68 protein-coding genes, 2 rRNA genes, 1 pseudogene and 1 other annotated feature (1 of these 72 running past the window's edge) are annotated in these 57671 nt (G+C 40.9%); of the genes and pseudogenes, 1 reads left to right on the top strand and 70 read right to left on the bottom strand.

All coding sequences use genetic code 11. The features are described 5' to 3' along the window. The 68 genes and pseudogenes from PTI45_RS14830 to PTI45_RS14495 all read right to left on the bottom strand — a co-directional run. Positions 1-566: the 5' portion of an Mrp/NBP35 family ATP-binding protein gene (locus PTI45_RS14830; protein ID WP_069328381.1), read on the bottom strand. The gene continues 544 nt to the left of window position 1, outside the view; only the first 566 of its 1110 coding nucleotides appear in the window; its start codon is at positions 564-566; its stop codon lies beyond the left edge, outside the window. A 241-nt stretch (positions 567-807) separates the two neighbouring features. Continuing rightward, positions 808-1977, bottom strand: a complete 1170-nt coding sequence (sat, locus tag PTI45_RS14825) for a sulfate adenylyltransferase (protein ID WP_069328380.1) — start codon at positions 1975-1977, stop codon at positions 808-810. A gap of 131 nt (positions 1978-2108) precedes the next feature. Further along, on the bottom strand, positions 2109-2801 hold the full coding sequence (locus PTI45_RS14820) for a phosphoadenylyl-sulfate reductase (protein ID WP_069328379.1): 693 nt from the start codon (positions 2799-2801) through the stop codon (positions 2109-2111). Positions 2802-3160: 359 nt separating this feature from the next. Then, positions 3161-3553, bottom strand: a complete 393-nt coding sequence (gene rpsI, locus PTI45_RS14815) for a 30S ribosomal protein S9 (protein WP_069328378.1) — start codon at positions 3551-3553, stop codon at positions 3161-3163. 19 nt (positions 3554-3572) lie between these two features. After that, positions 3573-4010 carry a 50S ribosomal protein L13 gene (rplM, locus tag PTI45_RS14810; protein ID WP_069328377.1) on the bottom strand — a complete coding sequence of 146 codons (438 nt, stop codon included), beginning with the start codon at positions 4008-4010 and terminating at the stop codon, positions 3573-3575. A gap of 268 nt (positions 4011-4278) precedes the next feature. Then, a complete protein-coding gene (truA, locus tag PTI45_RS14805) occupies positions 4279-5058 on the bottom strand; it encodes a tRNA pseudouridine(38-40) synthase TruA (RefSeq protein WP_069328376.1) in 780 nt (259 codons plus the stop codon). Positions 5059-5202: 144 nt separating this feature from the next. Further along, the gene (gene rplQ, locus PTI45_RS14800) at positions 5203-5568 is read right to left on the bottom strand and encodes a 50S ribosomal protein L17 (RefSeq protein WP_069328375.1); all 366 of its coding nucleotides are present in this window, start codon (positions 5566-5568) and stop codon (positions 5203-5205) included. A gap of 35 nt (positions 5569-5603) precedes the next feature. Next, positions 5604-6548, bottom strand: coding sequence for a DNA-directed RNA polymerase subunit alpha (locus PTI45_RS14795; protein ID WP_069328374.1), 945 nt, complete (start codon positions 6546-6548; stop codon positions 5604-5606). 139 nt (positions 6549-6687) lie between these two features. Continuing rightward, the gene (rpsK, locus tag PTI45_RS14790; protein ID WP_017815387.1) at positions 6688-7083 is read right to left on the bottom strand and encodes a 30S ribosomal protein S11; all 396 of its coding nucleotides are present in this window, start codon (positions 7081-7083) and stop codon (positions 6688-6690) included. A gap of 17 nt (positions 7084-7100) precedes the next feature. Continuing rightward, entirely contained in the window at positions 7101-7466 is a 366-nt protein-coding gene (gene rpsM / locus PTI45_RS14785) for a 30S ribosomal protein S13 (protein ID WP_069328373.1), read from the bottom strand. Between the two features lie 23 nt (positions 7467-7489). Further along, entirely contained in the window at positions 7490-7603 is a 114-nt protein-coding gene (rpmJ, locus tag PTI45_RS14780) for a 50S ribosomal protein L36 (protein ID WP_003333770.1), read from the bottom strand. 113 nt (positions 7604-7716) lie between these two features. Next, complete coding sequence (infA, locus tag PTI45_RS14775; protein ID WP_017815385.1) at positions 7717-7932, bottom strand: translation initiation factor IF-1; 216 nt, start codon at positions 7930-7932, stop codon at positions 7717-7719. 2 nt (positions 7933-7934) lie between these two features. Next, the gene (locus PTI45_RS14770) at positions 7935-8231 is read right to left on the bottom strand and encodes a KOW domain-containing RNA-binding protein (protein WP_069328384.1); all 297 of its coding nucleotides are present in this window, start codon (positions 8229-8231) and stop codon (positions 7935-7937) included. Between the two features lie 29 nt (positions 8232-8260). Continuing rightward, positions 8261-9010, bottom strand: coding sequence for a type I methionyl aminopeptidase (gene map / locus PTI45_RS14765; RefSeq protein WP_069328372.1), 750 nt, complete (start codon positions 9008-9010; stop codon positions 8261-8263). Between the two features lie 5 nt (positions 9011-9015). Continuing rightward, positions 9016-9663, bottom strand: coding sequence for an adenylate kinase (locus PTI45_RS14760; RefSeq protein ID WP_069328371.1), 648 nt, complete (start codon positions 9661-9663; stop codon positions 9016-9018). 94 nt (positions 9664-9757) lie between these two features. Further along, positions 9758-11056, bottom strand: coding sequence for a preprotein translocase subunit SecY (secY, locus tag PTI45_RS14755; protein WP_069328370.1), 1299 nt, complete (start codon positions 11054-11056; stop codon positions 9758-9760). Then, positions 11056-11496: a 50S ribosomal protein L15 gene (gene rplO, locus PTI45_RS14750; protein WP_069328369.1), complete on the bottom strand. Its 441-nt coding sequence runs from the start codon at positions 11494-11496 to the stop codon at positions 11056-11058. Before rplO ends, secY begins: the two co-directional genes overlap by 1 nt. A 45-nt stretch (positions 11497-11541) precedes the next feature. Next, the gene (rpmD, locus tag PTI45_RS14745) at positions 11542-11727 is read right to left on the bottom strand and encodes a 50S ribosomal protein L30 (protein ID WP_069328368.1); all 186 of its coding nucleotides are present in this window, start codon (positions 11725-11727) and stop codon (positions 11542-11544) included. A gap of 12 nt (positions 11728-11739) precedes the next feature. Continuing rightward, on the bottom strand, positions 11740-12237 hold the full coding sequence (gene rpsE, locus PTI45_RS14740; protein WP_069328367.1) for a 30S ribosomal protein S5: 498 nt from the start codon (positions 12235-12237) through the stop codon (positions 11740-11742). Positions 12238-12263: 26 nt separating this feature from the next. Continuing rightward, on the bottom strand, positions 12264-12629 hold the full coding sequence (gene rplR / locus PTI45_RS14735; protein ID WP_069328366.1) for a 50S ribosomal protein L18: 366 nt from the start codon (positions 12627-12629) through the stop codon (positions 12264-12266). Between the two features lie 81 nt (positions 12630-12710). Next, the gene (gene rplF, locus PTI45_RS14730; RefSeq protein WP_069328365.1) at positions 12711-13253 is read right to left on the bottom strand and encodes a 50S ribosomal protein L6; all 543 of its coding nucleotides are present in this window, start codon (positions 13251-13253) and stop codon (positions 12711-12713) included. Between the two features lie 31 nt (positions 13254-13284). Then, a complete protein-coding gene (gene rpsH / locus PTI45_RS14725; RefSeq protein ID WP_069328364.1) occupies positions 13285-13683 on the bottom strand; it encodes a 30S ribosomal protein S8 in 399 nt (132 codons plus the stop codon). Between the two features lie 32 nt (positions 13684-13715). Then, positions 13716-13901 (bottom strand): type Z 30S ribosomal protein S14, encoded by a 186-nt coding sequence (locus PTI45_RS14720; RefSeq protein WP_037291562.1) that lies wholly within the window; start codon positions 13899-13901, stop codon positions 13716-13718. Positions 13902-13969: 68 nt separating this feature from the next. Further along, positions 13970-14512, bottom strand: a complete 543-nt coding sequence (rplE, locus tag PTI45_RS14715) for a 50S ribosomal protein L5 (protein WP_069328363.1) — start codon at positions 14510-14512, stop codon at positions 13970-13972. 33 nt (positions 14513-14545) lie between these two features. Continuing rightward, positions 14546-14902 carry a 50S ribosomal protein L24 gene (gene rplX, locus PTI45_RS14710; protein WP_069328362.1) on the bottom strand — a complete coding sequence of 119 codons (357 nt, stop codon included), beginning with the start codon at positions 14900-14902 and terminating at the stop codon, positions 14546-14548. 57 nt (positions 14903-14959) lie between these two features. Continuing rightward, positions 14960-15328, bottom strand: coding sequence for a 50S ribosomal protein L14 (rplN, locus tag PTI45_RS14705; protein WP_069328361.1), 369 nt, complete (start codon positions 15326-15328; stop codon positions 14960-14962). A gap of 37 nt (positions 15329-15365) precedes the next feature. Next, the gene (gene rpsQ, locus PTI45_RS14700; protein WP_017815371.1) at positions 15366-15629 is read right to left on the bottom strand and encodes a 30S ribosomal protein S17; all 264 of its coding nucleotides are present in this window, start codon (positions 15627-15629) and stop codon (positions 15366-15368) included. Positions 15630-15677: 48 nt separating this feature from the next. After that, complete coding sequence (gene rpmC / locus PTI45_RS14695) at positions 15678-15878, bottom strand: 50S ribosomal protein L29 (protein WP_017815370.1); 201 nt, start codon at positions 15876-15878, stop codon at positions 15678-15680. Beyond that, positions 15868-16302: a 50S ribosomal protein L16 gene (gene rplP / locus PTI45_RS14690; RefSeq protein WP_069328360.1), complete on the bottom strand. Its 435-nt coding sequence runs from the start codon at positions 16300-16302 to the stop codon at positions 15868-15870. Before rplP ends, rpmC begins: the two co-directional genes overlap by 11 nt. A 2-nt stretch (positions 16303-16304) precedes the next feature. Then, positions 16305-16970 (bottom strand): 30S ribosomal protein S3, encoded by a 666-nt coding sequence (gene rpsC / locus PTI45_RS14685; RefSeq protein ID WP_069328359.1) that lies wholly within the window; start codon positions 16968-16970, stop codon positions 16305-16307. Positions 16971-16990: 20 nt separating this feature from the next. Beyond that, positions 16991-17338 carry a 50S ribosomal protein L22 gene (gene rplV, locus PTI45_RS14680; RefSeq protein ID WP_069328358.1) on the bottom strand — a complete coding sequence of 116 codons (348 nt, stop codon included), beginning with the start codon at positions 17336-17338 and terminating at the stop codon, positions 16991-16993. Positions 17339-17374: 36 nt separating this feature from the next. Beyond that, entirely contained in the window at positions 17375-17653 is a 279-nt protein-coding gene (rpsS, locus tag PTI45_RS14675) for a 30S ribosomal protein S19 (protein WP_069328357.1), read from the bottom strand. A 62-nt stretch (positions 17654-17715) separates the two neighbouring features. Further along, positions 17716-18546, bottom strand: a complete 831-nt coding sequence (rplB, locus tag PTI45_RS14670; RefSeq protein ID WP_069328356.1) for a 50S ribosomal protein L2 — start codon at positions 18544-18546, stop codon at positions 17716-17718. Between the two features lie 13 nt (positions 18547-18559). Further along, positions 18560-18853, bottom strand: a complete 294-nt coding sequence (rplW, locus tag PTI45_RS14665; protein ID WP_069328355.1) for a 50S ribosomal protein L23 — start codon at positions 18851-18853, stop codon at positions 18560-18562. Further along, positions 18853-19476, bottom strand: coding sequence for a 50S ribosomal protein L4 (gene rplD / locus PTI45_RS14660; RefSeq protein ID WP_069328354.1), 624 nt, complete (start codon positions 19474-19476; stop codon positions 18853-18855). Before rplD ends, rplW begins: the two co-directional genes overlap by 1 nt. Positions 19477-19501: 25 nt before the next feature. Next, complete coding sequence (rplC, locus tag PTI45_RS14655) at positions 19502-20125, bottom strand: 50S ribosomal protein L3 (RefSeq protein ID WP_069328353.1); 624 nt, start codon at positions 20123-20125, stop codon at positions 19502-19504. A gap of 44 nt (positions 20126-20169) precedes the next feature. After that, positions 20170-20478: a 30S ribosomal protein S10 gene (rpsJ, locus tag PTI45_RS14650; protein WP_028609655.1), complete on the bottom strand. Its 309-nt coding sequence runs from the start codon at positions 20476-20478 to the stop codon at positions 20170-20172. A gap of 329 nt (positions 20479-20807) precedes the next feature. Next, positions 20808-21998 carry an elongation factor Tu gene (gene tuf / locus PTI45_RS14645; protein WP_069328352.1) on the bottom strand — a complete coding sequence of 397 codons (1191 nt, stop codon included), beginning with the start codon at positions 21996-21998 and terminating at the stop codon, positions 20808-20810. Positions 21999-22110: 112 nt separating this feature from the next. Continuing rightward, positions 22111-24186 carry an elongation factor G gene (gene fusA / locus PTI45_RS14640; RefSeq protein ID WP_069328351.1) on the bottom strand — a complete coding sequence of 692 codons (2076 nt, stop codon included), beginning with the start codon at positions 24184-24186 and terminating at the stop codon, positions 22111-22113. A 51-nt stretch (positions 24187-24237) separates the two neighbouring features. Continuing rightward, positions 24238-24708, bottom strand: coding sequence for a 30S ribosomal protein S7 (rpsG, locus tag PTI45_RS14635; RefSeq protein WP_069328350.1), 471 nt, complete (start codon positions 24706-24708; stop codon positions 24238-24240). A 49-nt stretch (positions 24709-24757) separates the two neighbouring features. Continuing rightward, complete coding sequence (gene rpsL / locus PTI45_RS14630) at positions 24758-25177, bottom strand: 30S ribosomal protein S12 (protein WP_069328349.1); 420 nt, start codon at positions 25175-25177, stop codon at positions 24758-24760. Between the two features lie 138 nt (positions 25178-25315). Further along, positions 25316-25564: a ribosomal L7Ae/L30e/S12e/Gadd45 family protein gene (locus tag PTI45_RS14625; protein WP_069328348.1), complete on the bottom strand. Its 249-nt coding sequence runs from the start codon at positions 25562-25564 to the stop codon at positions 25316-25318. A 237-nt stretch (positions 25565-25801) separates the two neighbouring features. After that, positions 25802-29416: a DNA-directed RNA polymerase subunit beta' gene (gene rpoC / locus PTI45_RS14620; RefSeq protein ID WP_069328347.1), complete on the bottom strand. Its 3615-nt coding sequence runs from the start codon at positions 29414-29416 to the stop codon at positions 25802-25804. A 156-nt stretch (positions 29417-29572) separates the two neighbouring features. Then, complete coding sequence (gene rpoB / locus PTI45_RS14615; RefSeq protein WP_069328346.1) at positions 29573-33121, bottom strand: DNA-directed RNA polymerase subunit beta; 3549 nt, start codon at positions 33119-33121, stop codon at positions 29573-29575. Positions 33122-33489: 368 nt separating this feature from the next. After that, on the bottom strand, positions 33490-34086 hold the full coding sequence (locus tag PTI45_RS14610) for a class I SAM-dependent methyltransferase (RefSeq protein WP_069328345.1): 597 nt from the start codon (positions 34084-34086) through the stop codon (positions 33490-33492). Positions 34087-34173: 87 nt separating this feature from the next. Then, positions 34174-34536 carry a 50S ribosomal protein L7/L12 gene (rplL, locus tag PTI45_RS14605; RefSeq protein ID WP_069328344.1) on the bottom strand — a complete coding sequence of 121 codons (363 nt, stop codon included), beginning with the start codon at positions 34534-34536 and terminating at the stop codon, positions 34174-34176. A gap of 102 nt (positions 34537-34638) precedes the next feature. After that, a complete protein-coding gene (gene rplJ, locus PTI45_RS14600; protein WP_069328343.1) occupies positions 34639-35142 on the bottom strand; it encodes a 50S ribosomal protein L10 in 504 nt (167 codons plus the stop codon). A gap of 72 nt (positions 35143-35214) precedes the next feature. Continuing rightward, positions 35215-35379: a sequence feature (ribosomal protein L10 leader region), on the bottom strand. A 76-nt stretch (positions 35380-35455) separates the two neighbouring features. Continuing rightward, positions 35456-36148, bottom strand: a complete 693-nt coding sequence (gene rplA / locus PTI45_RS14595) for a 50S ribosomal protein L1 (protein WP_069328342.1) — start codon at positions 36146-36148, stop codon at positions 35456-35458. Between the two features lie 95 nt (positions 36149-36243). Next, entirely contained in the window at positions 36244-36669 is a 426-nt protein-coding gene (gene rplK / locus PTI45_RS14590; protein WP_069328341.1) for a 50S ribosomal protein L11, read from the bottom strand. 174 nt (positions 36670-36843) lie between these two features. Beyond that, positions 36844-37377 (bottom strand): transcription termination/antitermination protein NusG, encoded by a 534-nt coding sequence (gene nusG / locus PTI45_RS14585; RefSeq protein ID WP_069328340.1) that lies wholly within the window; start codon positions 37375-37377, stop codon positions 36844-36846. A 22-nt stretch (positions 37378-37399) separates the two neighbouring features. Beyond that, on the bottom strand, positions 37400-37591 hold the full coding sequence (gene secE, locus PTI45_RS14580) for a preprotein translocase subunit SecE (protein ID WP_069328339.1): 192 nt from the start codon (positions 37589-37591) through the stop codon (positions 37400-37402). 320 nt (positions 37592-37911) lie between these two features. Continuing rightward, a complete protein-coding gene (gene sigH, locus PTI45_RS14575; protein ID WP_069328338.1) occupies positions 37912-38556 on the bottom strand; it encodes an RNA polymerase sporulation sigma factor SigH in 645 nt (214 codons plus the stop codon). Between the two features lie 185 nt (positions 38557-38741). Further along, positions 38742-39266, bottom strand: coding sequence for an NYN domain-containing protein (locus PTI45_RS14570; protein WP_069328337.1), 525 nt, complete (start codon positions 39264-39266; stop codon positions 38742-38744). Between the two features lie 5 nt (positions 39267-39271). Continuing rightward, positions 39272-40024 carry a 23S rRNA (guanosine(2251)-2'-O)-methyltransferase RlmB gene (gene rlmB / locus PTI45_RS14565; protein ID WP_069328336.1) on the bottom strand — a complete coding sequence of 251 codons (753 nt, stop codon included), beginning with the start codon at positions 40022-40024 and terminating at the stop codon, positions 39272-39274. Between the two features lie 31 nt (positions 40025-40055). Then, positions 40056-40511, bottom strand: a complete 456-nt coding sequence (locus PTI45_RS14560) for a Mini-ribonuclease 3 (RefSeq protein WP_069328335.1) — start codon at positions 40509-40511, stop codon at positions 40056-40058. Continuing rightward, positions 40508-41905, bottom strand: coding sequence for a cysteine--tRNA ligase (gene cysS, locus PTI45_RS14555; RefSeq protein WP_069328334.1), 1398 nt, complete (start codon positions 41903-41905; stop codon positions 40508-40510). Before cysS ends, PTI45_RS14560 begins: the two co-directional genes overlap by 4 nt. 67 nt (positions 41906-41972) lie before the next feature. Further along, a pseudogene (cysE, locus tag PTI45_RS14550) lies at positions 41973-42620 on the bottom strand (serine O-acetyltransferase); the annotation flags it as partial. A 461-nt stretch (positions 42621-43081) separates the two neighbouring features. Continuing rightward, the gene (gene gltX / locus PTI45_RS14545) at positions 43082-44542 is read right to left on the bottom strand and encodes a glutamate--tRNA ligase (RefSeq protein ID WP_069328332.1); all 1461 of its coding nucleotides are present in this window, start codon (positions 44540-44542) and stop codon (positions 43082-43084) included. Between the two features lie 42 nt (positions 44543-44584). Continuing rightward, positions 44585-45061, bottom strand: a complete 477-nt coding sequence (gene ispF / locus PTI45_RS14540) for a 2-C-methyl-D-erythritol 2,4-cyclodiphosphate synthase (protein ID WP_069328331.1) — start codon at positions 45059-45061, stop codon at positions 44585-44587. Then, positions 45061-45756, bottom strand: a complete 696-nt coding sequence (gene ispD / locus PTI45_RS14535; protein WP_069328330.1) for a 2-C-methyl-D-erythritol 4-phosphate cytidylyltransferase — start codon at positions 45754-45756, stop codon at positions 45061-45063. Before ispD ends, ispF begins: the two co-directional genes overlap by 1 nt. A gap of 127 nt (positions 45757-45883) precedes the next feature. Next, positions 45884-46876 carry a PIN/TRAM domain-containing protein gene (locus PTI45_RS14530; protein WP_069328329.1) on the bottom strand — a complete coding sequence of 331 codons (993 nt, stop codon included), beginning with the start codon at positions 46874-46876 and terminating at the stop codon, positions 45884-45886. Between the two features lie 104 nt (positions 46877-46980). Then, positions 46981-47691 carry a CDP-diacylglycerol--serine O-phosphatidyltransferase gene (pssA, locus tag PTI45_RS14525; RefSeq protein WP_069328328.1) on the bottom strand — a complete coding sequence of 237 codons (711 nt, stop codon included), beginning with the start codon at positions 47689-47691 and terminating at the stop codon, positions 46981-46983. Between the two features lie 55 nt (positions 47692-47746). Next, complete coding sequence (gene disA, locus PTI45_RS14520; protein WP_069328327.1) at positions 47747-48823, bottom strand: DNA integrity scanning diadenylate cyclase DisA; 1077 nt, start codon at positions 48821-48823, stop codon at positions 47747-47749. A gap of 12 nt (positions 48824-48835) precedes the next feature. After that, positions 48836-50209 carry a DNA repair protein RadA gene (radA, locus tag PTI45_RS14515; RefSeq protein ID WP_069328326.1) on the bottom strand — a complete coding sequence of 458 codons (1374 nt, stop codon included), beginning with the start codon at positions 50207-50209 and terminating at the stop codon, positions 48836-48838. Between the two features lie 198 nt (positions 50210-50407). Next, complete coding sequence (gene clpC / locus PTI45_RS14510) at positions 50408-52903, bottom strand: ATP-dependent protease ATP-binding subunit ClpC (protein WP_069328325.1); 2496 nt, start codon at positions 52901-52903, stop codon at positions 50408-50410. A gap of 20 nt (positions 52904-52923) precedes the next feature. Then, positions 52924-53997, bottom strand: coding sequence for a protein arginine kinase (mcsB, locus tag PTI45_RS14505; RefSeq protein ID WP_069328324.1), 1074 nt, complete (start codon positions 53995-53997; stop codon positions 52924-52926). 13 nt (positions 53998-54010) lie between these two features. Then, entirely contained in the window at positions 54011-54535 is a 525-nt protein-coding gene (gene mcsA / locus PTI45_RS14500) for a protein-arginine kinase activator protein McsA (protein WP_069328323.1), read from the bottom strand. Positions 54536-54562: 27 nt separating this feature from the next. Beyond that, a complete protein-coding gene (locus PTI45_RS14495; protein ID WP_069328322.1) occupies positions 54563-55024 on the bottom strand; it encodes a CtsR family transcriptional regulator in 462 nt (153 codons plus the stop codon). A 713-nt stretch (positions 55025-55737) separates the two neighbouring features. Between PTI45_RS14495 and serS the strand changes: the two genes are divergently transcribed. Continuing rightward, positions 55738-57039: a serine--tRNA ligase gene (gene serS, locus PTI45_RS14490; RefSeq protein WP_069328321.1), complete on the top strand. Its 1302-nt coding sequence runs from the start codon at positions 55738-55740 to the stop codon at positions 57037-57039. Positions 57040-57361: 322 nt separating this feature from the next. Here serS and rrf read toward each other — a convergent pair. Together rrf and PTI45_RS14480 are read right to left on the bottom strand one after the other, a co-directional pair. Then, a 5S ribosomal RNA gene (gene rrf / locus PTI45_RS14485) occupies positions 57362-57478 on the bottom strand. Positions 57479-57541: 63 nt separating this feature from the next. Next, positions 57542-57671, bottom strand: a 23S ribosomal RNA gene (locus PTI45_RS14480); the annotation flags it as partial.

Here is a 57671-nt window from a genome sequence, read left to right as displayed (position 1 = left end):
ACCGGTTGAATACGTCCTTCTTCTACAGTAGGGCCTTCTTCTATTCCCATCATGTCTGGAATACTGAATCCGTAAATATCAGCATCAATAATGCCTACTCTTTTTCCCTGGCGGACTAATGCAGTTGCTAAATTTACTGTAACAGTAGATTTACCGACGCCACCTTTACCACTAGCTACAGCGATAAAACGTACACCGGAATTCTGATGAATGATAGGAAGCTCCTCTAGACCTGCTGCATGACCTTTGTGCGTCTCAGATTCAGGCGGTAGTGCTTCTTCTGTGTCTGGAGATAGTAATTGACGTACTGTAGCCATTTCAAGCTCAGAAGGGGCTCTGAAACGAATATGTAGGTCAATCGGTTCAACAATTTTAAGAGCAGCTCGAATCGATTGCTCTATAGCATCTTTATATTCTTGACCTAATTCAATACCCACTACAGTTAATGAAATTCTGGTATCTTTGATCATAACATCGCGAATAAATTGCATTTCCAATAGAGGAAATTCGTACTGCGGATCTGTAACCGTACTTAATAATTCCAAAACATAGTCTCTTGATAACATATGAGGTGCACTCCTTATGTGGTTAGATTGAATATATCGTTATAAAGACAACCATGCGCTAATGCAACAATACGTTATATTATACCATTTTATATTATTGATTCGCGAATCGTACACCATAAAAGTATAAATAAAATGTTTCTACATCAATCGGCTTCATTTCTTATATAAAAAAACCGCTTCACTTCAAATCATGATCACATGACTAAAGTAAAGCGGTTTGGAATACATAGTGACTAATTTAGAGTTTGTTATGTTCTGCCATACCTTCAATTAATACTTCTGCTACTTCTGGACGGGTAAATTCCGGTGGAGGGCATTGACCATCTCTTAGTAATGCTCTCACTTTTGTGCCAGAAAGAGTTAAATGATTTTCTTTAGAATGCGGGCAAGTTTTGCTCGATGCCATGTTACCGCATTTGGTACAGAAAAAGCTATGTTCAAAGAATAGTGGAGTAATTCCTAATTCCTCTGCCGTAAAGTTAGTGAAAATTTCTTGAGCTTCATACGTTCCATAATAGTCACCTACACCCGCATGGTCGCGACCAACAATAAAGTGTGTACATCCATAATTTTTGCGAACCATTGCATGGAATATGGCTTCTCTTGGTCCTGCATAACGCATTGCTGCTGGAAATACTCCTAAAAAGGCACGATCTTTTGGATAGTAATTTTCTAAAAGAACTAAATAACTACGCATCCGCACATTAGCAGGTACATCATCCGACTTTGTTTCACCTACTAATGGATTCAAAAATAAAGCATCTACAATCTCCATTGCACTCTTTTGAATATATTCATGAGCACGGTGCACAGGGTTACGAGTTTGGAAACCGACGACTGTTTTCCATCCTTTATCTGCAAAAATCTTTCTGGTTTGTTCAGGATCAAAATAAAACTCACCGAACTTTTCAGGTTGAGGACGTTTTAACACTTGAATAGGTCCTCCTACATAGATCGAAGAACGACTGAATAATTTTTGTATGCCTGGATGTTCAGGATCATCTGTTTTAAAGATTTTCACCGCTTCTTGTTGTTGATCTACCGTATAAATGCTACGTACCTCTAATGTACCGTAGATCACTCCGTCCTGCTCTCCTACTAATGCTACTTGCTCACCTATTTGAAGAGTGGAAGTAATAGATTCATCTAAAGCAAGTGTAATTGGAATACTCCATACTGTTCCATTTGATAATCTCATATTTTCGAGAACAGAATGATAATCTGCTTCTTCCATAAATCCTTCAAGTGGCGAAAAAGCTCCTACACCTATAAGATCAAGATCGGAGATAGTCCATGTATTGATAGGAATTTGTTTCCACTGTTGAGCTTGAGCCAATAACTGGTCGCACTCTTCCTCTTTTACAATACGCTGAATCAATTGACCCCCATGTGGCAAAATTGTTGTCATTCTGTAATCGCTCCTGTCTCATCATAAATGTGTATGCTATAAAATCTATCTGCCTAAGTATACATGAAGCCGACCAAATGCTAAAAATCACTTGATCGGCTGAGATTATCTATGTTAGTCATAATGTTGAATTATTTGTGTAATCCACATTCTGTTTTATCAGAGTTAGCCCAACGTCCAGCACGAGGATCTTCGCCTGGCATAACCTGACGTGTACATTGTTCACAACCAATACTAGGGTAATGTTGATCATGCAGAGGATTATAAATAATATCGTTATCTCGAATATACTGCCATACCTCTTCAGAAGTCCAATCTGCAATAGGGTTAAACTTCATCAAACCAAATTTGGAATCATATTCGATCTTTTTAGCATTTGCACGAGTGGGTGCTTGGTCACGCCGAATACCCGTAATCCATGAATCATATTGAGATAATATCCGAGTTAAAGGTTCTACTTTGCGAATATTGCAGCAAGCATTAGGATCGACAGTCCATAGCGATTCTCCATGAGCAGCAGCTTGTTCTTCAGGAGTCAGCTTTGGAGCTACTTTAACAAATTCCATACCATAACGCTCAATCATACGATCGCGAGTCTCATAGGTTTCTTTAAAATGGAAATCAGTATCTAAATAGAAAATATCAGTGGACGGGCTGATATTCTGTAACATATCCACAATGACTACATCTTCTGCTCCAAAACTACAAGCAAAAGTAAGACTTTCAAAATTATCCACAGCCCAACGGATGACTTGTTCAGCTGTAGCATGTTCTAACTCTTCCGCTTTTACTCGAGCTAACTCTTCTTTTTCCAACAGATTCATATTTAGTTCCCCCATCTTTGGAATTCATTTTACCATTTTGGTTTTAAGTACCTTCAATAAATGACTACACTTTTAAAAGGATTCAAATTAAAGCCGACTAAACAACTAAGAATTATGTATATTATAGTACTTAATGGTTGAGGATTCAATAGTATTTTTGGAGTTAATCACAAGTTATTCACAATCTTGTACAGCTGATTCTATATTTAATTTTAATTGCTATTAATATTTATGATTGTACACAGGGTTATACACATATAAAATGGTGGTCAAAATGTGGTCACGTTTCTTTTAAACACAAAAAAACCTCCCACCATTTCTGGTAAGAGGTCTTTGTAAACCTTGATATACAAGGAATATTAACGTTTGGAGAACTGAGGTGCGCGACGTGCTGCTTTAAGACCGTATTTTTTACGCTCTTTCATACGAGGGTCACGAGTCAGGAATCCAGCTTTTTTCAAAGATCCACGAAGTTCAGGATCAGCTTTAAGCAATGCACGGGAGATACCGTGACGGATTGCTCCTGCTTGACCAGAAATACCACCACCGTGAGCCAATACGATTACATCGTAGCTTCCGATTGTTTCTGTCAAGTTAAGTGGTTGTTTAACGATCAGTTTAAGTGTATCTAAACCGAAATATTCATTGATGTCGCGTTTATTGATGACAATGCGTCCTTCACCCGGTACAAGGCGAACACGTGCTACCGAATGTTTACGACGACCTGTCCCATAGTATTGTACTTGTGCCATGAAACTGTCCTCCTTTTAATTAGCCGCGAAGTTCGTAAACTTCCGGTTTTTGTGCTGCATGTGGGTGTTCTACGCCAGCATATGCTTTCAATCTTAACTTCATTTGGTTACCCATACGAGTTTTTGGAAGCATACCATGAACTGCAAATTCGATTACACGTTCTGGTTTGTTTTTAAGCATTTCATCAGCAGTGGTAACTTTAAGACCACCTGGATGCATTGAGTGACGGTAGTATTTTTTGTCTTGCAATTTTTTACCAGTCAAGTGGATTTTGTCAGCATTGATTACGATAACGAAATCTCCACCGTCTACATGAGGGGTAAATTGTGGTTTGTGTTTGCCGCGAATAAGTGCAGCTGCTTCACTAGCCAAACGACCAAGCGTTTTGCCTTCAGCATCGATAATGTGCCAATTGCGTTCTACTTCACTTGGCTTGGCAATGTACGTCGTACGCATGAAAAGTTCCTCCTTAGTGTGCTTTTGAAAATATATCATTACGGTATATTTTCATATATCTTCGTTCTTGAGTTAGTGTTGTTAGTACACAGTGTTACATAGTTATTAAGTGATGGATTAAAAATTTTAGGCGGTGTTATTCTTAATGGGGCTGTGGGATAGCCTTAAGAAAACACAAACTTTATTTTACAGCATAAAAACACGTTAAGCAAGAACTATTTGAAGTTTTTCTAGAAAAAATTTCGTAGGCATTTGCTTTGAAATTTTACTATGTATTAAACTCCTCATAGTGAACCCCCCACATCGTCAACGCTTTGCTGATTGCAGTTGGTCCTGCCTCACTACGATCCTCAGCAGCAATCATATTAGAAATAGCATCTGGTGCGTGTTTACCTTCTCCCACTTGTACCAGTGTCCCCATAATAATACGTACCATATGCTGTAAAAATCCACTGCCCGTTATATAAAAGTGTAGAATACCTTGGTCTCTTGTATCAGGACGGGTCATAGAATAATCTACTTCCAATCGTGCCTCATAGATTGTACGGATATGACTTTGCTTTTCAGAATGTTTTGAAGCAAAGGTTGTGAAGTCATGAGTACCTATAAAGTGGGAAAGAGCTTCACGCATTGCTTCAATATTCAGTTTGCCTGGATGATGTAATTGCATATGCCTTAGAAAAACATCTGGATATTGATTAGCGTTAATCGTGTATCGATATGTTTTTCGTTTGGCTGAGCGCCGTGAGTGGAAGTCCAAATGAACCTCGCGCGCATTTGTAACAATAATATCTTTGGGCAAGCGACCATTTAAAGCAAGTGGCCAACGTTCTGCTGGGACAGTTGATTCAGTCAAGAAATGAAAGACTTGTCCAATCGCATGTACACCTGCATCTGTACGACCTGAGCCATGAATCTTTGGTTTTTCTCCAATGATCGTGGCAATTGCTTTTTCTAAATGATCCTGAATCGTATTTCCGTCCGGTTGGGTCTGAAATCCGTTATATCTGGTTCCATCATAATTGACAGTCATACAAAGATTCCTCATATATCCTCACCTTTTATACAAAGCAAGGGAGCCCCTAATGGAGCTCCCTCCCTCATTATCCTCAAACACTGCATGTTCCAAACAGAGAAAAAAAGGGTTTTGTCAGAATCTGTTGACCCTGTCCACCCTTTCCTCATCTGCATGTTACGCGCGGTCTACCAATTCAAGATAAACCATAGGTGCAGCATCGCCGCGACGAGGTCCTAATTTAAGAATACGAGTGTATCCACCTGGACGCTCTGCATAGCGAGTTGCTAAATCAGAAAACAATTTTTGGATAGCATCTTGTCCACCATCGAGAGACTCGCGACGAACATAAGCAGCTACTTGACGACGAGCATGAAGATCTCCACGTTTAGAAAGGGTGATCAGTTTTTCAGCGATAGAACGAACTTCTTTCGCTTTAGCTTCAGTCGTTTGAATACGCTCATACAAGAACAGGTCAGTTACCAGGTCACGAAACAAAGCTTTACGAGCGCTGGAGTTACGACCCAATTTTTGGTATGCCATGTTGTTTTTCCCTCCTTCATTACACTATTAAATGATTAGTCTTCTTGACGAAGTCCTAATCCTAATTCTTCAAGCTTCTCTTGAACTTCCTCAAGCGATTTGCGGCCCAAGTTGCGGACTTTCATCATATCGTCTTCGGATTTCGTAGTTAGCTCTTGTACGGTATTAATACCAGCACGTTTCAAGCAGTTGTAAGAACGTACAGAGAGATCAAGCTCTTCGATAGTCATCTCGAGCACTTTCTCTTTTTTATCTTCCTCTTTTTCGACCATGATTTCAGCATCTTTTGCTTCGTCAGTTAGACCAACAAATAACATCAAATGCTCAGTCAAAATTTTAGCGCCCAGACTAACTGCTTCTTCAGGGCGAATGCTACCATCCGTCCAGATTTCAATAGTTAGCTTGTCATAGTTCGTTACTTGACCTACACGAGTATTTTCCACGCCATAGTTAACGCGGGAAATCGGAGTATAGATAGAATCTACAGGAATGACACCAATTGGTTGATCATCACGTTTATTCTTATCTGCAGCAACATAGCCACGACCACGATTTGCAAAAATACGCATGTGAAGTCTAGAACCTGGAGCTAAAGTGGCGATATGAAGATCCGGATTCAGGATTTCAACATCACTGTCTGCACGGATATCTCCTGCAGTGATCGCCCCTTCTCCTTCCGCATCAATCTCCAACACTTTTTCTTCATCAGAGTGGATCTTAAGCGAAAGGGCCTTGAGGTTCAGAATGATTTCTGTAACGTCTTCCATCACACCTTGAACCGTTGAGAACTCATGCAATACACCATCGATTTGAACAGATGTTACTGCTGCTCCCGGAAGAGAAGATAACAAAATTCTACGAAGTGAGTTGCCAAGTGTTGTGCCATAACCACGTTCGAGCGGTTCAATGATGAATTTACCGTAGTTACCTTCATCATTTACATCTACGGTCTCAATTTTCGGCTTTTCGATTTCTATCACTGCAATATCCCTCCTTCAAAACGTCGCTCCTGTGAAACTGTCGCTGAATACTTACAAATAGACATGCAGTAGTATACCCGGTAAACGGATCTTTACCTTTGCCGGGAATTATACTACAAAATGAAGAGACATGCTTCAATTATACGCGGCGACGTTTTGGTGGACGGCATCCGTTATGCGGGATTGGCGTTACATCTTTGATTAGGTTAACTTCAAGACCAGCTGCTTGCAAAGAACGAATTGCTGCTTCGCGTCCAGCTCCTGGACCTTTAACCATAACCTCAACGGCTTTCATACCGTGTTCCATTGCTGCTTTAGCTGCTGTTTCAGCTGCTAATTGCGCTGCGAATGGAGTAGACTTACGAGATCCTCTGAAACCTAGACCGCCTGAGCTTGCCCAGGAAATCGCGTTACCATGAGGGTCCGTAATTGTAACGATCGTATTATTAAACGTGGAACGGATGTGCGCCACGCCAGATTCAATATTTTTACGGTCACGACGTTTTGTACGTACGACTTTTTTAGCTTTAGCCATTGTGTGTTATACCCCCCTTACTTCTTCTTGTTCGCTACAGTACGACGAGGACCTTTACGTGTACGAGCATTAGTTTTAGTACGTTGTCCACGAACCGGCAATCCACGACGGTGACGAACACCACGGTAACATCCGATTTCGATTAGACGCTTAATGTTTAGAGAGATCTCACGACGAAGATCACCTTCAACTTTAGTACTACCAATTACTTCACGCAATTTTCCAACTTCATCTTCTGTAAGATCGCGGACACGAGTGTTCAGGTCAATACCAGTATCACTCAGAATTTTCTGGGAAGTCGTTTTACCGATTCCGAAAATATATGTCAAGGCGATCTCAACGCGTTTATCACGTGGTAAATCCACGCCAGCTATACGTGCCATTTTACGCTACACCCCCTAGATAATTATCCCTGTTTTTGTTTGTGTTTAGGATTCTCACAAATTACCATTACATTCCCTTTGCGGCGAATGACTTTGCATTTTTCGCAGATGGGTTTTACAGAAGGTCTTACCTTCATGTTAATTACCTCCTCAAGTTTTACGTCCGTAAAACTTACTTGTAATCATTGTATCTGCTGACAAGCAATGATTTCATAAACATCTATTATAACATAGATTAGTGTTAAAGTGTCTATTTGCGGTAAGTTATACGACCTTTTGTCAAATCATAAGGTGACAATTGTACAACTACTTTATCTCCAGTCAAAATACGGATAAAGTGCATCCGTAACTTTCCAGAAACATGAGCGAGAATCTGATGACCATTCTCTAATTCAACTTTGAACGTTGCATTTGGCAAGGGTTCAAGAACCACGCCTTCTACCTCAATAACATCTTCCTTGGCCACAGTCAGTCTCCTTTCTGTTCAACATTGTTTTCGGCAGATTCCAAGAACTTGGTAACTGCATAGCGCAATTTCCCGTTCGTGACCCGACCGCTTTCTTGCAAACTGTTTACTACTTCGCTGCTAATCACCGGCATTAGCTCCAGATGAAGCAGATTCTTCTTCTTCGGCTGGTCAAACTTTCGTTTGTTCCCGTCGGCGATATAAACAAACTTTTCATCCGGTACTGCAATGATAACAGCAGGTTGAGAAGCTCCCTGACCTTTTAACACTTTCACAATTTGACCGACCTGCGGGTTCATTGTTGTTTTCACAAGAATCACCTACGCATTTAGTTTAGTTTTGTGAAAATTTCCATACCGTCTGGTGTAACCGCAACTGTATGTTCAAAATGGGCACATAATGAGCCATCAACAGTAACTACTGTCCATTTGTCTTCAAGCGTTTTGACATGTTGCTTGCCGGCATTTACCATCGGCTCGATTGCCAGAACCATTCCCGGCTTCAGCCTCGGTCCGCGATCCGCAACTCCATAGTTTGGAATTTGAGGGGCTTCGTGCAGCTTCGCTCCGATACCATGTCCTACGTATTCACGTACGACAGACATACCGGCATCTTCAATAAAACGCTGTATCGCATGCGATATTGTAAACAAGCGTACATCTGGCTTGACCAGTTCAAGTCCTGCATACAAAGAACCTTTAGTTACTTCCAAAAGTTTTTTTGCATCATCAGAAATCTGTCCTACCGGATAAGTCCATGCAGAATCTCCATGATAACCTCGGTATTCAGCACCAATATCAAGTGTAACGATGTCGCCTTCTTGCAATTTGCGTTTATTCGGGAATCCATGAACTAATTGCTCATTAACCGAAGCACAAATGCTGGCAGGAAAACCATTGTATCCTTTGAATGACGGTAAGGCATTTTGACTGCGAATATAACGGTCTGCAATCTGATCAAGATGTTCGGTCGTAATACCTGGCTCGATCGCTTGCTTGATTAGACGATGCGTCTCAGCTACAATTCGCCCTGCTTCCCGCATAAATCCTAGTTCTGTTTCGGATTTGCAAATGATCATTCTGCTTAACCTCTAAGCAATGAAACAATATCCTTAGATACCGCATCAATACTTTGATCGCCATCAATCTCTCTCAATAGCTTTTGATCCCCGTAGTAAGCAATAAGTGGCGCTTCTGTTTTTGTATGATACTCATTCAGACGCGTTCCTACACTTTCTTCGTTATCATCAGCACGTTGATAAAGTTCACCACCATCAATATCGCACACGCCTTCTTGCTTCGGCGGATTGAATTCAATATGGTAAGTAGCTCCACAAGTTTTGCAAATACGTCGTCCGGTAATCCGAACAAGCAATTTGTTAAGATCTACTTTTAAATTGATCACGTGGTCCAGCTTACGCTCCATTGCTGCCAGCATTTTATCCAACGCTTCAGCTTGAGCTAAAGTTCTTGGAAAACCGTCAAGCAAGAAACCTTTTTTACAATCGGGCTGAGCAAGACGCTCTTCCACGATTCCGTTCGTTACGTCATCCGGTACAAGCAAACCCTGATCGATGAACTCTTTGGCTTTTACTCCAATTGGAGTTTCCTGTTTGATCGCTAGACGAAATGCATCGCCTGTAGAAATATGAGGAATACCTAGCTCTTTCACAATCACTGCTGCTTGTGTTCCTTTTCCTGCTCCCGGAGGCCCCATGAATATGATGTTCACGTAATGTCACTCCCCCTAAGACTAATGCTGCAAGAACAGCACGGAAAGGCGCCGGTGTGAACAAGCATGACTTGTCCCAGCCGGAACCTGCCGTCTATTTATTGATAAAACCTTTGTAATGGCGTTTAATGAGCTGGCTTTCGATCGTTTTCATCGTATCAAGTGCAACCCCGATTACGATAAGAAGCGATGTACCGCCGATTTGCACAGATTGTGGCAAACCTGAAATAGCTCCTAAGAATACTGGTAATACCGAGATGACCGCAAGGAATAATGATCCTGTCATGGTCAAACGAGTCATAACACGAGTCAAATAAGTAGCCGTTGGCTTACCTGGACGAACACCCGGGATATATCCACCATTCTTTTTCATATTATCTGCCATTTGCGTAGGATTCATTTGCACAAATGTATAGAAGAAAGTAAAACCTATGATCATTATAACATACAGTACCATACCAAGCGGTTTGTCATACCACAAGTTTGCAGTAATCCATTTTGCCCAGATATGAGTAGACCAGAAGCTTGCTATAATAATCGGAAATTGTAGCAATGAAACGGCAAAGATAACAGGGATAACACCCGCTGAGTTAACTTTCAACGGAATATGTGTGTTCTGTCCACCATACATTTTGTTACCTACAACGCGTTTTGCATATTGTACTGGAATTTTACGGATACCCTGTTGGATAAATATAACTCCGACAACGATGAAAATCACGACGATAACAACGATGGCTAACTTCGCAACATTAAAGAATGTCTGACCTTGTTGAAGGAAATCCGATTGAACCATATCACGGATATGCTGCGGCATAGCTGCAACAATACCAGCGAAGATGATGATCGAAATACCGTTACCGATTCCTTTTTCAGTGATTTGTTCCCCAAGCCACATCAAGAATGATGTACCTGCCGTTAACACAATAGCAATAATGATGTAATCTACCGCAGTAGCGTTAGGAATCATTTCTGCATTATATAAACGGTTGAAACCGATCGATGTACCAAAGGCTTGGATAAGACCCAGAATAACAGTACCATACCGGGTAATCTGTGCCAGTTTCTTTTTACCGTGTTCCCCTTGTTTGGCCCATTCCGCAAATTTCGGAATGACATCCATAGATAATAGTTGAACTATAATGGATGCAGTGATATACGGCATGATCCCAAGGGCAAAAATGGAGAAATGCCCCAAAGCTCCCCCTGAGAAAGTATTTAGAAGACCGAACAATTCTTTACCTTGAGCGTTAGCAGACTGGAATACACTTTTGTCTACACCCGGAACCGGTACAAACGCACCGATACGGTAGACAATGAGCACCAGCAAGGTAAAGATAATCCGATTTCTAAGATCCTCAACCCGCCATATATTCTTTAGGGTCTTGAACATTAGATCACCTCGGTTTTACCGCCGGCAGCCTCGATTTTCTCTACCGCAGATTGAGAGAACTTATTCGCTTTTACAGTCAATTTCACAGTGATGTCGCCATTACCAAGAATTTTAATTCCGCTTCTTGCATTTTTAACGATTCCCTGTTCCATCAAGAACGTAGGAGTTACTTCTGTATCAGCAGCAAAGCTGTTTAAATCTTCGATGTTTACGAGTGCATATTCTTTACGAGTAGGGTTAACAAATCCGCGTTTAGGCAAACGACGATACAATGGGTTTTGTCCGCCTTCAAATCCTGGACGAACGCCCCCGCCTGAACGAGAGTTTTGTCCTTTGTGACCACGACCCGATGTTTTACCAGTACCACTACTTGGACCGCGACCTACACGTTTGCGTTCCTTGCGTGAACCTGGGCTTGGTGAAAGCTCATGCAATTTCATCGTTCGTTGCACCTCCTTATTAATAATAGGTTAATTTTTGATCAATTAACCTTCGATTTCTTTTACAGATACTAAATGTTGTACTTGTTTGATCATACCGCGCATAGCAGCATTATCGTTTTGAACTACTGAGTGATTCATTTTACGTAGTCCTAGTGTTTTAACAGTAGTACGTTGTTTCTCTGAACGACCGATCACGCTACGGACGAGGGTAATTTCCAATTTAGCCATGAGGTTCCCTCCTTAACCGAGCAACTCTTCGATAGATTTTCCACGCAGTTTAGCCACGTCTTCAGCACGTTTCAAACGAGACAAGCCTTCCAACGTTGCGTTAACCATGTTCATGGAATTCGAAGAACCCAGAGATTTAGTCAAGATATTGCCTACACCAGCAAGTTCTAATACAGCACGAACCGGTCCACCAGCAATAACTCCAGTACCTTCGGATGCTGGTTTCAACAATACACGTCCTGCTCCGAATTTACCTGTAACAAGGTGAGGAATTGTTGTTCCAACGATAGGAACATGAATCAAGTTTTTCTTAGCATCTTCGATGCCTTTACGGATAGCGTCAGGTACTTCACCGGCTTTACCGATACCAGCGCCTACCCAGCCATTACCATCGCCCACTACTACAAGTGCGCTAAAGCTGAAACGACGTCCACCCTTAACTACTTTAGCTACACGATTAATGTTTACAACTCTTTCAGTCAGCTCTAAAGTGTTTGGATCAATACGCAAGTCGTTAACCTCCTTTTTACAATGTTTTAGAATTGAAGACCAGCTTCACGAGCTGCATCTGCCAAGGCTTGAATCCGTCCGTGATACAAGTAGCCTCCGCGATCAAATACAACAGCTGTGTGCCCTTTTTCAGATGCACGTTTTGCAACCAATTCGCCAACTTTAGTAGCAGCTTCTACGCTACCGCCGTTTTTAATATCTGCAAGTTCTTTATCAAGAGTCGAAGCGGAAACTAAAGTTACACCCGCTACGTCATCGATCAATTGAGCGTAGATATGTTTAGCAGAACGGAATATGTTCAAACGTGGACGTTGAGAAGTACCAGTGATGTTCTTACGAACACGTAGGTGTCTTTTCAGACGCGCTTTATTTTTATCTGCTTTTGTAATCATGACTGTACATTTCACTCCTTTCACGTTGCCTTCACAGGCTCACTTCAACACGCATAAGGTAAAGGAACGTATTCCTTTATCTTATTTTTTCTTACCAGCTTTACCTTCTTTACGAAGAATACGCTCGCCTTCATACTTGATACCTTTACCTTTATATGGTTCTGGTTCACGTACGGAACGGATTTTAGCAGCGTAAGCTCCTACGCGCTCTTTATCGATTCCATTAACGATGATTTTCGTATTTGTAGGAACATCGAACTCGATGCCTGGTTCAGGAGAAATTTCCACTGGATGAGAGTAACCCACGTTTAGAACAATTTTGTCGCCAGATTTGCTTGCGCGGTATCCAACTCCAACTAGCTCTAGGGATTTGGAGAAACCTGTAGTTACTCCACTCACCATATTACTTACTACACTACGAGTAGTGCCGTGCAGGGAACGATGAGTCTTATTATCAGAAGGACGTTCGATTGTGATCACGTTCTCTTCGATGTTTACTTTCATATCTTTATGAATCTCACGGGAAAGCGTACCTTTCGGTCCTTTTACCGTAATTTGAGTATTATCCAAGTTAATTTCAACACCACTTGGTACTTCGATTGGTTTGCGGCCAATACGAGACATAGAGTTGCACCTCCTTATTATATGACGTTAATTACCAAACGTAGCAAACGACTTCGCCGCCGCTTTTCGATTGACGAGCTTCTTTATCAGTTACTACCCCTTTAGAAGTAGAGATGATAGCGATTCCCAGTCCACCTAGTACGCGAGGGATTTCATTGCTTTTCGTGTAAACACGAAGTCCTGGTTTACTGATACGTTTCAAACCAGTAATTACACGTTCGTTATTTTGACCGTATTTCAAGAAAATACGGATAATTCCTTGTTTGTTATCCTCAACAACTTCAGCATCACGAATGAAACCTTCGCGTTTTAGGATATCAGCGATTTGCTTCTTCATTGTAGAAGCAGGAACTTCAACTGTTTCGTGACGCACAACGTTCGCGTTACGAATACGAGTAAGCATATCAGCAATTGGATCTGACATAGTCATGTGTGTAAACCTCCTTCCCCTTAATCAAATGTTTACCAGCTTGCTTTTTTCACACCAGGGATCTGGCCTTTATGAGCCAATTCACGGAAGCAAATTCTGCAAATTTTGAACTTTTGCAATACCGAGTGTGGACGACCACAACGTTCGCAACGTGTGTATGCACGTACTTTGAACTTCGGTGTGCGTTGTTGTTTAACTTTCATTGAAGTTTTAGCCACTTAGCCTGACACCTCCTAATATTTTCGGAGAACTAGGGTTTATATTCGAACCCTGTACGTTTCAATAATTATTTTACGAAAGGCATTCCCAATTGGGTAAGCAATTCACGAGACTCTTCGTCAGTTTTAGCTGTCGTTACAATAACGATATCCATACCGCGAACTTTGTCTACTTTATCATACTCGATTTCAGGGAAGATCAATTGTTCTTTCAAACCTAGTGTATAGTTACCGCGTCCGTCGAACGCTTTAGAAGATACACCACGGAAGTCACGTACACGTGGAAGTGTAATGTTGAACAATTTATCCAAGAAATAATACATACGATCGCCACGAAGTGTTACTTTAACACCGATAGGCATGTTTTCACGAAGCTTAAATCCAGCGATAGATTTTTTAGCACGTGTGATAACTGGTTTTTGACCAGAGATCAATTGAAGATCGCTAACAGCAGAATCCAATACTTTGGAGTTCGATACTGCTTCACCTACACCCATGTTGATAACAACTTTTTCAACTTTCGGTACTTGCATAACCGTTGTATAGTTGAATTTTTGTACCAAAGCTGGGGAAATTTCATTCAAGTAAAGCTCTTTCATTCTTGTTGCCATGTTGGAAGATCCTCCTTTCCGTAACAATTAGTATTAGTCGATTGTTTCACCGGAGCGTTTAGCTACGCGAACTTTTTTGCCGTTATCCAATGTTTTGTAACCGATACGGGTTACTTTTTTTCCGTCCTTAGGATCAACGTGCATTACGTTCGAAACGTGGATCGGCGCTTCTTGCTCAACACGTCCTCCTTGCGGATTCAGTTGAGTTGGTTTTTGGTGTTTGGTGATCATATTCACGCCTTCAACCAACACGCGGTTTTCACGAGGATACGCTGCGATAACGCGACCTTTTTTACCTTTGTCTTTACCGCTGATTACAAGAACCGTATCATCTTTTTTCACGTGAAGTTTGTGGTTGTGAGATTCCAACACTTTTTTCACTTTCGCCATTTGTGTACACCTCCTATAACTCACTTCAGGCCATAGCCTTTATATCTTACAAATCGTTTAGATAACTTCCGGAGCCAAAGAAACGATTTTCATGAAGTCTTTATCACGCAATTCACGAGCAACTGGTCCAAAGATACGAGTACCACGAGGGCCTCTGTCATCTTTAACGACTACTGCTGCATTCTCATCAAATGCGATGTAAGATCCGTCTTTACGACGAACGGAACTCTTTGTACGAACGATTACCGCTCTTACAACATCACCCTTTTTGACAACGCCGCCTGGTGTTGCTTGTTTTACAGAACAAACGATCAAATCGCCGATTGCAGCTGTACGACGTCCAGTACCACCTAGTACGCGGATACACATAAGTTCTTTTGCGCCAGAGTTATCGGCTACAGCCAAACGTGTAAATGGTTGAATCATTGTTAGTTCCTCCTTCCAGACAGGTTTGCATCATTCATCAAATGATGATTGCTTCTTCTACTACTTCCACTAATCTCCAGTTTTTATCTTTAGATAATGGACGTGTCTCCATGATTTTAACAACATCACCAATTTTAGCAGTGTTATTTTCATCATGAGCCTTGAATTTTTTCGTATATTTAATACGTTTGTGATACAAGTCATGCTTTTTATAAGTTTCTACAGCAACAACGATGGTTTTATCCATTTTATCACTGACCACTTTGCCTACTTGTACTTTACGGGCATTGCGTTCGCTCATAGTTAATCTCCTTCCTAGCTGATAGCATTTAAGCTCTCAAATATTGGATTACGATGTGATTCCAAGTTCTCTTTCACGAACTACTGTTTTAGCACGTGCAATTTGTTTACGCACAGCGCTGATACGAGTAGGGTTATCCAATTGACCGGTAGCAAGTTGAAAGCGCAGGTTAAAGAGTTCCTCTTTAAAACCAGCAATCTTTTGCTCGATTTCAGCAGTGGTAAGGTTGCGCAATTCATTAGCTTTCATTTGCTTCACCACCCAATTCTTCACGTTTCACAAACTTAGTTTTTACAGGCAACTTGTGAGAAGCAAGACGCATAGCTTCACGCGCGATCTCTTCAGAAACACCTGCAAGTTCAAACATAATTTTACCTGGTTTAACAACGGCAACCCATTTTTCTACGTTACCTTTACCACTACCCATACGAACCTCAAGAGGCTTTTGAGTAATTGGCTTATCCGGGAAAATTTTAATCCATACTTTACCACCACGTTTGATATAACGAGTCATAGCAATACGAGCAGCTTCGATTTGACGGTTAGTGATCCAAGAAGGCTCAGTAGCTTGCAAACCGAATTCTCCGAAGTTCAATTCAGTACCGCCTTTAGCGCGACCTGACATGCTTCCGCGTTGTTGTTTACGGTGTTTTACACGTTTTGGTACCAACATGATTAGTTGCCTCCTTCCTGAGCAGCTTGTTTCTTAGCCGTAGGAAGAACCTCTCCACGATAAATCCATACTTTTACGCCAATACGACCATAAGTAGTATGCGCTTCTGCTGTACCATAGTCAATATCGGCACGAAGCGTATGAAGTGGAACAGTTCCTTCGCTGTAGCCTTCAGAACGGGCAATTTCAGCACCGCCAAGACGTCCGCTAACTGCTGTTTTAATTCCTTTAGCGCCTGAACGCATAGTTCTTTGAATTGCTTGTTTCAATGCACGACGGAAAGAAACACGACGTTCCAATTGTTGTGCAATACTTTCTGCAACTAGAATTGCATCAAGCTCTTGATTTTTGATTTCAGAAATGTTGATATGAACTTTTTTGCCACCAGCAATTTTAGTTACTTGTGTACGAAGAACTTCAACTTCTGAACCACCGCGTCCGATAACCATACCAGGTTTAGCTGTATGGATCGTTACGTTAACACGATTAGCCGCTCTCTCGATTTCGATATGAGAGACAGCAGACTCTTTAAGTTTGGTTTTAAGGTATTCACGGATTTTAACGTCTTCGATAAGAAGATCGCCAAAGTCTTTACCAGCATACCATTTAGATTCCCAATCACGGATAATACCTACACGTAATCCGACGGGATTTACTTTTTGGCCCACACGTTTTCCCTCCTTCTATCTTATTTTTCAGCTACCACCAAAGAAATATGGCTGGTGCGTTTGTTGATTTTACTTGCACGTCCCATTGCACGAGGGCGGAAACGTTTTAGTGTTGGTCCTTGGTTAACATAAACCTGAGAAATTACCAAGTTGTTAACATCAAAAGTCAACTCTTTTTCTGAGCTAATGAACTCAGCGTTGGCAATTGCGGAGTTAAGAAGCTTCTCAACAATTGGGGATGCGGATTTCGGCGTATGACGCAGAATCGCGATCGCTTCTCCAACTTGCTTACCGCGGATCAAGTCAACTACTAATTGAACTTTACGCGGAGCGATGCGTACAAACTTTGCGTGTGCTTTCGCTTGCATTGCGTGACCTCCTCTCTTACTTTAAATCCTTATATATTAACGTCTTGTTTTTCTGTCGTCATTAGCATGACCTTTGTACGTACGAGTTGGTGCGAACTCACCAAGCTTGTGTCCGACCATATCTTCCGTTACATATACCGGTACATGTTTGCGACCATCATAAACAGCGAATGTATGTCCGATAAATTGTGGGAAAATCGTCGAGCGACGGGACCAAGTTTTGATTACGACTTTTTTATCGTCTTCGTTCAATACTTCTACTTTTTTAAGCAAGTACCCGTCCACGAAAGGACCTTTTTTAAGACTACGGCTCATAGGTTGAATCCTCCCTTCATCTTTTCGTCACTTCACACTTTACAAGCATTCAAGCACAAATCTTACTTCGTGCGGCGGCGAATGATGTATTGATCGGAAGCCTTACCTTTTTTACGTGTTTTGTAACCAAGAGTAGGTTTACCCCATGGAGACATTGGAGATTTACGTCCGATTGGAGCTTTACCTTCACCACCACCGTGTGGGTGATCATTAGGGTTCATTACTACGCCTCGAACTTGTGGACGTTTGCCCAACCAGCGATTACGACCGGCTTTACCGATTTTAATCAATTCATGATCTTCATTACCAACTGATCCGATTGTAGCACGACATACTTTAAGTACGCGACGTACTTCACCAGAAGAAAGGCGAATGGAGACATATTTTTCTTCTTTACCAAGTAATTGAGCTTCCGTACCAGCTGCGCGAACGAGCTGACCACCTTTACCTGGTTTCAATTCGATATTGTGAATAACTGTACCAACTGGAATGTTTTCCAATGGAAGGCAGTTACCGATTTTGATATCAGATCCTACGCCAGAGAAAATTTGATCTCCAACTTTTAATCCTTTAGGAGCGATGATATAACGTTTCTCTCCATCAGCATAGTGGATCAGAGCAATGTTAGAAGTACGGTTAGGATCGTACTCGATTGTAGCAACGTTACCTGGTATTCCATCTTTAGTACGTTTGAAGTCAATAATACGGTATTTACGTTTGTGTCCGCCGCCATGGTGACGAACTGTAATTTTACCTTGGTTGTTGCGGCCTGCTCTTTTGAAAAGCGGAGCCAACAAAGATTTCTCCGGTTGGTTCGTTGTAATCTCTTCGAATGTAGAAACACTCATGTTACGACGAGCCGGGGATGTCGGTTTGTACTTTTTAATTGGCACTGTTTATTCCTCCTTACTCTACAGATTCAAAAAACTCAAGCGGTTTACTTTCTGGAGCCAAAGTTACGATAGCTTTCTTCCATTCGGAAGTGTAGCCGGAATGACGTCCATAACGTTTCGGTTTAGCAGGCATGCGAAGAGTGTTTACTTTAGACACTTTCACTTTGAAAATTTCTTCAATTGCCTTTTTAACTTCCGTTTTATTAGAACGAATGTCTACTTCGAAAGCATATTTCAGTTCACTCATGTACTCGGCAGTGCGCTCAGTAATTACCGGACGCTTAATAATATCACGAGGATCTTTCATTACGCGAACACCTCCTCTACCTTGTGAACTGCATCCTTAGTAAGGATCAGCTTATCGTACGTAAGTACGTCTAGAACATTAACGCCGTCAGCTGCAACGAATTTAACACCTGGGATGTTACGAGCAGATAGTGCAACATTATCATCATAACTAGGAGTTACGATTAATACTTTGCGATCTACTTTAAGGTTGTTTAAAATTGCTGCGAACTCTTTTGTTTTCGGTGCGCTAAAGCTTAGTGCATCCAAAACGATGATTTCGTTAGCTACTACTTTAGAAGACAAAGCAGATTTGATTGCTAAACGACGAACTTTCTTAGGCAGTTTGTAAGCATAGCTGCGTGGAGTCGGTCCAAATGCTACGCCGCCGCCTTTCCATTGTGGAGAACGAATAGAACCTTGACGCGCACGTCCTGTTCCTTTTTGTTTCCATGGTTTACGTCCACCACCACGAACTTCAGAGCGTCCTTTTACTTTGTGATTACCTTGACGAAGGGAAGCACGTTGCATAATGACTGCATCATGAAGCACATGAGTGTTAGGTTCGATACCGAATACGGAATCACTCAATTCAACTTCGCCAACTTGGCTACCGTCGATACTGTAAAGTGCTACTTTTGGCATTTCCTGTTCCTCCTTTCTTGATTGGTTATTTTTTAACCGTTTCTCTTACTTTTACATAACTATTTTTAGCACCAGGGATAGAGCCTTTAACGAGAATTACGTTACGTTCAGCATCTACTCTGATAACTTCGAGGCGTTGGATCGTTACTGTATCGTGACCCATGTGACCTGGCAGACGTTTACCTTTCGGTACACGGTTCGCTTGGATAGAACCCATTGAACCTGGTCTGCGATGATAACGGGAACCGTGAGACATTGGTCCGCGGCTTTGGCCCCAACGTTTGATAACGCCGGCAAAACCTTTACCTTTTGAAATACCCGTTACGTCAACGAACTCACCTTGAGCAAACAAGTCTGCTTTGAGTTCCTGGCCAACCTCGACATTTGCGAGGTCAACACCGCGAATTTCGCGAACGTAGCGCTTAGGCACAGTATTCGCTTTAGTAGCGTGTCCTGCTTCCGGTTTGTTAGATCTGCTTGCTTTTTTATCAGCAAAACCGATTTGTACCGCTTCGTATCCGTCATTTTCCAGGTCTTTCTTCTGCAGAACCACACATGGTCCAGCTTCGATAACCGTTACAGGAATTACGTTACCTTCCGCAGTAAAGACTTGAGTCATACCCAATTTTCTTCCTAAGATACCTTTCATGTTGACACCTCTTTTCATTTTACGTGTTACCACATCTATGTGGATTATAATTTAATTTCGATATCTACGCCAGACGGTAAGTCCAAACGCATCAATGCATCCACAGTTTGTGGAGTTGGGTTAACAATATCGATCAAACGTTTATGTGTACGTTGCTCGAATTGCTCACGAGAATCCTTGTATTTATGAACCGCACGAAGAACAGTAATAATCTGTTTTTCAGTAGGAAGCGGAATTGGTCCAGATACTCCTGCGCCAGAACGTTTAGCTGTTTCAACGATTTTCTCTGCGGATTGATCAAGAATTCTATGATCGTATGCTTTCAAACGAATACGAATTTTTTGCTTTGCCATTTTTAGTCCCTCCTTCTATCGCCCAATTTGGTATCGGACATACTCAGTGAAAATTTTCCGGCATACCGTCCATGGCAAAGGAGCCGGGTGTGTCGGTAACCTCTCACGTCATCGCAACGTCTCAGAACAACATTTATTATTGTATATGATAACAAACAGTTATGCAAGTCTTTTTTGAAACATTTACATAAAAAAATAAGACCTGTCTCCCTTATAAGGAAACAGGCCTCATTTGGTCTTTCGTTTACAGTACAATGTTGCTTCGTTACAGTACAATGTTGCTTATATTAAAATCTTCAAATCGTTTCCGATTCACAATGAAGATTTAATTATTTTTGGATAGATGCTACAGCGCCAGCGCCTACTGTACGTCCACCTTCGCGAATAGCGAAACGTGTACCTTCTTCAATCGCGATTGGATTGATTAGGGATACAGTAACAGTGATGTTATCACCAGGCATAACCATTTCAGTACCTTCTGGTAAAGAAATTACGCCAGTTACGTCAGTTGTACGGAAGTAGAACTGTGGACGGTAACCAGTGAAGAAAGGTTTGTGACGTCCGCCTTCTTCTTTAGTCAAAACGTATACTTGAGCAGTGAACTCAGTATGAGGTTTAACAGTACCTGGTTTAGAAAGTACTTGACCACGTTCGATTTGAGTACGTTCTACACCACGCAACAATGCGCCGATGTTGTCGCCCGCTTGTGCGGAATCCAACAATTTACGGAACATTTCTACGCCTGTAACAACGGATTTCTTAGTTTCTTCATGGATACCAACGATTTCGATCTCTTCGCCGACTTTAACAGTACCACGCTCAACACGACCAGTTGCAACTGTACCACGACCAGTGATCGAGAATACATCCTCAACAGGCATCAAGAAAGGTTTGTCAGTGTCGCGCTCTGGATCTGGAATGTAAGTATCGATTTCAGTAAACATGTCAACGATTTTTTGAGCCCATTCGCCATCAGGGTTAGCCAATGCTTCACGAGCAGATCCACGAGTGATTGGAGTATCGTCACCAGGGAACTCATATTCGTTAAGAAGGTCACGAACTTCCATTTCAACCAATTCCAAAAGCTCTTCGTCTTCAACCATGTCGCATTTGTTTAAGAATACAACGATGTAAGGTACGCCTACTTGACGAGACAACAAGATGTGCTCGCGAGTTTGTGGCATAGGACCGTCAGCTGCAGATACAACCAAGATCGCTCCGTCCATTTGTGCAGCACCAGTGATCATGTTTTTAACATAATCGGCGTGACCTGGGCAGTCAACGTGTGCATAGTGACGGTTAGGTGTTTCGTACTCAACGTGTGCAGTTGAGATTGTGATACCGCGTTCGCGCTCTTCTGGAGCTTTATCGATTTGATCAAATGCTACAGCAGCACCGCCGTAAGTTTTAGACAATACAGTTGTGATTGCAGCAGTCAAAGTTGTTTTACCATGATCGACGTGACCAATAGTTCCGATGTTAACGTGCGTTTTATTACGTTCAAATTTAGCCTTTGCCATGTTAAACGTTGCCTCCTTGAAGGTAGAGTTTTGTTTGTATTTTAGTTTGAAACGTACAGAGAGCAGTCATGCTACTTTCTGTACATCCCATAAGTGAAAACGGATTGAAAACTTAGCCGTTTGCTTTGGTACTGATTTCGTCAGCGATGCTCTTAGGTACTTCTTCATAATGAGAAAGTTCCATTGAGAATACACCGCGACCTTGTGTACCAGAACGAAGTGTTGTGGAATATCCAAACATTTCAGATAAAGGTACTTTTGCACGAATGATTTGAGTACCACCGCGTGAGTCCATACCTTCGATACGACCACGACGGGAGTTCAGCATACCCATAACATCACCCATGTATTCTTCAGGTACTGTTACTTCAACTTTCATAAGTGGCTCAAGCAATACAGGACGACATTTGTCTTTTGCAGCTTTAAGCGCCATAGATCCGGCAATTTTAAATGCCATTTCATTGGAATCGACATCATGATAAGATCCGTCTACTACTGTAGCTTTTACGTCTACAAGTGGGAAACCGGCGATAACACCGTTCTTCATTGCTTCTTCAATACCTTGCAATGCAGGACCAACATATTCTCTTGGTACGGAACCACCGACAACTTTACTTTCGAACTGGCTACCTGTACCTGCTTCCAATGGTTCGAACTCAACCCATACATGACCGTATTGACCACGACCACCGGATTGACGAACGAATTTACCTTCAACGCGAGCTGGTTGACGGAATGTTTCACGATAAGCAACCTGAGGTTTACCTACGTTAGTCTCCACTTTGAATTCGCGACGCATACGGTCAACGATAATTTCAAGGTGAAGCTCACCCATACCCGCCAAGATTGTTTGGCCAGTTTCTTCATCCGTATGAGCACGAAGAGTTGGATCTTCTTCAGTCAATTTGGACAAAGCAATACCCATTTTATCTTGGTCAGCTTTTGTTTTTGGTTCCACTGCAACTTCAATAACTGGGTCAGGGAAATTCATGGATTCTAAGATAACAGTATCTTTTTCATCACATAGTGTATCACCTGTACCTGTATCTTTCAAACCAACAGCTGCTGCAATATCACCAGCGAAAACTTCGCTGATTTCTTGACGAGCGTTAGCATGCATTTGCAGGATACGACCAATACGTTCACGTTTGCCTTTAGTAGCATTTAGAACGTAAGAACCGGATTGCAATACGCCAGAATATACGCGGAAGAACGTAAGTTTACCCACGTAAGGGTCTGTCATAATTTTGAACGCTAGTGCAGAAAATGGCTCTTCATCAGAAGAATGACGAATTGCCTCTGTGCCGTCTTCGTGCAAACCTTTAATTGCCGGAACATCCGTAGGAGCCGGAAGGTAGTCGATAACAGCATCCAACATAGGTTGAACACCTTTGTTACGGTAAGAAGAACCACAGATTACTGGGAAGATTTTAACGTCACAAACACCTTTACGTAGAGCAGCCTTAATCTCAGCGATTGTTGGCTCTTCTCCTTCAAGATATTTCATCATTAGATCTTCATCTAGTTCTGCAACTCTTTCGATCAAGTCAGCACGCAGTTCTTCAACTGTTGCTTTAAGATCTTCTGGAATTTCGATAGATACTGGATCGCGTCCAAGATCATCTTGATATTCGATAGCTGTTTGCTCGATGATATCGATAATACCAACGAAGTCATTCTCTGCGCCGATCGGCAATTGAATCGCTACTGCGTTCGCTTGCAGACGTTCACGCATGTCTTTAACAACGTTAAGGTAGTCAGCACCAATAATATCCATTTTATTAACATATGCTATACGAGGTACACCATAACGATCTGCTTGTCTCCAAACAGTCTCGGATTGTGGTTCTACACCCTCTTTTGCACTAAATACGCCTACTGCTCCGTCCAATACACGCAGGGAACGTTCAACTTCAACTGTAAAGTCAACGTGACCTGGAGTATCAATGATATTAACGCGGTAGCCTCTCCACTGAGCCGTAGTAGCTGCGGATGTAATAGTGATTCCGCGCTCTTGCTCTTGCTCCATCCAGTCCATTGTAGCAGCGCCTTCGTGAACTTCACCGATTTTGTGCGTACGGCCTGTATAGAACAAGATACGTTCTGTAGTGGTAGTTTTACCAGCATCGATATGAGCCATGATACCAATATTACGTGTATTTTCTAAGGAGAACTCTCTTTTTGCCATGAATGGGTGCTCCCTTCAAAAATATCAATTTTTGAAATAAAGGCTTTGATCCTACCAGCGGTAGTGAGCGAATGCTTTATTCGCTTCAGCCATTTTGTGTGTATCTTCGCGTTTTTTCACTGCTGCGCCTGTGTTGTTAGAAGCATCAATGATTTCAGCTGCTAAACGTTCTTCCATTGTTTTCTCTCCGCGGCTACGTGAATAATTCACTAACCAACGAAGTCCCAATGTAGTACGTCTTTCAGGTTTAACTTCGATCGGAACTTGATAGTTAGCGCCACCTACACGGCGAGCTTTAACTTCGAGGACCGGCATAATGTTCTTGATTGCCGCCTCAAATACTTCCATAGGATCGTTACCTGTACGTTCTTGAATCAATTTAAAAGAATTGTAAAGGATGCTTTGAGCAACCCCACGTTTTCCGTCGACCATAATGCGGTTGATCAAACGTGTAACCAACTTGCTGTTATACATAGGATCTGGCAATACGTCTCTTTTCATTACTGGACCTTTTCTTGGCATGGTTATCCCCCTTCCTTAGATATAAAGCGCAGTGATCTGCGCTACTGGATTATTTTTTTTCTTTCGGACGTTTTGTACCGTATTTAGAACGTGATTGCATACGATTGTTTACGCCTGCTGTATCCAAAGCACCACGAACGATATGATAACGAACCCCTGGTAAATCTTTAACCCGTCCACCGCGGATAAGTACCACGCTGTGTTCTTGAAGGTTATGACCGATACCTGGAATGTAAGCAGTAACCTCGATACGGTTCGTTAAACGAACACGAGCATACTTACGAAGTGCGGAGTTCGGTTTTTTTGGAGTCATAGTACCTACACGAGTACATACACCACGTTTTTGTGGAGCGCTAATGTTCGTCTCTTGACGTTTCAAAGCATTATACCCTTTTTGAAGTGCAGGTGATTTTGATTTCTCAATTTTAGCTTGACGTCCTTTACGGACTAATTGATTAATAGTTGGCATTGTGTTGCCACCCCCTTCCCATATTTGTAGTTCCAATATAAACCATATCTTAAGTCCACAGACCCAGGTGGTTCATAAAAGAACAAATGAAAAGTCCTTGCCTGCCACTCACGACCAGCAAAAACATTCCTGATTGCATTATTTAAGGACAACGGCCATAGCAGTTCCCACTTCGATTCCGCAAGCTTTGCCCAATTCTTTCATTGTATCCACATATGTGATCTTAACAGAATGAGTCGAGCATAATTGAACGATTTTCGAGATGAGATGATTTTCCGCATCCTGCGCAACATAGACTTCTTCAGCTTGACCCGTCTCGACCATCCGCATTGTCTGCTTTGTGCCTACTTTGATCCGGGCATCCTTTAATCCTTTGTCATTAGTCATCTTCCGATTTCCTCCAAAAGATCAGGGATCAGCATGCTATTCACGCACCTTTGCTATAGTACCATTAGCTAAAGGATACTGTCAATAGATAACTATAATTCTATTTCATAAATAATCATTATATTTCTTTGACTTCACCCATTAAACAGCAGCTAGAACTGAATAACATCAACTGTTGTTCAGTTCAGCCGCTTATTTATGAGTAATATAAGATTACATTATAACGAGATTAACAAATTACTCAACAGTTACCGTTTCAAGACCAGGTTTCTTGGCTTCAAACTTTTCTGCATCTTCAAATTTAACGCTACGATAACGGTTCATCCCTGTACCAGCTGGAATCAACTTACCGATAATAACGTTCTCTTTAAGACCAAGTAATTTATCGACTTTACCTTTGATCGCTGCATCTGTCAGGACACGAGTTGTTTCCTGGAAGGATGCCGCAGACAAGAAGGAATCAGTTTCCAGAGATGCTTTAGTAATACCAAGCAATACTGGTTTAGCAACTGCTGGCTCTTTGTCAGCCATGATTGCTACTCTGTTCGCATTCTCATATTCGTACATATCAACAAATGAACCTGGCAACAATGTTGTTTCACCAGCATCGATGATACGGATTTTACGTAACATCTGTCTGATCATAACTTCAACGTGCTTATCATTGATTTCTACACCCTGGTTACGATATACGCGTTGTACTTCTTGCAGGATATAGTTCTGTACGCCACGGATACCTTTGATACGTAGCATTTCTTTAGGGTCAATCGAACCATCTGTTAGTTCATCCCCAGCTTCGATTTCCATACCTTCTTTAACTCTTAGGCGGGAACCGTAAGTTACAGGGTAAACTTTAGTCTCTGCTTCACCTTCAACCTCGATTTCACGACGGTCTTTAGTTTCACGGATTTCTTTAACCACACCATCAATTTCACTGATAATTGCTTGACCTTTAGGATTACGCGCTTCGAAAAGCTCTTGAATACGCGGCAAACCTTGAGTAATATCGTCCCCTGCAACACCACCAGTATGGAACGTACGCATTGTAAGCTGTGTTCCTGGTTCACCGATAGATTGTGCTGCAATAATACCAACTGCTTCACCAATCTCAACGTGTTTACCAGTAGCAAGGTTACGACCGTAACATGTTTTACATACTCCGTGTTTTGCACGACAACTTAATACTGAACGGATTTGAAGTTTTTCAACTCCAGCTTCAACGATCGCTTCAGCTTTATCCGAATCTAGCAATTCGTTACGACGAGCAAGAATCTCACCTGTTTTTGGATGACGAACAGTTTCGAAGCAATAACGACCTTCTAAACGATCATAAAGATCTTCGATAACTTCTTTGCCATCTTGAATACGGCTTACAGTGAAACCTTTATCTGTTCCACAATCTTCTTCACGTACGATTACATCTTGTGCTACGTCAACTAGACGACGAGTTAGGTAACCTGAGTCAGCAGTACGAAGTGCTGTATCCGCCAAACCTTTACGCGCTCCGTGAGTAGAAAGGAAGTATTCTAATACTGTCAGACCTTCACGGAAATTCGATTTAATTGGAAGTTCGATGATACGACCCGATGGATTCGCCATCAGACCGCGCATACCACCAAGCTGAGTGATCTGCGATTTGTTACCACGAGCTTTGGAGTCAACCATAAGCATAATAGAGTTATAGCGATCCATTGATTTCATAAGGACTTCAGTAATATCATCCTTCGTACGAGACCAGATCTCAATAACACGATCATAACGCTCTTCATTCGTAATCAAACCACGACGGTATTGATTCGTAATAACAGCAACTTTTTTATCAGACTCATCCAAGATTCCTTGTTTTTCAACAGGAACAATAACGTCAGATACACCAACAGTAATACCTGCACGCGTAGAATAAGTGAATCCAAGTTGCTTGATTTTATCCAAAATAATAGATGTTAATGTTGTATGGTAGATTTCAAAACAACGAGCGATAATTGAACCTAAATACTCTTTACCGATAGCGCCTGTTTGAGGAACACTACTAATAAATTCACGGATATTCACACCTTTATCATAGATAAAGTAATGATCCGGTGTACCTTGGAACAAGTTACGACGCGTTGGCTCATTAATGTAAGGGAATGATTCAGGGAAAATCTCGTTAAAGATAATTCGTCCGATAGTTGTTACCATCATTCCTGTTTGTTGCTTCTCTGTAAAGCTTGTTTTGTTCAAAGCTTTAACAGGGATCGCTACACGAGCATGCAATGAAGCAACGCCACGTTGGTAACCCGATACTGCTTCGTTCACTGTACGTAAAATCATACCTGAACCTTTAGCTTCATCATTATCCATAGTTAGATAGAATGAGCCCAAGACCATATCCTGTGAAGGAGTAACAACTGGTTTACCATCTTTAGGGTTCAAAATGTTACCAGATGCAAGCATCAAGATACGTGCTTCCGCTTGCGCTTCAGCAGACAATGGAACGTGAACCGCCATTTGGTCACCATCAAAGTCAGCATTATATGCTGTACATACGAGTGGGTGAAGACGAATTGCACGTCCTTCAACCAAAATAGGTTCAAATGCTTGAATACCAAGTCTATGCAGAGTAGGTGCACGGTTTAGAAGAACTGGATGTTCTTTAATAACTTCTTCAAGTACATCCCATACTTCTGGACTTACACGTTCTACTTTGCGTTTTGCGCTCTTGATATTATGAGCAAGACCTTTGTTAACCAATTCTTTCATAACGAAAGGTTTGAATAACTCTAGTGCCATCTCTTTTGGAAGACCACATTGGTACATTTTCAAGTAAGGACCTACAACGATAACCGAACGACCAGAATAATCGACACGTTTACCTAGTAAGTTCTGACGGAAACGTCCTTGTTTACCTTTTAGCATATGACTAAGAGATTTCAATGGACGGTTACCTGGTCCTGTTACTGGGCGACCACGACGACCATTATCAATAAGAGCATCGACAGCTTCTTGAAGCATACGTTTCTCATTTTGTACGATAATGTCAGGTGCACCTAGATCCAATAGACGTTTAAGACGGTTGTTACGGTTAATTACACGACGATACAAATCATTCAAGTCAGACGTCGCAAAACGTCCACCATCCAACTGTACCATCGGACGAAGTTCTGGAGGGATAACTGGCAATACATCCATGATCATCCAATCAGGGAAGTTACCAGAGTTACGGAATGCTTCGATAACTTCAAGGCGTTTAATCGCACGATTACGACGTTGACCTTGAGCTGTACGTAGCTCTTCACGTAAAAATTCTAGTTCTTTATCAATATCAAGGTCTTGAAGCAATCGTTTAATCGCTTCTGCACCCATACCTGCATGGAAACCATGACCGTATTTTTCACGGTAGCTACGGTATTCTTTTTCAGATAAAAGTTGTTTTTTCTCCAGCGGTGTCTCACCTGGATCTGTTACAACATAAGATGCGAAGTAGATTACTTCTTCCAAAGAACGTGGAGACATATCAAGTGCTAGACCCATACGGCTTGGAATACCTTTGAAATACCAAATGTGAGATACAGGAGCTGCAAGCTCAATGTGTCCCATACGTTCGCGACGTACTTTAGCGCGTGTTACTTCAACGCCGCAGCGATCGCAGACTACGCCTTTGTAACGTACACGTTTGTATTTACCGCAGTGGCATTCCCAGTCTTTGGTTGGTCCAAAAATACGTTCACAGAACAACCCGTCTTTCTCTGGTTTAAGCGTACGATAGTTGATTGTCTCCGGTTTTTTAACTTCTCCGCGGGACCAAGAACGAATTTTGTCTGGGGAAGCTAGCCCAATTTTCATAAATTCGAAATTGTTAACGTCTATCAAAAGACACCCCTCCTAAGGCCAAATCCTGTTTATTGTCATTCTTATCAAAAACTGTATGAATTCCCATATACCCTCTCATCAATAAGGGATAGACCGGGATAAATCTCCGGTCTATCTTCATTGTTAGATCACATAGGGAATGTGTAGTGGCAATAGTTACTCGGCTCCGACTTCAGAACCTTCTAGATTAAGACTGAGCTTATCGTTCGTGCTCGCCTCTTCTTCATCATCCAATTCTCGCATTTCGATCTCATTCTCATTTTCATTGAGAATTTTGACGTCCATACCCAAACTTTGCAATTCTTTGATTAGAACTTTGAATGACTCAGGAACACCTGGTTCAGGAACATTCTCGCCTTTAACGATGGATTCGTATGTTTTCACACGACCAACGACATCATCAGATTTGACTGTAAGGATTTCTTGTAGGGTGTAAGCAGCACCATAAGCTTCAAGTGCCCATACTTCCATCTCCCCGAAACGCTGTCCACCAAATTGAGCTTTACCACCCAACGGCTGTTGCGTAACCAAAGAGTAAGGACCTGTAGAACGAGCATGGATTTTATCATCAACCATGTGTGCCAGCTTGATCATATGCATGACACCAACAGTTACTTCACGTTCAAATTCTTCACCGGTTCTACCATCATAAAGGATCGTTTTACCGTTACGTTGCATACCTGCTTCTTCCATCGTATCAAATACATCATACTCTTTTGCTCCATCAAATACTGGTGTAGCAACATGAATACCAAGTTTCATAGAAGCCATACCTAAATGGACTTCAAGAATCTGACCGATGTTCATACGGGAAGGTACACCTAGTGGATTCAATACAACTTGTACTGGAGTACCATCAGGCATAAACGGCATATCTTCTTCCGGCAAAATACGTGCTACAACACCTTTGTTACCATGTCGTCCCGCCATTTTATCGCCTTCAGAGATTTTACGTTTTTGCGCAATATATGCACGTACCAAGTGATTAACACCTGGTGGCAACTCATCGCCATTTTCTCTAGTGAATACTTTAACGTCCACAACAATACCATCAGTACCATGCGGTACACGAAGACTAGTGTCACGAACTTCACGAGCTTTTTCACCAAAGATAGCGTGCAGAAGGCGTTCTTCAGCAGTTAGTTCAGTTACACCTTTAGGTGTTACTTTACCAACAAGAATATCACCAGCAGCAATTTCAGCACCGATACGAATAATTCCGCGTTCGTCAAGATTTTTGAGTGCTTCTTCACCAACGTTAGGAATATCACGTGTGATTTCTTCAGGTCCAAGTTTAGTGTCACGAGCTTCAGATTCGTATTCCTCGATATGAATCGAAGTGTATACATCCTCCTTAACAAGTTTTTCACTCAATAGGATCGCATCTTCATAGTTGTAACCTTCCCAAGTCATGAAGGCAACGACTACGTTACGTCCTAAAGCAATCTCGCCCATCTCAGTCGAAGGACCGTCAGCAAGGATATCTCCTTTTTGAACGTAATCGCCTGTTTTAACGATAGGACGTTGATTAATACAAGTTCCCTGATTCGATCTCATAAATTTGTGTAATTTATGTTTAACAAGATCGCCTTTTACTTCTTTGCCATCTACGAGTTCAATACGACGTACTGTAATCTCGTTAGCAGTAGAACGTTCAACGATTCCGTCATGTTTACTTACGATACAAACGCCTGAATCTTTTGCTGCTTTATGCTCCATACCAGTACCAACAAGTGGTGCTTTAGGAATAAGCAAAGGAACCGCCTGACGCTGCATGTTAGAACCCATCAATGCACGGTTGGAGTCATCATTTTCCAAGAAAGGAATCAATGCTGTTGCTACAGACACAACCTGTTTAGGGGATACGTCCATATAATCAACACGTTCATTTGGCATTGGTAAAATGTTATCCGCTTGTTTGTTATAACGAACGATAACCATTTCGTCAGTGAAAGATCCGTCTTCATTCAACGCTGCATTCGCCTGAGCAACAACATAGTTATCTTCTTCATCAGCAGTCAAATAATCAATTTGATCTGTAACACGATTTGTCTTAGGATCTACACGACGGTATGGAGCTTCAATAAAGCCATACTCATTGATACGTGCAAATGTAGACAAGGAGTTAATCAAACCGATATTCGGTCCCTCTGGAGTCTCGATCGGACACATACGGCCATAGTGACTGTGATGGACGTCACGAACTTCAAAGCCTGCACGTTCACGAGTCAAACCGCCGGGTCCCAAAGCAGATAAACGACGTTTGTGCGTCAATTCACCCAATGGGTTCGTTTGGTCCATAAACTGTGAAAGCTGGGAGCTACCGAAGAACTCTTTAATCGATGCAATAACAGGACGTATATTGATCAAAGCTTGTGGTGTAATGACGTTAGCATCTTGAATAGACATTCTTTCACGAACCACACGTTCCATACGGGACAAACCGATACGGAATTGGTTTTGTAAAAGTTCACCTACAGAGCGCAAACGACGGTTACCCAAGTGATCGATATCATCTGTATCGCCAATACCGTTCAACAAGTTCAAGAAATAACTGATTGAAGCGATAATGTCAGCTGGAGTAATATTTTTAACTGTTTTATCAATAATTCCGTTCGCAATCAAAGTCACAACTTTACCATCTTCGATTGGAGAGAATACATTGATGCTTTGCATTGGGATATCATTATCATCCAATACGCCGCCAGCTACGTGATATGTTTTATGATTCAAATCGCCTTCCAAATACGGCATGATTTCGTCTAAAAGACGACGGTCTACCATTTGTCCAGCTTCAGCAATAATTTCACCAGTATCCGTATCAATTAGCGTCTCAGCCAAACGTTGGTTGAAAAGACGGTTTTTGATATGGAGTTTTTTGTTGATTTTGTAACGACCTACGTTTGCAAGATCATAGCGTTTTGGATCAAAGAAACGCGCTACTAACAAGCTCTTCGCATTGTCGAGAGTTGGTGGTTCACCTGGACGAAGACGCTCATAAATTTCAATCAGCGCTTTGTCTGTAGAATCCGTGTTATCTTTATCTAAAGTATTGCGGATATATTCATCGTTACCAAGTAGGTCTAGGATTTCAGCATCTGTACCGAATCCAAGTGCACGCAATAGTACTGTAACTGGAATCTTACGAGTACGGTCAATACGAACATAAATGATATCCTTAGCATCCATTTCAAGTTCAAGCCATGCGCCACGGTTAGGAATAACTGTAGCAGTATATGATGTTTTACCATTCTTATCGACTTTAGTGCTGAAATAGACGCTGGGAGAGCGAACCAACTGGCTGACAATAACCCGTTCTGCACCATTAATAACAAAGGTACCGGTTTCCGTCATCAACGGGAAATCACCCATAAATACTTCCTGCTCTTTGACTTCACCCGTTTCTCTGTTGATAAGACGGACTTTTACCCGAAGTGGAGCAGAATAAGTAACGTCACGCTCTTTTGCGTCGTCTACTGTATATTTCGGCTCACCAAGGCTGTAATCGATGAACTCGAGAACCAAATTGCCTGTAAAATCTTGGATTGGCGAGATATCGTGAAACATTTCGCGCAAACCTTCTTCCAAAAACCACTGATATGATTTCTGTTGGATTTCGATCAGGTTAGGTACTTCAAGAACTTCGTTAATTCGTGCATAACTTCGCCGAGTGCGTCGACCATATTGAACAAGATGTCCTGCCAACTTAAACTCACCCCTTAATGTCTACTCGCTTAAAAATTTCATTGCGAACTACTGTTTGGATCACGTATAATAGGTGCATACATAGAAGTTCACATCCATAAAATAGAGAAAAGCCCTTATCGAATACTTTCGAAAAAAGAGCAGCATCAACTACCAACGAATGTGATTACACATTTGAATGCTGTATTACGGCTGAAATTGACCGAAATACCCCTTAATATACGATTATAGACAATATTAAACACCTTCATGGATGACTAATTTTCATGATTATTTCAGAAAACTAAAGCCAAGAAGGGCATCTTAATACTGACATTTTGTAATCATACCATGTTCAGAACTTCGAGTCAATGATCCTAAAGCAACTTTTATTTAGTAGCTTTGAAAATCCGATAGCCTTTATCTTTTGTTACTTCCTCTACAGTATCAAACAATTCTTCCAATTTTGCTTTGGCTGAAGGAGCACCCTGTTTCTTCTGAATCACAATCCACAGTGTACCACCTTTATGCAAATGCTCTGCTGCCTCTTCAAAAATAGTGTGAACTGTCGATTTACCTGCACGAATAGGTGGATTTGTCAGAATCACATCAAACATCTTTCCTTTGACTGCACTAAACAAATCACTTTCCAAAATAGTTACGTTACTGATCCCATTCAATTTAGCATTTTCTTTTGCCAACTGAACAGCTCTTTCGTTCACATCAACCATCGTTACATGACCTTTAGTCGCAAGATAAGCCGCAGATAGCCCCATAGGTCCATAACCACAACCTACATCTAACACATGAGCATTCTCAGCAATATCTATTGCTTCAATTAAGACCCGGCTTCCATAGTCAATACCTGTTTTGGAAAAGACACCGGCATCGCTTGTAAAACGAAATACTTTACCTCGCAAGGTTGCTTCCAGGACTCGCCGATCGTGTGCCGCTCCTGGCTGATTGGAATAATAATGGTCTCCCATATTCTCCGCTCCCTCTTTTCAAGCTGATCTACAAAACAAACCCCTTGAACGAATTCAAGGGGTTTGCCGAAAATAAGAGGAAACCTCTTATTTTACTTCTACAGATGCGCCAGCTGCTTCTAATTTTTCTTTGATAGAATCAGCTTCTTCTTTAGCAACGTTTTCTTTGATTGCTTTAGGAGCGTTGTCTACTACTTCTTTAGCTTCTTTCAAGCCAAGACCAGTGATTTCGCGTACTGCTTTGATTACGTTGATTTTAGATCCGCCAGCAGAAGTCAAGATAACTTCGAATTCTGTTTGCTCAGCAGCAGCTTCGCCGCCACCAGTACCAGCAGCAGCTACAGGAGCAGCAGCAGTTACGCCGAATTCTTCTTCAATTGCTTTTACAAGATCGTTTAATTCAAGAACTGTCATGCCTTTGATGGCTTCAAGGATTTGTTCGTTACTCATTTGTAAACCCTCCATATAATGGTTTTATTTTTAAATCGATTTTAGCTGATCACACAGCCATCGTTATATCTGTTAAACAGATGTAACGGTTGAGCAAAAAGCTTACGCGCTTTGCTCTTCTTTTTCTGCAACAGCTTTGACAGCCAGTGCAAAACCGCGCATTGGTGCTTGAAGCACGCTGAGAAGCATAGACAACAAACCTTCGCGTGATGGCAATTCTGCCAACGCTTTGATTTCTTCAGCTCCAACAATACGTCCTTCAACCACTCCACCTTTTAATTGAAGAGCTTCGTTTTTCTTAGCGAAGTCATTCAAAATTTTAGCTGGAGCAATTGCATCATCTTTACTGAAAGCAATAGCAGTAGGACCGGTAAGAATTTCATTCAAACCAGCAAGATCAGCAGATTCAGTAGCACGACGAACCAATGTATTTTTCAATACTTGGAACTCAACTCCAGCTTCACGTAATTGCTTACGTAATTCTGTAATTTGAGCTACGTTTAGACCACGATAGTCAGCTACAACAGTAGTTGTGCTTTCGCGCAATTTTGCTGCAACAACTTCTACCGCTTCTTGTTTTGCATGGATTACTTTTGCGTTTGCCAAATTGGACACCTCCTGATCGTATTCTAGCTTTTCTCTGTTTCCGTAGAAGTCAGAAGAAAAGACTTTCCTACACGGACATTAAAAAAAGCCCCCGCAGAATGACGAAGGCTTGATTGAGCGGAACCGAGACGCAGACTAATCTGCGCTCTCAAGTATCCGGTATTCTATCATAACACCTCGGTAGGAAATTAAGCCTGTTACAGCACCTACTGTCTACGGTTAAACATATTCAAATGTAAATGCAAGTACAAAGTTCAAGCATATTCACAACTTTTACATAATATCAAGTATATTGACTATTGTCAACAACTAATTATTTGTAGATAGAAGCGTTTACGCGTGCGCTTGGTCCCATTGTCGAAGAAATCGCAATGTTTTTAAGGTAGATACCTTTAGCCGCAGCTGGTTTAGCGCGGTTAAGAGCTTCAACAAGAGCTTTAAGGTTCTCGTTTAATTGCTCAGCAGAGAAAGATACTTTACCGATAGGAGCGTGAATTTGTCCTGCTTTGTCTAAACGGTATTCGATTTTACCAGCTTTGATTTCTTGAACAGCTTTGGTAACGTCGAAAGTTACTGTGCCGGCTTTAGGGTTAGGCATAAGACCTTTACCACCAAGCAAACGACCCAATTTACCAACTTCGCTCATCATGTCAGGCGTAGCTACGCAGACATCAAATTCGAACCATCCTTGTTGGATTTTGTTAATCATATCTTGATCGCCTACGAAATCAGCTCCAGCAGCTTCTGCTTCTTTTGCTTTTTCTCCTTTAGCGAATACCAAGACACGTTGAGTTTTACCAGTACCGTGTGGCAATACAACTACACCACGAACAGCTTGGTCTTGTTTACGTGGGTCTACGCCCAAACGTACTGCTGCTTCAACAGTTTCGTCGAATTTTGCAGTAGATGCCTTTTTCACTAGATCAACAGCTTCTGAAGGCTCGTAAGTTGCTTCGCTATCAATAAGCTTAACAGCTTCTAAATATTTTTTACCGTGTTTAGCCATTTTATATTCCTCCTTTGTGGTATTAGCGGATATTCCTCCCACAATTACTGAATTCATACGAACTCAGTACTGAGACTATTCACTACAAGAGTGAATTAGTCTTCGATCGTGATACCCATGCTACGTGCTGTACCTTCAACCATCAACATCGCCGCTTCTACGGACGCTGCATTCAAGTCAGGCATTTTTTGTTCTGCAATTTCACGAACTGCGGAACGTTTAACAACTGCAACTTTTTTCTTATTAGGTTCGCCAGATCCTTTTTCGATCTTAGCAGCAACTTTCAAAAGAACTGCAGCCGGTGGAGTTTTAGTGATGAAAGTGAAAGAACGATCTTCAAACACTGTGATTTCAACCGGAATGATCAAACCTGCTTGATCAGCTGTACGAGCGTTGAATTCTTTACAGAATGCCATGATGTTGACACCTGCTTGACCCAATGCCGGACCTACTGGAGGAGCCGGATTCGCTTTACCCGCTGGAATTTGCAGTTTCACCATTTTGATTACCTTTTTAGCCATGTAAAACACCTCCTTGCGAATAGTGGTAGACGGACATTGCTGCCCTCCCACGCAAAACGCCGCATTATACGAAAATCGAAATGATCATATAAGTGCGGTAAAACTGGAAGCACTGGTCAGGAGCCATTGTGATACGAGATCATCAATGATTCCCCGTGTCATCCTAGAAACCTACTATATCTTTTCCACTTGAGTATAATCTAGCTCAAGCGGGGTTTCCCGTCCGAACATGTTAACATGTACTTTCAGCTTGCTCTTTTCAACCAAAATTTCTTCCACGGAGCCAACAAAGTTCGCAAACGGTCCTACTTTAATGCGTACAGATTCATTGATGTCGAATTCAATAGTTTCCTTCGGCTCATCCATACCCATGTGTTTGAGAATTTGTTCTACTTCTTCTGGTAGTAATGCGGTTGGCTTAGAGCCAGCACCTGTTGAACCGACAAAGCCAGTTACACCAGGAGTATTACGCACAACATACCAAGAATCGTCAGTTTGAACCATTTCGACAAGAACATAACCGGGGTAAACTTTACGCATAACGGTTTTTTTCTTACCGTCTTTGTTTACCACTTCTTCTTCCATAGGAACAAGAACGCGGAAAATTTTGTCTTCCATGCCCATAGACTCAACGCGTTTTTCTAAATTGGCTTTGACTTTGTTCTCATACCCTGAATAGGTATGAACGACGTACCATCTCTTTTCCATATCAAGCCACCTGGAACCCTTCTTAAATTATCGCTTCGATCACAGCGGAAATGCCGATGTCTAGAACCCAAAAATAAATGGCGACAAACAAAATCGTACCAATAACGATAAGAGTATAGTTAGTCAGCTCTTTACGATTAGGCCAGCGAACCTTTTTAAGTTCAGCCCAGCTTTCGGAGAAAAAGGAAAACACAGACTTGAAGCTTCGTGCCACGACTACACCTCCAAAAGACTATCTGGTTACATGATGAGAATCACAAGTTCTGGAACTAGTGCATTCCGCATCCCATGCGGTCAGGGTGGTTACACTTGCTTTAAATGCAATCATTTTGCCGCAAAGCAAAGGTTGACACATTAAAAAGCAGGCGAAATTAGGCCTACCTAAAACACTTTATCATAGCGTTCCAACCCTGTCAACGAATAAAGCACAACGATTAACAAATATTTTCCATCCATAGGGTCACTATTTTGATACACCCTTGAGCAAATAAAAAAGACTCCAGAGTAAGAGTCTTTGCTTGATTGCTTCCGGATTCAATTATCACGTACTTCGAGATAGCGTTCCAGTTTACGTTTGACACGTTGTAGTGCATTATCAATAGACTTGACATGACGACAAAGATCAACCGCAATTTCCTGATACGAACGACCATCCAGATAGAGCATTAGAACTTTACGTTCCAAATCGCTCAAAATCTCAGACATCTTATCTTCCAATCCTACGAACTCTTCCTTGTTAATGACAAGCTCTTCGGGATCAGATACCTGAGAACCGCAAATGACATCAAGCAGGGTTCGATCAGAATCTTCATCATAGATCGGTTTGTCTAGTGACACATACGAATTGAGCGGAATATGCTTTTGCCGTGTTGCCGTCTTAATAGCTGTAATAATCTGACGAGTAATGCATAATTCAGCAAAGGCTTTGAACGAAGAAAGCTTATCGCCTTTAAAGTCACGAATCGACTTGTACAGACCAATCATACCTTCTTGCACAATATCCTCGCGATCTGCACCAATCAAAAAATAAGATCGGGCTTTCGCACGCACAAAATTTTTGTACTTAGTAATTAAGTACTCTAGTGCCTGAGAATCGCCTTGCCGGACGGCTTCTACAAGATCTTCATCACTTTGGTAATCGTACGGTGACACCATCATATCTTTGAGGTCGACACTCACAAACAATCCCTCCGGTTGCAACGCAAGGTCTCCGTTACCCTATGAAATATAGCCCAAGTATATATTATGTAACCTCACATCGTCAACAACTTATGTCGTATTTACCGCTTATTTGATGACATTTATTGATATTTAGCATTAAATAGAACGCAGGTTCGTAAGTAAGCTGTCATTTGATTGACAGCTCACTCTCCTCTGCGCCACTTTTCAAACAGATCACGTTGTTTTGAATTTAATTTACCATCTAATGTATTGCGTGCTCCACTTTGTTTATGGTCTGTAATTTTTTGTTTTACTTCTTTTTCACTAAGCTGAACTTCGATCAATAGCTCTCTTGCTGATACTCTGAGCGCACCTTGTCCAAAAATAACGTGTTGCTCTGTCATATCACTAGTCGCCACATAAATTTGTCTGCGTTTGCGTCCAAGTTCACGAACAAACCGCTCAATCGCTTCGTCAGCCGTTTCTTTTTCTTTTGTAAAATAGACTTCGACTTTACCTTGATTAAAAGATTTACCTAGACCGATTACTCGGTACGCATCAAATACAGCAATCACTCGGCGATCTGAGAAAGCTTGATAGTTAGCCAATCTGGTTAATAAACGATCGCGAGCTTCCTCTAAACCGATTTCGGAAAGCTGAGCCAGTTCAGGCCAAGCTCCGATCATGTTGTAGCCATCTACTAGAAGAACATCCCGTAAATCGGTCATCACATTTAACCTTGACCTAAAGATTGTCTACGACGCAGCACTTCATACATCACAACACCTGCTGCAACAGAAGCATTCAATGAATTAATTTGACCTTGCATTGGTAGTTTGATCAACACATCGCATTTTTCACGAATCAATCGTCCCATACCTTTGCCTTCATTTCCAATAACAATCGCTACTGGACCTGTAAATACTTCAGCATCATACAAGCTACTGTCTGTATCTACGTCTGTTCCCACGACCCAGACACCTTGCTCTTTCAAACGATCTATCGTTTGTCCTAAATTCGTCACACGTGCAACCGGAACATATTCAACAGCACCTGCTGATGTTTTGGATACGGTAGCTGTGATTGAAGCAGAGCGACGCTTCGGTACGATCACTCCATGTACACCTGTACAATCTGCTGTACGTAGAATAGAACCTAGATTATGAGGATCTTCGATTTCATCAAGTAAAATCAAAAATGGAGCTTCGTTTTTGGCTTGAGCAGCTTGTAGAAGATCTTCAACTTCTGCATATTCATAAGGAGCAGCTTGAGCGATAACGCCTTGATGCTGTACATCAGGCACAAGTGTATCCAGCTTACGCTTGTCTACTAATTGCACCACGATTCCTTTTTTCTTGGCTTCTGTCATAATTGGTTGTGTTAGATTTTTCTGCGATCCTTCAGCAATCCAGATCTTATTGATACTACGTCCAGCACGTAAAGCTTCTGTTACTGAATGCTTACCTGCAATATATTCCTCTTCCATACCGTTTCCTCCTAATGTTGTATCATCCGTGTTAGGACTGTTTTTCCAAATGACGGATTCCTTCAGTGATTAACTGCTCCATACGTGCATGTTCACCTTTATAATATAGATAACCCAAAAGACACTCCCATGCTGTCGCATAACGATAATCAATCACACTTGCATTTTTAGGAATAGTTCCCGATTTGGCATTTCGCCCTTGGCGTACTACATTACTTTCAGCTTCTGTTAACGATGGTTCAAGATGAGCTAAGATTTTGGCTTGGGCACCCGCAGATACAAAGCTTGTAGAAGAACGATGTAAATGATGAGGACGCAAATTTTTACCTGATAATAAATACTGTCTGATGGCTACTTCATGAATAGCATCCCCCATATAGGCAAGTGCCAGTGGGGGAAGTTGCTCTACAGGCTTGGAAGGGTCAAAACTGAACCATCCTTTATTACTTTTCTGAGGTTGAGCGGGATTCAACGATTCTTCACTCATTTGCGGCGCCATCTCATGCCTTGTGGAGTATCTTCTAACATGATCCCTTGCGCAGATAACAGATCACGAATCTCATCAGCACGTGCCCAGTTTTTATTTTGACGAGCTTCTACACGCTCTGTAATTAATTGATCGATATCTGCATCTACCAATTCTTCTTCTTTCCAGTAAATACGCAGTACTTCATTCATTTCATCAAACAAATCTAGCAATGCTTCAAGCGAAGCTTTGGCTACAACTTCTTTTTGTAACAACAAATTAGCTTCATTCACCCATTCAAAAATAGCTGTGATTGCATCCGGTGTGTTGAAATCATCTTGCATTTTCTCATGAAACAGATGACGAATCTCAGTCAAGCGTTGGTTCAAGCTTTCTTCTACAGGTGAAGCTTGGTCTGAAGCAGAAAGGCGATGCTTCACATTATTTACGGCATTCGCAATACGGTCTACACTATTTTCGGCTTGTTGAATAGTATCTGCATTGTAGTTCAATGGATTACGGTAATGCGTAGATAACATGAAGTAACGAATCGCTGCTGGTTTGTGTGCTTTACGCAAATCTTTAACCAAAATACCGTTACCTAAAGATTTGGACATTTTCTCATCGTCTATACGAATAAATCCATTATGCATCCAGTAATTAGAAAGTGGCTTGCCTGTAACAGCTTCTGATTGAGCGCATTCGCACTCATGATGCGGGAACTGCAAATCTTGTCCGCCTCCATGAATATCTAGCGTATCTCCCAAGTAATGACGCGCCATTGCAGAGCACTCGATATGCCAACCCGGTCTACCTGCTCCCCAAGGACTTTCCCATGATACTTCACCTGGCTTAGCGGCTTTCCATAATACGAAATCTTCTGGATTTTCTTTACGCTTATCGACTTCTACACGAATCCCAAATTGTAATTCGTCTAATTTCTGATGAGATAACTTACCATAGTCTGCAAATTTGCGAGTGCGGAAATACACATCGCCTTCTTTAGCATAAGCATAATCTTTATCTACCAGACTCTGGATAAACTCCAAAATGATATCCATGTTCTCTGTTACACGTGGATGCATTGTTGCATGGCGAATCCCTAATCCTTCAAGGTCCTCAAAGTAAGCCGCAATAAAACGTTCTGCTACATCAGCAACTGTTGTATTTAATTCTTCAGCTTTACGAATTAATTTGTCATCTACATCTGTAAAGTTAACCACATAATTTACGTTATACTGTTGATTTTCTAAATAACTACGAACGACATCGAAAAAGATCATCGGTCTTGCATTACCAATATGGATATAGTCGTACACGGTAGGTCCGCATACATACATTTTAATTTCTCCTGGCGTCATACTGACAAACTCTTCTTTCATACGGCTCATCGTGTTATATATTTGCAATGCCATACTGTCATCCCTTTCGTATATGTTGCTCTAGTACTTATCGAATATGTTTAAAAGTAACAGGTCATCATTACTCTTTTTTAATTTCTGCTTCACAGGTAGCTAATTGTTTGCGTAATTGATCGATCTCAGATTGTAATTCATTGAGTTTACTTGTTATTGGATCAGGCATTTGATGTCTTAAGCGATCAGCAGGCTGTCCATTTTGTCGAACAATTTTACCAGGAATGCCGACAACTGTACTATCCGGTGGAACTTCGCGAAGAACGACTGAATTGGAACCAATATTACTTTGATCGCCTACTTTGAAAGAACCCAGAATCTTAGCTCCCGATCCAATCACAACATTATTCCCAATCGTAGGATGACGTTTCCCTTTTTCTTTGCCTGTTCCTCCCAAAGTAACCCCTTGATAAATCAGAACATCATTACCAATCTCACAAGTTTCTCCAATAACTACACCCATACCGTGATCAATAAATAATCGTTGTCCAATTGTAGCTCCTGGATGAATCTCGATCCCTGTCATAAACCGACTACATTGTGAAAGAGTTCGTGCAACTGTAAACCAACCTCGACGATAAAAAGCATGAGCTATCCGATGCCACCAAATTGCGTGTAATCCGGAATACGTAAAAATCACTTCAAACCAGCTACGTGCGGCTGGATCATTATCAAAAACAGCTTGTATATCAGATCGCATATTTTTCAGCATTACGTTTCCCCTTTTAACCTGCGCTTCATTAAAAAAAACGCCCCCACAGCCCCTTAGAGGCTGCAGAGGCGTGAATTGACGCGGTTCCACTCTGCTTGAGTTATTTATTGATTACATCTTATAAAAGATGTATACGTAAATAAAATAACTCTACTTATCATGTTCCTTAACGAGGAACGGTCGGTATATTTTACTTCATACTTGCTATCTTTTAATCAATACGGATAAAAGATGGCAGAAATGGTTCAAATATACAGCTCACAGGTGCATGTTCAAATGTTTGTAAATAGATGATTTCCAGCCAACATTAGATAATATTCTTATCTAACCCGATCATCGTCTCTGGGATTCACAATATCATTTTACTTTTCCTGATCATCGCTATTTATAGGTATACAACAATTATTCTCAGGTCATCATTATAACGAACTCTATGCGATTAGACAATACAGTCTGTTCACCAATTAGCCTTTTATTTGTGAAGCTAGACGTTCAATAACACGATCGCGTCCTAAAAGGTAGATCGTATGGTTAAGATCACGTCCATGCATTTCACCTGTCAACGCTACACGGATCGGCATAAATAGTTGCTTGCCTTTAAATCCTGTTTCTTTTTGGACTTCTTTAATCAATGCTGCTGCACGAGTAGGACTGAATTCGTCTGAAGCTTTGATTTTTTCAAGTAAAGCACTAAGCACTGCACTTACATGCTCTTCACCAATAATCAATTGCGATTCATGATCCATTTGCAAATGCGTACGGAAGAACACTTCAGATAATTCTACAATATCGGAAGCAGAAGTCATTTGCTCTTGATACAACGCTACAAGATCGTGTGCCCATTGTTGTTGTTCTTCACTGAGTTCCGCTGGTAAACGTCCTGCTTTTTGCAAATGAGGAACAGCCAACGCTGTAATACGATCTGTATCTGCATTTTTGATATACACATTATTCAAATGAGATAATTTGTGTGTATCAAATACAGCCGGACTTTTCGATAAACGTTTAGCATCAAAGATTTTGGTCAATTCTTCACGAGAGAAAATTTCTTCTTCGCCTTCTGGAGACCAGCCTAGCAAAGCAATAAAGTTAAACATTGCTTCTGGCAAATAACCTAAATTGTCATATTGTTCAATAAACTGAATAATCGACTCATCACGTTTGCTTAACTTTTTATGATTTTCATTCACAATTAGTGTCATATGTCCGAAAATCGGTGCTTCCCAGTTCAACGCTTCATAGATCATCAATTGACGAGGAGTATTGGAAATATGATCTTCTCCACGTAGCACATGAGAGATTTTCATCAAATGGTCATCAATCGCTACCGCAAAGTTATACGTAGGAATACCGTCTTTTTTGACAATAACAAAATCGCCTGTATCTTCAGTTGTGAATGAGATTTCACCTTTAACGATATCATCGAATGTAAATGTTTTGTTTTCCGGTACACGGAAGCGAATACTTGCTACTCTACCTTCTGCTTCAAAAGCAGCACGTTGCTCATCTGTTAGATCACGGTGTTTACCTGAATAGCGAGGATTTTCGCCACGTGCAATCTGCTCTTCACGTTCTTGCTCTAGTTCTTCTTCTGTACAATAACATTTGTAAGCTAGACCGCGATCAAGCAGGTCTTGCCAGTACTCACGATAGATGTCTAGACGTTCTGTCTGACGATAAGGACCATAGTCGCCACCTACATCAATACTTTCATCCCAATTCATCCCTAACCATTTCAAATACGTCAGCTGGCTTTCTTCGCCACCTTCAATATTACGTTTGATATCTGTATCTTCAATTCTTATAATGAATTTGCCCCCTTGACTACGAGCAAATAAATAGTTAAATAAGGCTGTACGTGCATTCCCGATGTGTAAATGTCCTGTTGGACTTGGTGCGTATCGAACTCGAACTTCGTTAGTCATTTGTTATTTCCTCCTTCAGTGTATTACGGTTAGTCTCACTTATTACTCTTTAATTAAGCATACCACTGCTTGTGCAGCAATACCTTCTCCACGGCCTGCAAATCCTAATTGTTCTGTAGTCGTTGCTTTTACATTCACCTGATCCAGTTCAGCTTCTAATGCTTTAGCAATCACTTCAACCATTTGCGGAATATAAGGAGCCATTTTAGGTTTTTGCGCAATAATCGTTGCATCGATATTTCCTAGACGATATCCACGTTCACGAATAAGTGCCCATACATGATTAAGCAATTTCAAGCTATCTGCATCTTTAAATTCAGGATCTGTGTCTGGAAAATGTTTACCGATATCTCCCATCGCTAGTGCGCCTAATACCGCATCTGTAATGGCATGTAGTAGCACGTCTGCATCAGAATGACCTAACAATCCTTTTTCATAAGGAAGGGTAACGCCTCCGATAATGCAGTCTCTTCCTTCTACAAGCTGGTGTACATCGAATCCTTGGCCAATACGAATCATTATATTTTCTCTCCCCTACGTTGCAATAAATAAGATGCATAATCCAGATCATCCGGTGTCGTGATTTTGATATTTTCATAACTGCCTTCTACTACGGATACAGTCACACCCATACGTTCAATCAACATGGAGTCATCTGTCCCACGAAACTCTTCAGCTAGTGCTTGTTGATGCGCTTGTTGAAGGTCAGCAGTACGAAACGTTTGCGGTGTCTGAATCGCCCATAACTGACTGCGATCTGGTGTACTTAAGATATGTTTTTGTAGATCGACTTGTTTGATCGTATCTTTAACCGGTACAGCCAATACAGATGCTCCGGCTGTAACTGCACTGTGATAACAATCCATAATCTGATCCTGTGTTATAAAAGGGCGTACACCATCATGCACCATGATCCAATTAGAGTGTATATACTGTAAACCGTGAGCAACAGATTCTTGGCGATCATAGCCTCCAACTACCACTTGCTTCACTTTGGTCAGTTTATACTCTGTAATCCAATCCTCACAACGCTGTACATCGTCTTTACCTGTTACAATAACAATTTCATCAATAATAGATGAATGTTCAAAGACTTCCAGTGTATGTATCAGGATCGGCTTATTTTGCAGTCTTAGATATTGCTTACTCTCTGTTGTGCCCATCCGTGAACCTTTACCCGCGGCAACAACAATAACACCTGCTTTATTTTCCATAATCCCCATCCTTAACCTGCTGTCCTGCCCTTTAATAGATATCAAAGTGCCAAACTCCATTCCTTAATAATATACCCCTCTATAGGCACAGCACAACAATTAAAAGGAATTGGCTTTGAATCGTAGCTTATTCCGTACGATATAATTTAGCGAAAATCATTTTTCCATTCGCTGTTTGTAGCACACTGGTCACGATAACTTCGCACTCTCGCCCAATATAAGATTGGCTATCCTCTACCACGATCATTGTTCCATCCTCTAGATAAGCGATACCTTGCCCTGCTTCTTTGCCTGATTTCATAATGGTTGTTTGAACGATTTGTCCTGCACGCAGAATAGGCTTCATAATCGAAGCAAGGGTATGAAGATTCAACACATGGATATGCTGTAGCTGAGCGAGTTGTTGTAGATTGCTATCGTTGGTTATAAGCGTAGCTGACTTGTCCAAAGCGAGTCGAATTAACTTGTTATCTGTATGTTCTGTTTCTTCATACTTTGTATTCTCTATAACGACTTCCAAAGATTCTAATTGTTGCAAATGAGTAATCACTTCAAGTCCTCGTTTTCCACGGTGACGACGTAATGTATCTGAAGAATCGGCAAGAAGTTGTAATTCATGAAGTATAAAATCTGGTACAAGTAATGGGCCTTCGATAAATCGATCCTGACACAATTCTATAATACGCCCATCGATCGCTATATTACTGTCGATCATTTTGTGATCGGTAGAGGGTAGAGATACAGCAACAGATTCACTTTTCCAAAATGAAAGAATATCCTGACTTTTGGCAAGTCCTATTCGCAGTCCAATATAACCAAAAATACTCATCAAAATAGCTCGAATGATTTCTCCTATACTGCCTAACCATATCATAATAAATGAACTCAGTAAGCCCACAAGCAAGCCTATCGTCAGTCCAATCGTTCCTGTTATCACAAGTGAAATAGGTACAGTGAGTAAATGATTCTTGGTATACTCCACATAATAAACGAGCTTACGTACACTCAGTATAGCTACCGTCAATATTACAATCACAAATGCTAGACTAATCCATAGTTCATTCATACCTTCTTGTGCTTGAATCCATCCTTTGGGCGATCCTATTAATTGTTGCCACATGCTTTTAATCTCCTTACATTATCTATTTTTTCCATGAAAAAAAGCATTCATTTCCCGGGAAGTAGAGAAATAAATGCTTTTAAGCATAACATGTGCTGTAAAAGTTATCGAAGTGATTCTTTTTCTTTTTTAGAACGTCGACGAATGAGGCGGTCTATACTTTGCTTCACGCCCAATAACGCATATAACGCTAACGGCACAAAAATTAATTTGGATACCTGATTAGGAAACATCACTGCAATAAAGACCGCAGCAATAATGACCCAAGGAGCTAACCATAAAGCTTTACGTGGAATACCTGCTTTTTTGAAATTAGGATAGCGCACACGACTGACCATCAAATAAGACAATAAAATAGTACTTATAATCATATACGGTGTAGTCACATCATTATGAAATAAAGACAATGTAGCTAACACACCACCAGCTGCTGGAATAGGTAATCCTGTGAAATACCCTGGAACCCCAGCCCGTACATTAAATCTTGCTAGACGAAGTGCTCCACACATTGGAAAAATTAAAGATGCCGAAATAGCTAATACCGGATTTAACTCTTTAAATGCTATATCATACATAATAATAATAGGTGCTACGCCAAAAGAAACAAGATCAGACAGTGAATCCAACTCTTTTCCAAACTCACTCTGTGCATTAAGCGCACGTGCCATACGACCGTCCAGACCGTCCATCAACATCGCTATTATGATCATAATGGCTGCAAGACTGTAATTATCATTAAGCGCCATTAGAATAGCTACCATCCCAAGACATAAGTTAAATAACGTACAAATGTTTGGAATTGACTTTGTTATCATTTTTTCACCTCAAAGATGGATATATTAACCAGTTCATCTCACGATTGTAGCTAAATTAAATTTGTCTGTCAATGAATACTTGATCTTGGATGCGATGTAACCCTGCTCGAATCGTCCGTGCTCGTACTTCCCCAATACCTTCTACCTCATCCAAATCATCAATACTTGCTGCAATTACATGATGCAATGCACCAAAGCGTTCCACCAAATTATGAATAATCACATTCGGCAAACGTGGAATTTTGCTAAGTACGCGATATCCTCTAGAAGAAATAACTTCTTCAGATTGAGCTGCTGCTGTCGGATACCCTAACAACTTAATAATTTGTGTAATATCTAACAATTCGTTTTCTGTGGTACGTTTGAGACTGTTGGTAATTTCATTAAGACGTTCATCGCTACTATCCCGACCATAGTCTTTAAGCAACAATAGAAATTCTTCTTCGGTATTGCCAATCAATTCTTCCATTTGCATGGTGATAAGACGACCTTCAACACCCAACTCATTAACATAACGCCGAATCTCTGTCTGTATACGCAGTACCATCTCTACACGTTGTACTACACCTGCTACTTCTGTAATCGTCACTAATTGTTCGAACTCAGAAGCTGTCAGGTTGGTAAAGGATTGACTCAACACCGCTCGATAACGTTCTAATGTCTGAATCGCTTGATTGGCTTTGGTCAAAATAACACCAATTTCTTTCAGTGCATATCTAAGATTCCCCTGATATAGCGTAATGATATTCCGACGCTGTGAAATCGAAATGACTAACTCTCCTGTTTGCTTGGCTACACGCTCTGCTGTACGGTGACGAATCCCTGTTTCGGATGAAGATATCGAAGAATCAGGAATCAACTGTGTATTCGCATATAAAATACGCTTGAGATCATCACTTAAAATGATCGCTCCATCCATTTTGCCCAGTTCGTACAAATAGTTTGGTGAAAAATCACAGTCAATTGAGAATCCTCCATCGACAACTTCTCTAACTTGCGGGCTGTAACCAACCACAATCAATGCTCCTGTTTTAGCACGCAATACATTCTCTAATCCATCGCGAAAAGCTGTACCAGGCGCAACCATTTTCAACAAATTATTCATCTTCTCAAGCTGACTGAGTTCTTTCATCATTATGTCCCCCTAATCTAACGCAGCCTTTAATGCTTCTGCTACTGTATTAATACCGATTAATTGTATACCTTTAGGATGCTTCCATCCTTTCAGACTTTTTTCGGGTAAAATCACTCGTTTAAATCCTAACTTAGCAGCTTCTTTAACCCGTTGTTCTGCCCGAGATACACCACGCACTTCGCCAGTCAATCCAATTTCTCCAAATATCACATCATCTGGTTTGGTCGGAACGTCTTTGAAACTAGAAGCTAGACTGACTGCAATCGCTAGATCTACAGCAGGTTCATCTAATTTCACTCCGCCTGCTACATTCAGATAAGCATCCTGATTTTGTAGAAACATCCCCATCCGCTTTTCCAATACAGCAATAATCAGACTCAATCGGTTATGATCGACACCTGTTCCCATACGACGTGGAGAAGGAAAATGAGTTGCAGCAACAAGCGCTTGTAGTTCAACAAGCATAGGGCGGGTGCCTTCCATACTGGCAACTACTGTGGAGCCAGCTACACCTATCGAACGTTCTGATATAAATAATTCAGACGGATTAGAGACTTCGATCAATCCATCTTCATGCATTTCAAAAATACCCATTTCATTGGTAGAACCAAAGCGATTTTTAACAGCTCTTAATATTCTGTACGTATGATGACGTTCCCCTTCAAAATAAAGTACACAGTCTACCATATGCTCAAGCATCCTTGGGCCTGCAATTGCGCCTTCTTTGGTAACATGCCCTACAAGCACTGTAGCCACTCCACGAATTTTGGCTACTCTCATAAATCGTGATGTACACTCACGTACTTGGGATACACTACCCGGTGCACTAGTGACTTCAGGTTGATATACCGTCTGTATAGAATCGATCACTAGAAAATGAGGATCTAATTGATCGATCGCTTCTTCGATCAGATCCATATTACTTTCACAAAGTACAAATAATTGATCTGATAAGGCTCCAAGACGTTCTGCACGTAACTTGGTCTGTCTTACCGACTCTTCTCCTGATATATAAAGAACACGTAATCCAGCTTGTGTTAGCGCATAGGAAGTTTGTAATAACAATGTAGACTTACCGATACCCGGATCTCCACCGACTAAGACTAGCGAACCTGGAACAACACCACCACCTAATACACGGTTTAGTTCTCCAATCCCTGTTTGGATGCGAGGTTCTTTGCCGCTTTCAATCTCTGTAATGGCTTGCGGTTTTTGCTTCGTCTGTGTCTGAAATAAAGAAGAATTCATCCCCTGTGTTTTTACATTGCTTTCTTTTTCTTCAACCATACTATTCCAAGACTGACATCCCGGACATTTACCATACCATTTTGGAGATTCGTATCCACATTCTGTACAAAAAAACTTGGTTTTGACTTTAGCCATGGATAACTCCCTCTATATTGATGTCAACTTATTATAAGCTTAACATTCTATACGTTTTATCGTAAAACAATATTGTAAACTTTACATCTTTGCGATACATCTTCTCTATTATAACATCAAAAAGGTTGATCCCGGAGCAAATTCTGCTCTCAAGGACCAACCTTTAGTTAGACGTAAATGATGATAAATAAGTTACACTTAGTTCGAAGATTTAGCTTCATCCGATGTAGATTCATCAATCGAAATGTTTTCTACAGGTGCTTCTGTTTTAGCTACTTTCTCTACAGTCAAAGCACCGTCTTTTTCATCGATGATCAACGTATCTCCTTTGACAATACCACCTGTTAACAATTCTTCAGACAATTTGTCTTCGATATGTTTTTGGATTGCACGACGTAATGGACGTGCACCATAAGCAGGATCGAATCCTTCTTTTGCCAAGAATGCTTTAGCTGTATCTGTCAAAGTAAAGTCTACTGCATATTCACGTAGACGTTTACGCAATTCTTCAGACATTAACGTTACGATTTCAGCAATATGTTTTTGTTCCAAGGAGTGGAATACAATTGTATCATCAATCCGGTTCAAGAACTCAGGACGGAAACTACGTTTCAGTTCATCAGTTACTTTACCCTTCATGTTTTTGTAATCTGCCCCAGAATCTACAGCAGCTGTAAATCCAAGCGTAGAATTACGACGAATTGCATCTGCACCGACGTTGGAAGTCAAAATAATCAACGTATTGCGGAAATCGACAACACGTCCTTTAGAATCAGTAAGACGTCCATCTTCTAATACCTGTAACAAGATATTAAATACTTCTGGGTGAGCTTTTTCAATCTCATCCAATAGCACTACAGAATACGGTTTGCGACGTACTTTCTCTGTCAATTGGCCGCCTTCTTCATAGCCTACATATCCTGGAGGAGCCCCTACTAAACGTGAAGTAGAATGTTTCTCCATGTATTCGGACATATCGATACGAATAATCGCATTTTCATCACCAAACATAGATTCTGCTAAAGCACGAGCCAATTCTGTTTTACCAACCCCTGTAGGTCCTAAGAAAATAAAGGAACCCATTGGACGTTTAGGATCTTTTAATCCAGCACGAGCACGACGAATCGCACGGCTAACAGCTACAACAGCTTCATCTTGACCGATAACACGTTGGTGCAACAGTTCTTCCATGTTCAATAGACGATCTGTTTCTTCTTCTTTCAATTTCGTTACCGGAATACCTGTCCAGCTTGCTACGATATCAGCAATATCTTCTGGAGTTACTTCAGAATCCGTACGACCTTGTTTTTCTTTCCACTGATTTTTCGTCGTATCTAATTCTTCACGAATTTTTTGTTCTGTATCACGTAAAGCAGCTGCTTTTTCAAACTCTTGGCTTTGTACAGCAGCATCTTTCTCTTTACGGATATCTTCTAAACGACTTTCCAATTGTTTAAGATTTGGCGGGATCGTATAAGAGTTTAATCTTACTTTAGATCCTGCTTCATCGATCAAATCAATCGCTTTATCCGGTAAGAAACGATCTGTGATATAACGATCAGACAATTTAACAGCTTGTACAATCGCTTCATCTGTAATTTTTACACGGTGATGAGCTTCATAACGATCGCGCAATCCCATTAAGATCTGAACCGCTTCATCAGGTGAAGGTTGATCTACAGTAATAGGTTGGAAACGACGTTCTAAGGCTGCATCTTTTTCGATATATTTACGGTACTCATCAAGTGTTGTCGCACCGATACATTGTAGTTCACCACGAGCCAATGCTGGTTTTAAAATATTAGAAGCATCAATAGCACCTTCAGCTCCACCAGCGCCAATCAACGTATGCAACTCATCAATAAACAGTACGATGTTACCTGCTTGACGAATTTCATCCATGATTTTTTTCAAACGATCTTCAAATTCACCGCGATATTTAGTTCCAGCAACTACAGAACCCATATCTAGAGTCATTACACGTTTGTCGCGCAATGTTTCAGGAATTTCATTATTGATAATTTTTTGTGCTAATCCTTCAGCGATTGCTGTTTTACCAACCCCTGGTTCACCGATCAACACTGGATTGTTTTTGGTACGACGACTAAGCACTTGAATGACACGCTCAATCTCTTTGCTACGTCCAATTACAGGATCCAAGTTGCTATCTTTAGCAATAGCTGTCAAATCACGTGCCAAGCTATCTAGAGTAGGTGTACTCACGTTAGCTGGTGTACCATGATGACTAGATACCGCTTCATTGCTACCAAGCAATTGCAATACTTGTTGACGAGCTTTGTTTAAGCTAATACCTAGATTATTAAGAACACGAGCGGCTACGCCTTCACCTTCACGAATCAATCCCAATAAAATGTGTTCTGTACCTACATAGGTATGACCCAATTTACGAGCTTCATCCATAGAAAGTTCAATAACTTTTTTCGCACGTGGTGTATAAGCGATATTAGTAGGTTGTTCTTGACCTCTACCGATCAATGATTCTACTTCATCTTGAATTTTTTCAAGTCCAAGACCTAGACCGATAAGTGCTTTGGCTGCAATGCCTTCACCTTCACGAATCAAACCAAGCAAAATATGCTCTGTACCAATATTATTGTGACCCAAACGAACTGCCTCTTCTTGTGCCAACGCAAGAACCTTTTGCGCACGTTCCGTAAATCTACCAAACATCATATCTAAAGCACCTCCACGGTTTAGTCTTGTACGTTTACATTACTTAATGTATTACGGATCAGTTGCGCTCGGTACATATCGCTTTCTCCTGACCCCATTTTAACACCGAATGTTTTCTGAAGAAAACCCGGTTGTGTCATTATCGTTAATTCGTTCATTTGTGTAACAGAAGCTTTATCTATAAGACCAAGGTCTACACCCAAGCGTACATCGGAAATGCGTTGAAAAGCTTCTTTGGAATCCATCATCGTTGAATAAGAAAGTATTCCATACGAACGCATAATTCGATCAGTCACACGCAATTTGGATTCGCTTAGCAAACGACTGCGAGCATGTTGTTCATACTCTATCAGTTGTAAAACAACGCTGTGCAAGTTATCAATGATTTCTTCTTCAGCTAAGCCCAATGTAATCTGGTTGGAAATTTGAAAAATATTTCCGATCGCTTCGCTACCTTCTCCGTATAGACCTCGTACAGCAAGTCCTACTTGAGATACAGCAGATAACACACGCCCTACCTGATTCATAATAGCCAGTGCAGGTAGATGGAGCATTACAGACACTCTAAGCCCTGTACCTACATTAGTTGGACAACTTGTCAGATAACCTCTACGATCATCGAAAGCAAAGTCCACTACTTCTTCAAAAGCATCATCAATTTGAGTCGCACGTTCCCATGCTTCTTGCAATTGAAATCCAGGATATAAACATTGGATACGCAAATGATCTTCTTCATTTACCATGATACTAACAGATTCATCATCGGTTAGCAGAACAGCTCCACTTTTGGAATCATTCAGTAAATTGGGACTGATCAAATGTTTCTCCATTAACACTTGGCGATCTACATCTTCTAATTCATCTAAAAGCAATGGCTCGAACGGTCCCAAATCTTGAAGTGCTTGATTACTCAACACTTCTGTTAACTGGTTCCGTACATCTTGCGCCTGCTCCATATTTGCCAGAATCGGGAAAGGGTGATGTATCAGATTACGGGCTATACGCACCCGACTACTGATCACAACATCCGAATATTCTCCGCCCTTTTGCATCCAATCGCTCAAAGGTTTTTCTGTAAAACGGAGATTCGGCATAAGTTATTCCTCCTTATGACTCCTGTGAAATTTGTTTTTCTAGCTCGCGTATTTCATCTCTCAAATGTGCGGCTTCTTCAAATTCCTCTTCAGCAATACGTTCTTTTAACTCTTGCTTTAAGTCACTCATTTGACGCTTGATTTTAACTTTGACTCCACTTCGTTTAGGAAGCTTGCCAGCATGAGAAGTGCTGCCATGTACTCTTTTAAAAAGAGGATCTAATTGATTATCAAACGTTTTATAACATGAACTACACCCAAATCTTCCCAATTTACGAAATTGAGTATATGTCATACCACATTCTTCACAATGAACATCTTCACTACATTGCCCGGCAAGTTGCCCTTTACTACTAGAATCAAAATCCATTAGACCTGATAGTAGACTATGAATCGAAAAGCCTCCGGAAGTTCCCGGAATCAATTCGCCTTTTTCACGAGCACAAGTCTCACAAATATGAAACTCATTTTTTTCACCGTTAACAATTTTAGTAAAATGAAGAGTTGCCGGTCTTACCTGACATTCTTGACAAATCATCACGTATTGCCCCTTTCTCCCGAATGATTAGGGACGAAGCAGTGCAATTAACATCGCCTTCATCATTCTTGCACGGATCTCATCCCTGTAGGGAAGCTTGATCGAAATAACATCTCTACATACTGCTGCACGCATCAGTTCTGCTTCACGATTGGAAATGACTCTAGCTTCAAGTAACTGATATACCAAACCTTCAGCAGCTGTCTGGCTCATATGCTGTCCAATACTCTCATGAATATGAGTATGAAGAATAGCTTGAGCAGGCAATTCAAGACGCCGGATACGAATATAACCACCGCCACCGCGCTTGCTTTCAACTAGATATCCTTTTTCCAATGTAAAACGTGTACTAATTACATAATTGATCTGCGAAGGTACACAAGAGAATTGATCAGCTAAATCATTACGCTGTATCTCGACTGCTCCCTCTCCACTATCTTGCAGCATTCGTTTTAGATATTGTTCGATAATGTCGGAGATATTACGCATTGTATATTCCTCCATCATGTTTAAAACATTTACTTATTCTAACTTTGACCCATTTATCATAAGTTCAAAATAGCAGATAGATATCACTTAACCATAAACCTAATCGTAAGAAACCAAAGAAGATATACAGTTTGATGATACAGCAATAGATTCATGAATAATCTGATCATTATAATCAAAAGTTCATAAATCCTATTTAACATCAAACCATCAGATATATTCATATCTCGCAATAACTAGATCAGTTATCACTTTGAATAGTCGCTGACTTTGACTTTCTTTGACTTTAATTAATTATAACATATTTTCAGAATTTGCCAAGGGGTTTAGACAAAATATAATATAGAAAATCATATTTTTAAGAATTTAGTTGTATACAACCTATCAGAAATAAAAATTAGTTGCAAGTATCCCTTGACACTTTTTTTAAAAGTACGCTACAATACAACAAATTCAATACTATGAAACGGCCATCGAAAGGAATCCAACCTGGAGGCGTTCTCGGCAAGAAGCAGCAAAGAAATGATAGATTTCTACTTGTTGCTTCCTAAGTTAAACGGTTTTCGCCCGTTATCGCGAAACCTAAGAGGATCAGATACTATAAAGTATTTGATCAAGTTGGGTGGCACCGCGAGCAAAAAGCTCCTCGTCCCAAGTGATGAGGAGCTTTTTTGTGCATTTTACCTTTCAATTTGAAAAAGGAGCGGGGATTTATGTTAGACATCCAGTATATTAAAAATCATTTTACAGAACTACAAGAGGTCGCTGATCAGAAAAAAATAGACGTATCGATCACAACTCTTCTTGAAAAAAACCAGCTCAAAAATCAATATTTACAGCAGATCGAACAATTGCGTCAGCAACGAAATCAGTTAACACATACTATTAGTGGTCATATGCAACAACAGTCGTTATTACCCACAGAAGCGATCCAAGCCCTTAAAGATCAAGTCAAACAAATCAATCAAGAACTTCAACAATTGGAACAAGAAAGTAAAGTTGTTCAACAGGAATATACTCAACTGATGGAACTTGTTCCTAATTATGTTTCTCCAGACACGCCTCAAGGACAATCGGATAAAGATAATGTAGTCATTCGTACATGGAGTACACCACCAGAGTTCCCATTCGCTTTTAAAGATCATATAGAACTAGGTGAGATCCATCAGATGATCGATACTTCTAGAGGAGTAAGAGTAGCGGGGAGTCGTAATTATTATTTAACAGGTATAGGTGCTTTGCTACACCGGGCAGTACAACAACTTGCTTTGGATCTATTACTGGCCAAAGGTTATCTTCCTATGGAGGTTCCTACGTTAGTAAGAAGTTCGGCTCTAAGCAATACAGCTTTCTTTCCTTTAGGAATAGATCAGACTTTTAAAATAGAGAACGAAGATAAATGGTTAACAGGAACTTCTGAAGTAGCTCTCGTCTCTTATTATCAAAATGAGATCATTGACCTTTCTCAAGGTGCTATTCGATTAGCCGCTGTTTCTCAAAATTTCCGTAGCGAAGTAGGATCGACAGGTAAAGACGTGCGGGGACTATATAGAGTCCATCAGTTCGCCAAAGTAGAACAAGTCATTTTTTGCGAAGCAAATGCTGAAATATCTGAACACATTCACCAAGAGATTACAGCTAATGCTGAAGAGTTACTTCAATTATTAGAACTTCCTTATCAAGTGGTAGCCGTATGTGCAGGAGACATGTCTCAAAAAACCTACAAACAATATGATATTGAAACATGGATGCCGAGCAGACAAAGTTATGGAGAAACCCATTCTTCTTCTAATATTCATGATTTTCAAGCTAGACGAGCCAATATACGTTACAAAGATAGTGAAGGTAATATTCAATATTGTCATACGCTGAATAACACCGCCGTCGCTTCACCACGTATACTGATCCCTTTATTGGAAAATCATCAGCATGAAGACGGAAGCATCTATATTCCTGTAGCACTCCGCCCTTATCTTAATAATAAAGAAAAATTAGCAAATCCTAATCTTCTTTAAATTGCATATAAAAAAGGACATCTTTGATTTAAAGATGTCCTTTTTTATATGCTAGTATGAGTATTTTACAGTAATATACTCTATTGATCTAGCTCAATATATATTTAATATCATCATGTAAGTTACTTTATACTTTAAAAAGTATTATTTTTCATTTCTAGCATCTGTTAAGTCAGTTCGTAAATCGATTTGTTCTATAGAGATTATATAGATATTCCATATATTTCGTACAACATCTAAACGAAGCAAATCAATAAACAAAAACAAAACAAAAAAAGAGCGACTCCTGTAAATAGGAATCACTCTTTGGGTCTTGCTCGTTGCTTGGCAACGTCCTACTCTCCCAGGACCCTGCGGTCCAAGTACCATCGGCGCTGGAGGGCTTAACGGTCGTGTTCGGGATGGGTACGTGTGGAACCCCTCCGCCATCATTACCAAACAGTCAGGCTAATGTTGCTCCCTGAAAACTGAATCCGAAAACTGAAACATCGCATTTGTAGATTTGGATAAGCCCTCGACCGATTAGTATTGGTCAGCTCCATGCCTTGCGGCACTTCCACCCCCAACCTATCAACCTCGTCGTCTACAAGGGTCCTTACATCCTGGGAAATCTCATCTTGAGGGGGGCTTCC

The sequence above is a fragment of the Paenibacillus nuruki genome, from assembly GCF_001721045.1.
Taxonomy (GTDB): Bacteria; Bacillota; Bacilli; order Paenibacillales; family Paenibacillaceae; genus Saccharibacillus; species Saccharibacillus nuruki.
This window is presented reverse-complemented; position numbering and strand designations above follow the sequence as displayed.

Excerpts from the sequence above, each read along its gene's own strand:
- PTI45_RS14625 (WP_069328348.1), bottom strand. The coding sequence starts at position 25,564 with ATGACTAATGACAAAGGATTAAAGGATGCCCGGATCAAAGTAGGCACA.
- PTI45_RS14560 (WP_069328335.1), bottom strand. The coding sequence starts at position 40,511 with ATGAGTGAAGAATCGTTGAATCCCGCTCAACCTCAGAAAAGTAATAAA.
- radA (WP_069328326.1), bottom strand. The coding sequence starts at position 50,209 with ATGGCTAAAGTCAAAACCAAGTTTTTTTGTACAGAATGTGGATACGAA.
- tuf (WP_069328352.1), bottom strand. The coding sequence starts at position 21,998 with ATGGCAAAGGCTAAATTTGAACGTAATAAAACGCACGTTAACATCGGA.
- rplW (WP_069328355.1), bottom strand. The coding sequence starts at position 18,853 with ATGAAAGATCCTCGTGATATTATTAAGCGTCCGGTAATTACTGAGCGC.
- rplD (WP_069328354.1), bottom strand. The coding sequence starts at position 19,476 with ATGCCAAAAGTAGCACTTTACAGTATCGACGGTAGCCAAGTTGGCGAA.
- mcsB (WP_069328324.1), bottom strand. The coding sequence starts at position 53,997 with ATGCCGAATCTCCGTTTTACAGAAAAACCTTTGAGCGATTGGATGCAA.
- rpsL (WP_069328349.1), bottom strand. The coding sequence starts at position 25,177 with ATGCCAACTATTAATCAATTAGTCCGTAAAGGACGTCAAGCTAAAATT.
- rpsQ (WP_017815371.1), bottom strand. The coding sequence starts at position 15,629 with ATGAGCGAACGCAATGCCCGTAAAGTACAAGTAGGCAAAGTGGTCAGT.
- secY (WP_069328370.1), bottom strand. The coding sequence starts at position 11,056 with ATGTTCAAGACCCTAAAGAATATATGGCGGGTTGAGGATCTTAGAAAT.
- rplV (WP_069328358.1), bottom strand. The coding sequence starts at position 17,338 with ATGCAAGCGAAAGCACACGCAAAGTTTGTACGCATCGCTCCGCGTAAA.
- rpmC (WP_017815370.1), bottom strand. The coding sequence starts at position 15,878 with ATGAAAGCTAATGAATTGCGCAACCTTACCACTGCTGAAATCGAGCAA.
- mcsA (WP_069328323.1), bottom strand. The coding sequence starts at position 54,535 with ATGATTTGTCAAGAATGTCAGGTAAGACCGGCAACTCTTCATTTTACT.
- rpsG (WP_069328350.1), bottom strand. The coding sequence starts at position 24,708 with ATGCCAAGAAAAGGTCCAGTAATGAAAAGAGACGTATTGCCAGATCCT.
- rplO (WP_069328369.1), bottom strand. The coding sequence starts at position 11,496 with ATGAAATTGCATGAGCTTTCACCAAGCCCAGGTTCACGCAAGGAACGC.
- pssA (WP_069328328.1), bottom strand. The coding sequence starts at position 47,691 with ATGATAACAAAGTCAATTCCAAACATTTGTACGTTATTTAACTTATGT.
- rplF (WP_069328365.1), bottom strand. The coding sequence starts at position 13,253 with ATGTCTCGTATTGGCCGCAAACCAATCGAAGTACCAAGTGGTGTTGAA.
- rpsJ (WP_028609655.1), bottom strand. The coding sequence starts at position 20,478 with ATGGCAAAGCAAAAAATTCGTATTCGTTTGAAAGCATACGATCATAGA.
- rplK (WP_069328341.1), bottom strand. The coding sequence starts at position 36,669 with ATGGCTAAAAAGGTAATCAAAATGGTGAAACTGCAAATTCCAGCGGGT.
- rplQ (WP_069328375.1), bottom strand. The coding sequence starts at position 5,568 with ATGGCATACCAAAAATTGGGTCGTAACTCCAGCGCTCGTAAAGCTTTG.
- PTI45_RS14495 (WP_069328322.1), bottom strand. The coding sequence starts at position 55,024 with ATGCGTAATATCTCCGACATTATCGAACAATATCTAAAACGAATGCTG.
- fusA (WP_069328351.1), bottom strand. The coding sequence starts at position 24,186 with ATGGCAAAAAGAGAGTTCTCCTTAGAAAATACACGTAATATTGGTATC.
- truA (WP_069328376.1), bottom strand. The coding sequence starts at position 5,058 with ATGAGGAATCTTTGTATGACTGTCAATTATGATGGAACCAGATATAAC.
- PTI45_RS14570 (WP_069328337.1), bottom strand. The coding sequence starts at position 39,266 with ATGACCGATTTACGGGATGTTCTTCTAGTAGATGGCTACAACATGATC.
- PTI45_RS14770 (WP_069328384.1), bottom strand. The coding sequence starts at position 8,231 with ATGAACCCGCAGGTCGGTCAAATTGTGAAAGTGTTAAAAGGTCAGGGA.
- ispF (WP_069328331.1), bottom strand. The coding sequence starts at position 45,061 with ATGATTCGTATTGGCCAAGGATTCGATGTACACCAGCTTGTAGAAGGA.
- rplP (WP_069328360.1), bottom strand. The coding sequence starts at position 16,302 with ATGTTGGTACCAAAACGTGTAAAACACCGTAAACAACAACGCGGAAGC.
- nusG (WP_069328340.1), bottom strand. The coding sequence starts at position 37,377 with ATGGAAAAGAGATGGTACGTCGTTCATACCTATTCAGGGTATGAGAAC.
- rplE (WP_069328363.1), bottom strand. The coding sequence starts at position 14,512 with ATGGCAACAAGAATGAAAGAGCTTTACTTGAATGAAATTTCCCCAGCT.
- PTI45_RS14820 (WP_069328379.1), bottom strand. The coding sequence starts at position 2,801 with ATGAATCTGTTGGAAAAAGAAGAGTTAGCTCGAGTAAAAGCGGAAGAG.
- rpmD (WP_069328368.1), bottom strand. The coding sequence starts at position 11,727 with ATGGCTAAATTGGAAATTACCCTCGTCCGTAGCGTGATCGGTCGTTCA.
- serS (WP_069328321.1), top strand. The coding sequence starts at position 55,738 with ATGTTAGACATCCAGTATATTAAAAATCATTTTACAGAACTACAAGAG.
- rpsH (WP_069328364.1), bottom strand. The coding sequence starts at position 13,683 with ATGACTATGTCAGATCCAATTGCTGATATGCTTACTCGTATTCGTAAC.
- rplR (WP_069328366.1), bottom strand. The coding sequence starts at position 12,629 with ATGATTACAAAAGCAGATAAAAATAAAGCGCGTCTGAAAAGACACCTA.
- ispD (WP_069328330.1), bottom strand. The coding sequence starts at position 45,756 with ATGGAAAATAAAGCAGGTGTTATTGTTGTTGCCGCGGGTAAAGGTTCA.
- rpsI (WP_069328378.1), bottom strand. The coding sequence starts at position 3,553 with ATGGCACAAGTACAATACTATGGGACAGGTCGTCGTAAACATTCGGTA.
- sat (WP_069328380.1), bottom strand. The coding sequence starts at position 1,977 with ATGACAACAATTTTGCCACATGGGGGTCAATTGATTCAGCGTATTGTA.
- PTI45_RS14610 (WP_069328345.1), bottom strand. The coding sequence starts at position 34,086 with ATGGGAGACCATTATTATTCCAATCAGCCAGGAGCGGCACACGATCGG.
- rpsS (WP_069328357.1), bottom strand. The coding sequence starts at position 17,653 with ATGAGCCGTAGTCTTAAAAAAGGTCCTTTCGTGGACGGGTACTTGCTT.
- clpC (WP_069328325.1), bottom strand. The coding sequence starts at position 52,903 with ATGATGTTTGGTAGATTTACGGAACGTGCGCAAAAGGTTCTTGCGTTG.
- rplA (WP_069328342.1), bottom strand. The coding sequence starts at position 36,148 with ATGGCTAAACACGGTAAAAAATATTTAGAAGCTGTTAAGCTTATTGAT.
- rpsM (WP_069328373.1), bottom strand. The coding sequence starts at position 7,466 with ATGGCACGTATAGCTGGCGTGGATTTACCACGTGATAAACGCGTTGAG.
- rpmJ (WP_003333770.1), bottom strand. The coding sequence starts at position 7,603 with ATGAAGGTAAGACCTTCTGTAAAACCCATCTGCGAAAAATGCAAAGTC.
- rplN (WP_069328361.1), bottom strand. The coding sequence starts at position 15,328 with ATGATTCAACCATTTACACGTTTGGCTGTAGCCGATAACTCTGGCGCA.
- map (WP_069328372.1), bottom strand. The coding sequence starts at position 9,010 with ATGATCATTTGCAAATCCGAAACAGAACTAGGATTTATGCGGGAAGCA.
- cysS (WP_069328334.1), bottom strand. The coding sequence starts at position 41,905 with ATGGCATTGCAAATATATAACACGATGAGCCGTATGAAAGAAGAGTTT.
- rlmB (WP_069328336.1), bottom strand. The coding sequence starts at position 40,024 with ATGGAAGAGGAATATATTGCAGGTAAGCATTCAGTAACAGAAGCTTTA.
- PTI45_RS14530 (WP_069328329.1), bottom strand. The coding sequence starts at position 46,876 with ATGTGGCAACAATTAATAGGATCGCCCAAAGGATGGATTCAAGCACAA.
- rplL (WP_069328344.1), bottom strand. The coding sequence starts at position 34,536 with ATGAGTAACGAACAAATCCTTGAAGCCATCAAAGGCATGACAGTTCTT.
- rplX (WP_069328362.1), bottom strand. The coding sequence starts at position 14,902 with ATGGCGAAAGTGAAAAAAGTGTTGGAATCTCACAACCACAAACTTCAC.
- rplC (WP_069328353.1), bottom strand. The coding sequence starts at position 20,125 with ATGAAAGGTATCTTAGGAAGAAAATTGGGTATGACTCAAGTCTTTACT.
- rpsK (WP_017815387.1), bottom strand. The coding sequence starts at position 7,083 with ATGGCTAAAGCTAAAAAAGTCGTACGTACAAAACGTCGTGACCGTAAA.
- rplM (WP_069328377.1), bottom strand. The coding sequence starts at position 4,010 with ATGCGTACGACGTACATTGCCAAGCCAAGTGAAGTAGAACGCAATTGG.
- gltX (WP_069328332.1), bottom strand. The coding sequence starts at position 44,542 with ATGACTAACGAAGTTCGAGTTCGATACGCACCAAGTCCAACAGGACAT.
- disA (WP_069328327.1), bottom strand. The coding sequence starts at position 48,823 with ATGAAAGAACTCAGTCAGCTTGAGAAGATGAATAATTTGTTGAAAATG.